At 41.9% G+C, this 56,003-nt stretch carries 63 protein-coding genes (1 of these 63 cut by a window edge); 50 read left to right on the top strand and 13 right to left on the bottom strand.

Annotation, left to right across the window (positions count from 1 at the left end):
- The 6 genes from dapD to B6A27_RS07070 form a co-directional block, all read left to right on the top strand.
- Nucleotides 1–542: the 3' portion of a 2,3,4,5-tetrahydropyridine-2,6-dicarboxylate N-acetyltransferase gene (dapD, locus tag B6A27_RS07095; protein WP_044746656.1), read on the top strand. Its footprint begins 169 nt before the window's first position; only the last 542 of its 711 coding nucleotides appear in the window; the start codon falls outside the window, past its left edge; its stop codon occupies nt 540–542.
- A gap of 121 nt (nt 543–663) precedes the next feature.
- Entirely contained in the window at nt 664–1,788 is a 1,125-nt protein-coding gene (locus B6A27_RS07090; protein WP_080860961.1) for an N-acetyldiaminopimelate deacetylase, read from the top strand.
- Between the two features lie 58 nt (nt 1,789–1,846).
- Complete coding sequence (locus tag B6A27_RS07085) at nt 1,847–2,089, top strand: YkuS family protein (RefSeq protein ID WP_044746772.1); 243 nt, start codon at nt 1,847–1,849, stop codon at nt 2,087–2,089.
- Nucleotides 2,090–2,687: 598 nt separating this feature from the next.
- Complete coding sequence (locus tag B6A27_RS07080) at nt 2,688–3,230, top strand: peroxiredoxin (protein ID WP_044746654.1); 543 nt, start codon at nt 2,688–2,690, stop codon at nt 3,228–3,230.
- Nucleotides 3,231–3,284: 54 nt separating this feature from the next.
- Complete coding sequence (locus B6A27_RS07075; protein WP_080860959.1) at nt 3,285–3,740, top strand: TlpA family protein disulfide reductase; 456 nt, start codon at nt 3,285–3,287, stop codon at nt 3,738–3,740.
- A gap of 111 nt (nt 3,741–3,851) precedes the next feature.
- Nucleotides 3,852–4,517, top strand: coding sequence for a potassium channel family protein (locus B6A27_RS07070; protein ID WP_236631808.1), 666 nt, complete (start codon nt 3,852–3,854; stop codon nt 4,515–4,517).
- Nucleotides 4,518–4,759: 242 nt separating this feature from the next.
- Here B6A27_RS07070 and rnjA read toward each other — a convergent pair whose 3' ends face one another.
- On the bottom strand, nt 4,760–6,427 hold the full coding sequence (gene rnjA / locus B6A27_RS07065) for a ribonuclease J1 (protein WP_044746771.1): 1,668 nt from the start codon (nt 6,425–6,427) through the stop codon (nt 4,760–4,762).
- A 3-nt stretch (nt 6,428–6,430) separates the two neighbouring features.
- Nucleotides 6,431–6,640, bottom strand: coding sequence for a DNA-dependent RNA polymerase subunit epsilon (locus B6A27_RS07060; RefSeq protein ID WP_044746652.1), 210 nt, complete (start codon nt 6,638–6,640; stop codon nt 6,431–6,433).
- 478 nt (nt 6,641–7,118) lie between these two features.
- Here B6A27_RS07060 and B6A27_RS07055 point away from each other — a divergent pair, with 478 nt between their 5' ends.
- Entirely contained in the window at nt 7,119–7,892 is a 774-nt protein-coding gene (locus tag B6A27_RS07055; RefSeq protein ID WP_044746770.1) for a Cof-type HAD-IIB family hydrolase, read from the top strand.
- A 32-nt stretch (nt 7,893–7,924) separates the two neighbouring features.
- Here the strand turns inward: B6A27_RS07055 and def are convergent, their stop codons facing one another.
- A complete protein-coding gene (def, locus tag B6A27_RS07050; RefSeq protein WP_044746651.1) occupies nt 7,925–8,479 on the bottom strand; it encodes a peptide deformylase in 555 nt (184 codons plus the stop codon).
- A 447-nt stretch (nt 8,480–8,926) separates the two neighbouring features.
- Here def and B6A27_RS07040 point away from each other — a divergent pair, with 447 nt between their 5' ends.
- The 6 genes from B6A27_RS07040 to B6A27_RS07015 all read left to right on the top strand — a co-directional run bounded on the left by B6A27_RS07040 (nt 8,927) and on the right by B6A27_RS07015 (nt 15,152).
- A complete protein-coding gene (locus tag B6A27_RS07040) occupies nt 8,927–9,562 on the top strand; it encodes a YkyA family protein (RefSeq protein WP_080860956.1) in 636 nt (211 codons plus the stop codon).
- Between the two features lie 374 nt (nt 9,563–9,936).
- The gene (pdhA, locus tag B6A27_RS07035; protein WP_044746649.1) at nt 9,937–11,046 is read left to right on the top strand and encodes a pyruvate dehydrogenase (acetyl-transferring) E1 component subunit alpha; all 1,110 of its coding nucleotides are present in this window, start codon (nt 9,937–9,939) and stop codon (nt 11,044–11,046) included.
- 3 nt (nt 11,047–11,049) lie between these two features.
- Nucleotides 11,050–12,027 (top strand): pyruvate dehydrogenase complex E1 component subunit beta, encoded by a 978-nt coding sequence (gene pdhB, locus B6A27_RS07030; protein WP_044746648.1) that lies wholly within the window; start codon nt 11,050–11,052, stop codon nt 12,025–12,027.
- 61 nt (nt 12,028–12,088) lie between these two features.
- On the top strand, nt 12,089–13,387 hold the full coding sequence (locus B6A27_RS07025) for a dihydrolipoamide acetyltransferase family protein (RefSeq protein ID WP_044746647.1): 1,299 nt from the start codon (nt 12,089–12,091) through the stop codon (nt 13,385–13,387).
- Nucleotides 13,388–13,391: 4 nt separating this feature from the next.
- Complete coding sequence (gene lpdA, locus B6A27_RS07020; RefSeq protein ID WP_044746646.1) at nt 13,392–14,801, top strand: dihydrolipoyl dehydrogenase; 1,410 nt, start codon at nt 13,392–13,394, stop codon at nt 14,799–14,801.
- 114 nt (nt 14,802–14,915) lie between these two features.
- Nucleotides 14,916–15,152 carry a hypothetical protein gene (locus B6A27_RS07015; RefSeq protein ID WP_080860954.1) on the top strand — a complete coding sequence of 79 codons (237 nt, stop codon included), beginning with the start codon at nt 14,916–14,918 and terminating at the stop codon, nt 15,150–15,152.
- 578 nt (nt 15,153–15,730) lie between these two features.
- On the opposite strand, the gene B6A27_RS07010 is transcribed toward B6A27_RS07015, so the two are convergent.
- Nucleotides 15,731–16,150 carry a DUF1885 family protein gene (locus tag B6A27_RS07010; RefSeq protein WP_080860952.1) on the bottom strand — a complete coding sequence of 140 codons (420 nt, stop codon included), beginning with the start codon at nt 16,148–16,150 and terminating at the stop codon, nt 15,731–15,733.
- A 112-nt stretch (nt 16,151–16,262) separates the two neighbouring features.
- On the opposite strand from B6A27_RS07010, the gene B6A27_RS07005 reads away from it, so the two are divergent.
- Nucleotides 16,263–16,565, top strand: coding sequence for a DUF3055 domain-containing protein (locus tag B6A27_RS07005; protein ID WP_044746643.1), 303 nt, complete (start codon nt 16,263–16,265; stop codon nt 16,563–16,565).
- Nucleotides 16,566–16,716: 151 nt separating this feature from the next.
- A complete protein-coding gene (locus tag B6A27_RS07000) occupies nt 16,717–16,839 on the top strand; it encodes a GapA-binding peptide SR1P (protein ID WP_044746642.1) in 123 nt (40 codons plus the stop codon).
- A 258-nt stretch (nt 16,840–17,097) separates the two neighbouring features.
- On the opposite strand, the gene B6A27_RS06995 is transcribed toward B6A27_RS07000, so the two are convergent.
- Nucleotides 17,098–18,567: an aminotransferase class I/II-fold pyridoxal phosphate-dependent enzyme gene (locus B6A27_RS06995; RefSeq protein WP_044746769.1), complete on the bottom strand. Its 1,470-nt coding sequence runs from the start codon at nt 18,565–18,567 to the stop codon at nt 17,098–17,100.
- Nucleotides 18,568–19,043: 476 nt separating this feature from the next.
- Between B6A27_RS06995 and B6A27_RS06990 the strand changes: the two genes are divergently transcribed.
- The 4 genes from B6A27_RS06990 (at nt 19,044) to B6A27_RS06975 (ending at nt 21,540) form a co-directional block, all read left to right on the top strand.
- A complete protein-coding gene (locus B6A27_RS06990) occupies nt 19,044–20,003 on the top strand; it encodes an NAD(P)H-dependent flavin oxidoreductase (RefSeq protein WP_080860950.1) in 960 nt (319 codons plus the stop codon).
- 20 nt (nt 20,004–20,023) lie between these two features.
- Nucleotides 20,024–20,302 (top strand): UPF0223 family protein, encoded by a 279-nt coding sequence (locus B6A27_RS06985; protein WP_044746768.1) that lies wholly within the window; start codon nt 20,024–20,026, stop codon nt 20,300–20,302.
- A gap of 124 nt (nt 20,303–20,426) precedes the next feature.
- Complete coding sequence (locus B6A27_RS06980) at nt 20,427–20,615, top strand: hypothetical protein (protein WP_044746640.1); 189 nt, start codon at nt 20,427–20,429, stop codon at nt 20,613–20,615.
- Between the two features lie 130 nt (nt 20,616–20,745).
- Nucleotides 20,746–21,540 (top strand): inositol monophosphatase family protein, encoded by a 795-nt coding sequence (locus tag B6A27_RS06975; protein ID WP_044746639.1) that lies wholly within the window; start codon nt 20,746–20,748, stop codon nt 21,538–21,540.
- Nucleotides 21,541–21,569: 29 nt separating this feature from the next.
- On the opposite strand, the gene B6A27_RS06970 is transcribed toward B6A27_RS06975, so the two are convergent.
- The gene (locus tag B6A27_RS06970; RefSeq protein ID WP_066147064.1) at nt 21,570–21,755 is read right to left on the bottom strand and encodes a DUF5325 family protein; all 186 of its coding nucleotides are present in this window, start codon (nt 21,753–21,755) and stop codon (nt 21,570–21,572) included.
- Nucleotides 21,756–21,874: 119 nt separating this feature from the next.
- Between B6A27_RS06970 and typA the strand changes: the two genes are divergently transcribed.
- Genes typA through B6A27_RS06955 form a run of 3 tightly spaced genes read left to right on the top strand, consistent with a single transcriptional unit; the run spans nt 21,875 to nt 24,358 of the window.
- Complete coding sequence (gene typA / locus B6A27_RS06965; protein ID WP_080860948.1) at nt 21,875–23,716, top strand: translational GTPase TypA; 1,842 nt, start codon at nt 21,875–21,877, stop codon at nt 23,714–23,716.
- Between the two features lie 17 nt (nt 23,717–23,733).
- On the top strand, nt 23,734–24,051 hold the full coding sequence (locus B6A27_RS06960; protein WP_066147068.1) for a YlaH-like family protein: 318 nt from the start codon (nt 23,734–23,736) through the stop codon (nt 24,049–24,051).
- 13 nt (nt 24,052–24,064) lie between these two features.
- The gene (locus B6A27_RS06955; RefSeq protein WP_080860946.1) at nt 24,065–24,358 is read left to right on the top strand and encodes a hypothetical protein; all 294 of its coding nucleotides are present in this window, start codon (nt 24,065–24,067) and stop codon (nt 24,356–24,358) included.
- Nucleotides 24,359–24,578: 220 nt separating this feature from the next.
- Here the strand turns inward: B6A27_RS06955 and B6A27_RS06950 are convergent, their stop codons facing one another.
- Nucleotides 24,579–24,779, bottom strand: coding sequence for a YlaI family protein (locus B6A27_RS06950; protein WP_066401576.1), 201 nt, complete (start codon nt 24,777–24,779; stop codon nt 24,579–24,581).
- Nucleotides 24,780–24,979: 200 nt separating this feature from the next.
- On the opposite strand from B6A27_RS06950, the gene B6A27_RS06945 reads away from it, so the two are divergent.
- Nucleotides 24,980–25,435: a pyridoxamine 5'-phosphate oxidase family protein gene (locus B6A27_RS06945; RefSeq protein ID WP_044746633.1), complete on the top strand. Its 456-nt coding sequence runs from the start codon at nt 24,980–24,982 to the stop codon at nt 25,433–25,435.
- Between the two features lie 29 nt (nt 25,436–25,464).
- Here B6A27_RS06945 and B6A27_RS06940 read toward each other — a convergent pair whose 3' ends face one another.
- The gene (locus B6A27_RS06940) at nt 25,465–26,061 is read right to left on the bottom strand and encodes a YhcN/YlaJ family sporulation lipoprotein (protein WP_080861011.1); all 597 of its coding nucleotides are present in this window, start codon (nt 26,059–26,061) and stop codon (nt 25,465–25,467) included.
- Between the two features lie 133 nt (nt 26,062–26,194).
- On the opposite strand from B6A27_RS06940, the gene B6A27_RS06935 reads away from it, so the two are divergent.
- A complete protein-coding gene (locus tag B6A27_RS06935) occupies nt 26,195–27,526 on the top strand; it encodes a PhoH family protein (protein ID WP_139788082.1) in 1,332 nt (443 codons plus the stop codon).
- Nucleotides 27,527–27,877: 351 nt separating this feature from the next.
- Here the strand turns inward: B6A27_RS06935 and B6A27_RS06930 are convergent, their stop codons facing one another.
- Nucleotides 27,878–28,372, bottom strand: a complete 495-nt coding sequence (locus tag B6A27_RS06930) for a hypothetical protein (protein WP_066147074.1) — start codon at nt 28,370–28,372, stop codon at nt 27,878–27,880.
- 157 nt (nt 28,373–28,529) lie between these two features.
- On the opposite strand from B6A27_RS06930, the gene B6A27_RS06925 reads away from it, so the two are divergent.
- From B6A27_RS06925 to pyc, 3 genes are all read left to right on the top strand, one after another.
- Nucleotides 28,530–28,817, top strand: coding sequence for an Fpa/YlaN family protein (locus B6A27_RS06925; protein ID WP_044746631.1), 288 nt, complete (start codon nt 28,530–28,532; stop codon nt 28,815–28,817).
- A gap of 132 nt (nt 28,818–28,949) precedes the next feature.
- Entirely contained in the window at nt 28,950–30,170 is a 1,221-nt protein-coding gene (locus B6A27_RS06920; protein WP_066147076.1) for an FtsW/RodA/SpoVE family cell cycle protein, read from the top strand.
- A gap of 65 nt (nt 30,171–30,235) precedes the next feature.
- Nucleotides 30,236–33,679, top strand: a complete 3,444-nt coding sequence (gene pyc / locus B6A27_RS06915) for a pyruvate carboxylase (RefSeq protein ID WP_080860944.1) — start codon at nt 30,236–30,238, stop codon at nt 33,677–33,679.
- Nucleotides 33,680–33,690: 11 nt separating this feature from the next.
- On the opposite strand, the gene B6A27_RS06910 is transcribed toward pyc, so the two are convergent.
- Nucleotides 33,691–34,656 carry a COX15/CtaA family protein gene (locus tag B6A27_RS06910; RefSeq protein WP_139788081.1) on the bottom strand — a complete coding sequence of 322 codons (966 nt, stop codon included), beginning with the start codon at nt 34,654–34,656 and terminating at the stop codon, nt 33,691–33,693.
- A 436-nt stretch (nt 34,657–35,092) separates the two neighbouring features.
- Between B6A27_RS06910 and cyoE the strand changes: the two genes are divergently transcribed.
- The 8 genes from cyoE (at nt 35,093) to B6A27_RS06870 (ending at nt 42,522) form a co-directional block, all read left to right on the top strand.
- A complete protein-coding gene (gene cyoE, locus B6A27_RS06905) occupies nt 35,093–36,010 on the top strand; it encodes a heme o synthase (RefSeq protein ID WP_080860940.1) in 918 nt (305 codons plus the stop codon).
- A gap of 85 nt (nt 36,011–36,095) precedes the next feature.
- Nucleotides 36,096–37,163 carry a cytochrome c oxidase subunit II gene (gene coxB, locus B6A27_RS06900; RefSeq protein WP_066147082.1) on the top strand — a complete coding sequence of 356 codons (1,068 nt, stop codon included), beginning with the start codon at nt 36,096–36,098 and terminating at the stop codon, nt 37,161–37,163.
- A 37-nt stretch (nt 37,164–37,200) separates the two neighbouring features.
- On the top strand, nt 37,201–39,057 hold the full coding sequence (ctaD, locus tag B6A27_RS06895; RefSeq protein WP_066147085.1) for a cytochrome c oxidase subunit I: 1,857 nt from the start codon (nt 37,201–37,203) through the stop codon (nt 39,055–39,057).
- Nucleotides 39,057–39,677: a cytochrome c oxidase subunit III gene (gene ctaE, locus B6A27_RS06890; protein ID WP_066147087.1), complete on the top strand. Its 621-nt coding sequence runs from the start codon at nt 39,057–39,059 to the stop codon at nt 39,675–39,677. The genes ctaD and ctaE overlap by 1 nt, the downstream gene beginning before the upstream one ends.
- Before the next feature lie 4 nt (nt 39,678–39,681).
- Nucleotides 39,682–40,014, top strand: a complete 333-nt coding sequence (gene ctaF / locus B6A27_RS06885; protein ID WP_066147089.1) for a cytochrome c oxidase subunit IVB — start codon at nt 39,682–39,684, stop codon at nt 40,012–40,014.
- A gap of 104 nt (nt 40,015–40,118) precedes the next feature.
- Nucleotides 40,119–41,024 (top strand): cytochrome c oxidase assembly factor CtaG, encoded by a 906-nt coding sequence (ctaG, locus tag B6A27_RS06880; protein ID WP_080860938.1) that lies wholly within the window; start codon nt 40,119–40,121, stop codon nt 41,022–41,024.
- A gap of 24 nt (nt 41,025–41,048) precedes the next feature.
- Entirely contained in the window at nt 41,049–41,516 is a 468-nt protein-coding gene (locus B6A27_RS06875) for a DUF420 domain-containing protein (protein ID WP_066147093.1), read from the top strand.
- 694 nt (nt 41,517–42,210) lie between these two features.
- A complete protein-coding gene (locus tag B6A27_RS06870) occupies nt 42,211–42,522 on the top strand; it encodes an Asp23/Gls24 family envelope stress response protein (protein WP_066147095.1) in 312 nt (103 codons plus the stop codon).
- A gap of 10 nt (nt 42,523–42,532) precedes the next feature.
- Here B6A27_RS06870 and B6A27_RS06865 read toward each other — a convergent pair whose 3' ends face one another.
- Nucleotides 42,533–42,892 carry a YugN family protein gene (locus B6A27_RS06865; protein WP_044746619.1) on the bottom strand — a complete coding sequence of 120 codons (360 nt, stop codon included), beginning with the start codon at nt 42,890–42,892 and terminating at the stop codon, nt 42,533–42,535.
- Nucleotides 42,893–43,191: 299 nt separating this feature from the next.
- On the opposite strand from B6A27_RS06865, the gene B6A27_RS19485 reads away from it, so the two are divergent.
- From B6A27_RS19485 to B6A27_RS06825, 8 genes are all read left to right on the top strand, one after another.
- Nucleotides 43,192–43,566, top strand: a complete 375-nt coding sequence (locus tag B6A27_RS19485; RefSeq protein WP_483294909.1) for a CAP domain-containing protein — start codon at nt 43,192–43,194, stop codon at nt 43,564–43,566.
- A gap of 128 nt (nt 43,567–43,694) precedes the next feature.
- Entirely contained in the window at nt 43,695–44,120 is a 426-nt protein-coding gene (locus tag B6A27_RS06855; protein ID WP_080860935.1) for a CBS domain-containing protein, read from the top strand.
- A 94-nt stretch (nt 44,121–44,214) separates the two neighbouring features.
- Complete coding sequence (locus B6A27_RS06850) at nt 44,215–45,243, top strand: CAP domain-containing protein (protein WP_080860933.1); 1,029 nt, start codon at nt 44,215–44,217, stop codon at nt 45,241–45,243.
- A gap of 582 nt (nt 45,244–45,825) precedes the next feature.
- Nucleotides 45,826–46,215 carry a YlbD family protein gene (gene ylbD, locus B6A27_RS06845; protein WP_066147103.1) on the top strand — a complete coding sequence of 130 codons (390 nt, stop codon included), beginning with the start codon at nt 45,826–45,828 and terminating at the stop codon, nt 46,213–46,215.
- Between the two features lie 12 nt (nt 46,216–46,227).
- Nucleotides 46,228–46,461, top strand: a complete 234-nt coding sequence (locus B6A27_RS06840) for a YlbE-like family protein (protein ID WP_044746615.1) — start codon at nt 46,228–46,230, stop codon at nt 46,459–46,461.
- A 37-nt stretch (nt 46,462–46,498) separates the two neighbouring features.
- Nucleotides 46,499–46,900: a hypothetical protein gene (locus tag B6A27_RS06835; protein ID WP_080860931.1), complete on the top strand. Its 402-nt coding sequence runs from the start codon at nt 46,499–46,501 to the stop codon at nt 46,898–46,900.
- A 104-nt stretch (nt 46,901–47,004) separates the two neighbouring features.
- Nucleotides 47,005–47,454, top strand: a complete 450-nt coding sequence (locus B6A27_RS06830; RefSeq protein WP_080860929.1) for a YlbF/YmcA family competence regulator — start codon at nt 47,005–47,007, stop codon at nt 47,452–47,454.
- A gap of 23 nt (nt 47,455–47,477) precedes the next feature.
- On the top strand, nt 47,478–47,765 hold the full coding sequence (locus B6A27_RS06825; RefSeq protein WP_080860927.1) for a YlbG family protein: 288 nt from the start codon (nt 47,478–47,480) through the stop codon (nt 47,763–47,765).
- 51 nt (nt 47,766–47,816) lie between these two features.
- Here B6A27_RS06825 and B6A27_RS06820 read toward each other — a convergent pair whose 3' ends face one another.
- Nucleotides 47,817–48,206 (bottom strand): DUF7147 family protein, encoded by a 390-nt coding sequence (locus tag B6A27_RS06820; RefSeq protein WP_044746612.1) that lies wholly within the window; start codon nt 48,204–48,206, stop codon nt 47,817–47,819.
- Between the two features lie 162 nt (nt 48,207–48,368).
- Here B6A27_RS06820 and B6A27_RS06815 point away from each other — a divergent pair, with 162 nt between their 5' ends.
- The 5 genes from B6A27_RS06815 to B6A27_RS06795 all read left to right on the top strand — a co-directional run bounded on the left by B6A27_RS06815 (nt 48,369) and on the right by B6A27_RS06795 (nt 53,835).
- On the top strand, nt 48,369–49,766 hold the full coding sequence (locus B6A27_RS06815) for a stalk domain-containing protein (RefSeq protein WP_080860925.1): 1,398 nt from the start codon (nt 48,369–48,371) through the stop codon (nt 49,764–49,766).
- Nucleotides 49,767–50,142: 376 nt separating this feature from the next.
- Nucleotides 50,143–50,706 carry a 16S rRNA (guanine(966)-N(2))-methyltransferase RsmD gene (gene rsmD, locus B6A27_RS06810; RefSeq protein WP_080860923.1) on the top strand — a complete coding sequence of 188 codons (564 nt, stop codon included), beginning with the start codon at nt 50,143–50,145 and terminating at the stop codon, nt 50,704–50,706.
- Between the two features lie 5 nt (nt 50,707–50,711).
- Nucleotides 50,712–51,209 carry a pantetheine-phosphate adenylyltransferase gene (gene coaD, locus B6A27_RS06805; RefSeq protein ID WP_066147113.1) on the top strand — a complete coding sequence of 166 codons (498 nt, stop codon included), beginning with the start codon at nt 50,712–50,714 and terminating at the stop codon, nt 51,207–51,209.
- A gap of 821 nt (nt 51,210–52,030) precedes the next feature.
- The gene (locus tag B6A27_RS06800) at nt 52,031–52,819 is read left to right on the top strand and encodes a patatin-like phospholipase family protein (RefSeq protein WP_080860921.1); all 789 of its coding nucleotides are present in this window, start codon (nt 52,031–52,033) and stop codon (nt 52,817–52,819) included.
- Nucleotides 52,816–53,835, top strand: coding sequence for a SepM family pheromone-processing serine protease (locus B6A27_RS06795; RefSeq protein WP_080860919.1), 1,020 nt, complete (start codon nt 52,816–52,818; stop codon nt 53,833–53,835). The genes B6A27_RS06800 and B6A27_RS06795 overlap by 4 nt, the downstream gene beginning before the upstream one ends.
- On the opposite strand, the gene B6A27_RS06790 is transcribed toward B6A27_RS06795, so the two are convergent.
- The gene (locus tag B6A27_RS06790; protein ID WP_080860917.1) at nt 53,814–55,031 is read right to left on the bottom strand and encodes a nucleotidyltransferase; all 1,218 of its coding nucleotides are present in this window, start codon (nt 55,029–55,031) and stop codon (nt 53,814–53,816) included. The genes B6A27_RS06795 and B6A27_RS06790 overlap by 22 nt on opposite strands.
- Before the next feature lie 147 nt (nt 55,032–55,178).
- On the opposite strand from B6A27_RS06790, the gene B6A27_RS06785 reads away from it, so the two are divergent.
- Complete coding sequence (locus B6A27_RS06785; RefSeq protein WP_044746605.1) at nt 55,179–55,694, top strand: YceD family protein; 516 nt, start codon at nt 55,179–55,181, stop codon at nt 55,692–55,694.
- Nucleotides 55,695–55,759: 65 nt separating this feature from the next.
- Nucleotides 55,760–55,933 (top strand): 50S ribosomal protein L32, encoded by a 174-nt coding sequence (rpmF, locus tag B6A27_RS06780; protein ID WP_044746604.1) that lies wholly within the window; start codon nt 55,760–55,762, stop codon nt 55,931–55,933.
- Nucleotides 55,934–56,003: the final 70 nt, after the last annotated feature.

Here is a 56,003-nt window from a genome sequence, read left to right as displayed (position 1 = left end):
TTCAAGCGGTGATGGAAGCGAATAAAGACCGCATTGAAGATTATGTTGTGGAAAATGACCGCCGCAACTCTGCTATTCCATTGCTTGATTTAAAAGGAATTAAAGCTCGCATTGAACCGGGTGCGATTATTCGCGATCAGGTTGAGATCGGCGATAATGCGGTCATTATGATGGGGGCTGTTATTAACATTGGCGCAGTTGTTGGCGAAGGAACGATGATTGATATGAATGCAGTGCTTGGTGGTCGGGCAACGGTAGGTAAGAATTGCCATGTTGGTGCTGGAGCGGTATTGGCAGGAGTGATTGAACCGCCTTCAGCGAAGCCAGTCATTGTAGAGGATGACGTAGTGATTGGCGCGAATGCCGTTATTTTAGAAGGGGTAACGGTTGGAAAAGGCGCAGTTGTTGCAGCCGGCGCGGTGGTAATCGATGATGTGCCTCCTTATTCTGTTGTGGCAGGGGTACCAGCTCGTGTGATTAAACAAATTGATGAAAAAACAAAAGCCAAAACAGAAATTAAGCAAGAATTGCGCCAACTATAAAAGTGGTGTTGTTCCGTTTTCAACATTAAAAAGAAGGCTATCTATCAATATACCCGTTAAGGCGAAACAGCCAAGCGAAGCGTGGAGATGCTCCACGCTTTTTTACGAGGAGGAGAAAAGCATGGTAAGCCCATTTGTATCGATTCGCCGTGATTTGCATAAAATTCCTGAATTGGGGTTTCAAGAGTTTAAAACTCAGCAATATTTATTAAATTATATTGCGTCATTGCCGCAGGAAAGGTTGGAAATTCAAACATGGAAAACAGGTATTTTTGTAAAAATCAATGGCCTTCAGCCGACAAAAACGATTGCCTACCGCGCGGATATTGACGGACTTCCCATTCATGAAGAAACAGAACTTCCTTATCGTTCTCAACATGAAGGAAAAATGCACGCTTGCGGACATGATTTTCATATGAGTATTGCTTTGGGTGTATTAACCCATTTTGTGCATCATCCCATTCGTGATGATTTATTATTTATTTTTCAGCCAGCCGAAGAAGGTCCAGGCGGTGCGTTGCCGATGCTTCAAAGCGAGCCCATGCAGCAGTGGCGGCCAGATATGATTATCGCACTGCATATAGCACCGGAATATCCTGTTGGTACGATTGCTATAAAAGAAGGATTGCTATTTGCTAATACATCAGAACTGTTCATTGATTTAAAAGGAAAAGGTGGACATGCGGCATTTCCTCATCTAGCAAATGATATGGTCGTCGCCGCCTGCGCCCTTGTTACACAACTTCAATCAATTGTAGCGCGCAACGTTGACCCACTTGACAGCGCTGTTATCACCATCGGGAAAATTTCGGGAGGAACGGTGCAAAACGTAATTGCTGAGAATGCGCGTTTAGAAGGAACGATTCGCACACTATCAGCAGAATCTATGAAAAAAGTGAAAGAGAGAATTGAATCTCTTGTTAAAGGAATGGAAATCGCCTATCAATGTGAAGCATCGATTGATTATGGCTCCATGTACTACCAAGTATATAATAACGAAAAACTGACGAAAGAGTTCATGACATTTGTGCAGCAGCATTCTGATATTCACATGATAGAATGTCGAGAGGCCATGACAGGAGAAGACTTTGGCTATATGCTTGCCGAAATTCCAGGGTTTATGTTTTGGCTTGGTGTAGAATCAGAATACGGGTTGCATCATGCAAGGTTAAATCCGAACGAACTTGCGATTGATCAAGCCATTTCCTTGCTGGCATCTTATATTGGATGGAAAGGAAATAATTAGAATGGCATATTTTCCTCTCCGATAAGGCACATTATGTGAATGAGGAGGTGGATGAATGATGGCAAAGATTGGGGTAGAACCATCGTTAACAAATGTTCAACAAGCATTAAAAGAAAGAGGTCATGAAGTGATTGCACTTCAACAGGAAAGTGATGCAAAAGGATGCGATTGCTGCGTTGTGACTGGCCAGGATTCAAATGTGATGGGCATCCAAAATGCTGTATCCTCAGCTTCTGTTATTGAAGCGAGCGGTTTGACCGCAGACGAGGTTTGCCAAAAAGTCGAGGAGAAGTTACGCTAATCAAGCGTCTCGTAAATCAACAGCTTTTGAAAAAAGACTAGGCGCCTTCCTAGTCTTTTTCTGCTCTCAATCGTTTGCATGCAAGTGACATATAGATACCACTTGATGTGTCAGCATTTGTTTCCGAGTGACCTAGTGATCATTGATTCTGGCGCTTGGCCATGTTTTGGCGTGGTCGGGACAAATCGTTGACTTGTTCTCCAAACGACGAAAAGCGGGGCTTTGGAATGGGCTATAAGCCTAATCTTCTAATGGGATCTATGTATAAAGTCCACGATGCAAGCATGTCAATCGATTAGAAAACGATGATATGGATATAGAAAAAATAGTGAGCGAATTATAATCACTAGAATAATGGCGATCAGTTTGATCAGCGCGCTATCTGTGTTTTGGCTCATAACATTTTCATGGAATCGTGAGTGTTTGGTCTGTTGTGAATGAATAGGGATGTTAAGAAGTCGCTCAACAGCTTTTCAGAATCGATTATTATATAATCTTTCATAACCATATAGCTTTTTGTATAATTTTTCCGCATATATGGTATACCATTGAGGAAATATATAATATTTTCTCAATCTAAAATGATGGAGGGATACATATGGCAGAGCGTATGGTAGGTAAGCAGGCTCCTCGTTTTGAAATGAAAGCTGTTTTACCTAACGGAGATTTTGGCATGGTCAGCTTAGAAGAAAATATCAAAAATAATAAATGGACGGTTCTTTTCTTCTATCCATTAGATTTCACGTTCGTGTGTTCAACAGAAATCACCGCTATTTCTGAACGCTATGAAGAATTTGAAGATTTAGATGCGGTTGTCATTGGTGCTTCTACAGACTCTGTATATTCTCATAAAGCATGGATAAATATGTCGCGCACAGAAAATGGCCTTGGAAAGATTAAGTATTCATTAGCAGCGGATACAAATCATCAAGTATCCCGTGACTATGGCGTACTTATTGAGGAGGAAGGAGTCGCGCTTTGCGGTTTATTCGTTATTGATCCAGAGGGAGAGCTAAAATACGCAGTCGCACATCATAACGATATCGGTCGTAATGTGGATGAAGTATTGCGCGTTCTGCAAGCGCTGCAAACAGGCCAGCTTTGCCCGGCAAACCCGAGGCAAAAAACGCTGGAGGTATAATCGAAGAAGGTCTAACAACATCATGTTAGACCTTCGTTTACGAGGAGGGATATGATGAAATTACGTGAGACAATGCCTACATTGAACGGAGCAACAGCTTATGTAAATGGCACTGTTACAAACGAGGATTTGATCGGAAAAAAACCGACGCTTATTCATTTCTGGTCCGTAAGCTGCCATGTTTGCAAGGAAGCGATGCCGCAAGTCAATGAATTTCGCAATCGCTATAAGGATGTATTAAATGTGGTGGCTGTACATGTGCCACGCTCGGAAAGAGATTTAGATATTGATCTAGTCAGAAGAACGGCAGAAGAACATGGCATGACACAGCCGATTTTAGTAGACAATGAACACCATATTACGGATGCATTTGAAAACCAATACGTTCCTGCTTACTATGTATTCGATGCAGAAGGAAAACTGCGCCATTTTCAAGCGGGTGGAAGCGGAATGAAGATGCTGGAAAAACGCGTCAATCGAGTGCTGGAGGAAAAGCAAAAAGCAGAATAAAGCTCCAAAAGGAACGATACCGCTCGTTCCTTTTTGATTTGCATTTTTTGTCATAACGTATTACATTAACAAGAGAAGATCATGTTGCGATGTGAAATTGGAGGAATACATGTGAAAAAAAAGCAGTTTGCTGTAATTGGATTAGGTCGATTTGGCGGCAGTATTTGCCGTACATTAAGTGAACAAGGGATGGAAGTGCTTGCGATTGATATTGATGAGGATCGCGTCAATGAATATGCCTCCATTGCTTCACATGCTGTGGTAGGAGATTCAACTGATGAGGCCGTGCTGAAAAGCTTAGGCATTCGCAATTTTGACCATGTGATTGTTGCGATCGGCGACAATATCCAGGCGAGCATTTTAACGACGTTAATTTTAAAAGAGCTTGGGGTGCAAAATATTACCGTAAAAGCTACCAACGACTATCATGAAAAAGTATTGAAAAAAATCGGAGCCGACCAAATTGTTCATCCAGAGCGCGATATGGGAGAAAGAATTGCACACAGCATTATTTCGAATAATGTTCTTGATTATTTAGAGCTTTCTGATGTTCATAGCATTGTTGAAATTGCAGCAAGCCATCGCCTTGAGGGCCATTCATTACTGGAGTTGGATATTCGGGCGCGTTATGGGATCAATATTGTTGCGATTAAGCGAGGCAATGAAGTTATTGTTTCTCCGTTGGCCTCTGAAATGATTCGAAAAGGGGACATATTGGTTGTCATCGGCGCCGACGAAGATATTGACCGCTTTGAAGCAAAAGTGGTGAGCGGCTAAAAGCATAGGAGGAAACGAACCGCTGCTGTTTTGTATCAATACGTGGCATAAGACAATGATTTTCCTCGTTTTTCAGCCGCCCTTCATGTCTTGCTTATGGCGCTTTTTTAGATGTTAAGAGAGGCTGAAACGTATAGTCCATTCAAAAGCAGAAGGTTGTCTTTTCGCCGAGTGGTTGTTTCAAACCGGGAATATGGAAAGCAAAAAGCAGGGAGACTCTCCCTGCTTTTTGCTGTTTCTGATTAGATCTCCATAATAATTGGCAAAATCATCGGCTTGCGCTTCGTTTTTTCATACAAAAACGGCGCAAGAGTATCTGTGATTTCATTTTTGATTTCTGACCATTGATTGGTTTTCCGTTCAAGCACTTTTTCAAGATGTTTTGTAATTAATGCTTGAGCATCGCTAATTAAATCGCCAGATTCCCGCATATAAACAAAACCGCGTGAAATGATATCGGGACCAGCCGCGATTTTGAATTCTTTCATATTGATGCTGACAACGACAATCACAAGGCCTTCCTCAGAAAGAATACGACGGTCGCGAAGCACGATATTGCCGATGTCTCCAATGCCGCTGCCATCAATATAAACAGATCCGGACGGAACTTTACCGACGATTCCTGCTTCCTCTGCACTTAGACCAAGCACTTCGCCGTTGTCCATAATAAAGCAGTTCTCTTCAGGAACCCCGCAGTCAACAGCAAGCTTCGCATGCATTTTTTGCATTCGGTATTCTCCGTGAATCGGCATAAAATATTTTGGCTTCATTAAACGAATCATTAACTTTTGCTCTTCCTGCCCACCGTGACCGGATGTATGGATATCATTTAACGGTCCATGAATCACTTCGGCACCGGCTCGATACAGCATGTTAATCGTACGGTTCACGCTGACCGTGTTTCCAGGGATTGGGGAGGATGAAAAGACAACTGTATCCCCAGGAATAATTTGAATTTGCCGATGCGTGCCGTTGGCGATGCGAGATAATGCTGCCATTGGTTCTCCTTGGCTTCCTGTACATAAAATCGTGACGCGATGGGCTGGGAGGCGATTGATTTGTCCGGCATCAATAAATGTATCCTTTGGACATTTGATGTAGCCAAGTCCTTGTCCAATCTCAATGGCTGCCTCCATGCTGCGGCCGAATACAGCGATTTTTCGATTATTAAGTACTGCAGCTTCAGTTACTTGCTGCAAACGATGGATGTTAGAAGCGAATGTGGCAAAAATAATCCGGCCTTGAACTTTGCGGAAAATATCATGGATGCTTTCACCGACGCGGCGTTCTGACATTGTAAAATGTGGAATTTCGCTATTGGTGCTGTCGGATAGCAAGCATAGAACACCTTCTTTTCCGATTTCAGCCATTTTTGTTAAATTGGCTGGTTCACCTACTGGAGTGAAATCGAACTTGAAATCACCGGTATGCACGATTTGCCCCGCTGGAGTTTTTACGACAATCCCATAGCTATCCGGAATGCTGTGAGTGGTCCGGAAAAACGTAACGGCTGTCTTTTGGAAACGGATCACATCATCCTCTTTAATTTCAATGAGCTTTGTTTGGCTTAATAATCCGTGCTCTTCTAGTTTATTGCGAATGAGTCCTAAAGCAAGCTTTCCACCGTATATTGGAACGTTCACTTGACGAAGCAAATAGGGGATACCGCCAATATGGTCTTCATGACCATGAGTGATAAATAATCCTTTAATCTTTTCTGCATTTTTGACTAAATAACTGTAATCAGGAATAACATAATCAATACCGAGCAGTTCATCTTCCGGGAATTTAATTCCCGCGTCAATGATAATAATTTCGTCTTGGAATTGTACGCCATATGTATTTTTTCCGATCTCGCCTAATCCGCCGAGCGCAAATACACCAACTTGGTTTTCTTTTAAAAACTTCATCATCTAAATCTCCAGTACATTAAAATTTGGGCTTTGTTTTTCATATTCTAAATGAGCGCCCTCAAGAGGCTGAATATATTCAATGTTGATTGCGCGATTTTTAAGTTTTTGGCGTACTTCCCGTTCTGATTCCGCTTCGATATACAGCGTGTTTGTTTTTTCTCTTACAGGCACTTCGTCAAGATTTTCTTGATAAAACACTTTAAAAATCATTGTAAAACCTCTCCTTACTAACCGATAATTTCCCTAACTTTTTTATTATATATAAAATATAGTTGATTTTCATGCTTTTTATTTTGGACACGGCACATGTTCCAAGCAGCGCTGCCTTTTACTTCTATCATCTTTGACGAAACTCCGAGCTTTCATTCATGTCTTTCATTTTAAAAGAAGCCCTTCTTTGTTCTTAAGAAGGGCTGTCCGGTTAAGCGATTGATTTTTTACGGAGCAAATCTTTCCATTGTTGGAGCAATTTTTTCTTGAGCTTCTTCAACATCTCTCATCACTCCCTACTTTTTATTGTACTCATTTCTTGTCGAAAGTAAATGTCCACTTTTTTTATTTAGTATATGAAGATTAAGAAGGGTTTTTCATGGTGAAAGCTGGAAGATTTTTTGTTTGACATTCCTGCTTTTTTTCATTAACGTAATGATGAAGAAATGCAATGATTTTTTATAAAGGTGAGAAAACGATGAAGAAAATTGTATTTTTTGATATTGATGGCACACTGCTTGATGAAAACAAAGAATTGCCGGCTTCTACTGTGCAAGCTATTCAGAAGCTTAAAACATCGGGAGTGTATGTAGCGATTGCGACAGGAAGAGCTCCTTTTATGTTTGAAAATTTGCGGAAGAAATTAGGAATCGATTCCTTTGTCAGCTTTAATGGTCAATATGTCGTTTTTGAAGACGAGGTCATTTATAAAAATCCTTTGCATCGTTCTAAGTTGCATGAATTGAAAGAGCGTGCTCATGAGAATGGGCATCCGCTTGTGTTTATGGATGCCGAAAGGATGAGGGCGAGCGTTGAAGAACATCCATATATTCATGTAAGTATGGAAAGCCTAAAATTTTCTCATCCTCCATTTGATCCGCTTTACTATGAGCAGCGCGATATTTATCAAGCGCTTTTGTTTTGCAAACCAGAGGAAGAGCATGTCTATATCACATCGTATCCTGAGTTTCATTTTGTGCGTTGGCATAACGTATCTACAGATGTATTGCCGTTTGGTGGTTCGAAAGCGGAAGGAATTCGCAGGCTGATCGAACGAGTCGGCATTGACAAAGAGGATGTTTATGCATTTGGCGATGGGCTAAATGATATCGAAATGCTTCAGTTTGTCGGTACAGGTGTGGCTATGGGAAATGCCAATGAGAAAGTGAAAGAAGTGGCTAATTTTGTAACAAAGCGAGTGGATGAAGAAGGGATTTTATACGGACTGAAGCAGCTCGAGCTGATTAAGTAAAAAGAAGGGCGGTCCGCCCTTCTTTTTACGCTTTATCGTTCAATCGGAATCGCATTTTCTGGTGCTTTGAAAGGGTTTTCTTGATCGATGTGATCATAAAACATAATACCGTTTAAGTGGTCAATTTCGTGCTGGAAGACAATGGCCGGATATCCTTTTAAGCGCAAAGTGATATTTTCGCCTTCAAGGGTTGTACCGGTAACCGTAATTCGGGCATAACGCGGTACATATCCGGGAACGTTGCGGTCAACAGACAAGCATCCTTCTCCGCTTGTTAAATAGCAGAGCTGAACGGAATGGCTTATGATTTTTGGATTAAACAGACCATAGCTATATAGCGTTCCTTTTTCATCATGGGCATGAACAGCAATCATTCGTTTTAAGACGTTAATTTGTGGGGCTGCTAATCCAACGCCGGGACGCAGTCCATATTTTGCCGCCGTCTCTGGATCTTGGCTCATTTTTAAGTATTCCAGCATGCTTCGCAAAAGGTCCTGCTCTTCCTTAGAAGCAGGCAAAGCAACTGGTTCAGCAACGGCCCGTAAAGCCGGATGGCCTTCGCGAACAATATCTTTCATGGTAATCATCGCTTATCACTCCTTGTATAATGAAATCATATCAAGCGTGTTGATGATTGAATAAAAACAAATGAACAGTACTGAATTCCTCGCTTTTCTGCTTCAGTAGAAAAGCGGATGGTGAGCCATATCATCTGTTTTAAAGTAAAATAATGGACCATCAACACTAGTGAAATAATATCTGTGCAACTGAAAGATCAAAAAATGATCTGTGAACAATCGACGATTGGAGGCAAGCTTCGGACCTGTTTTCGCCACATATTCGCGTGACAAAGACGCGGAACACGCCGCTTTCAGACCCATTCACGGGGGTATGAAGCGACCCCCCACCGTCGAAAACAATACCATATTATATAGAAGAATTAAATGTTTTTCATCTATAATAGTCTATCAAACAAATTTGTGGATCGTAAATAAACATATGATAAAATGGGTCAGGAAAGAAGGGAATGAAAGATGAAGCAAGCTAAACTATTTTTTCTGATTCTTTGTCTGATGGTTTTCGTGCAAGGGTGCAAGGTGTTGGCACCTGAAAAAGAAGTGATGGATGCGTTGGAGAAAATGGCTAAATACGAGGACAAAATGAACGAAGAGCATGAACAGCTTGTTCGTCTCGAGCAGGAGCAGACAAAGCTGTACAACGAGATCATGGATCTTGGAATGAAACGATTTTCTGAAGTGTCCAAATTATCGCGAAAGGCTCAAGTGCTTATTGAAAAAAGAAACAAGCAAATAGAGGAAGAATATAAAAACATTGAAAAGGCTGAGGAACAATTAACCATCGTTAAGGAAAGCCTTTCGCATGTACAAGATGAAACAATGAAAAAACAGGCGAGTTCCTTGATAAAAATTATTGGTAAGCGGTACGATGCGTACAAGTCAGTATATGATCACTATCATAAAGCGTTAGCGCTAGAAAAGGAATTTTATCGTCTTCTTGAAGATGAGCATATAACGTTAGAAAAGCTGCAACACCAAACGGACCAAATTAATCGTGCATATAAAGAACTGCTTTCAGACAATGACCAATTTAATGATTATACGGAACAGTATAATCAAGAAAAGAAGCGATTATATCGTGAATGGAAATAGCTGTCGAAAAGGCAGCTTTTTTTAATGCCTTAATATACTATAACAGAATATAACACAACGTCATTTATATATTATAACAGATTATTTCGGTTTACAATATATGTATGGGAGTGATTCGAGAAATCAAAGTAATTGACGGATGGGTTAAGAAGGTGTAAACTTGAAGTTGCAAATAATCATTGTACTAATTTTATTTGTAAAAACATTGATACAGTTTTTTGATTCTCGTAATCCTGCCACATCATGTGCAGACGGCCGGCAAATATTGTCTGTTTATAGCGGAATTTGGGTAAATTAATGCTGTATGAAAGTGCTTGCTGATGCTTGGTATGGTTGATTTTACTTTATATACAAGAAAGGTAGAGGTGAATGGAATGGGTGCGAAAACATCCGTATTCAATTTGAAGAAGCAGCTCGAAAAAGTGGCTGAGCAATTTCCGACTTTCCAAATCTTAAACGAAGAAGGCGAAGTTGTAAACGAAGCAGCGATGCCGAATTTAAGCGATGAGCAACTAAAAGAATTAATGCGTCGAATGGTTTATACACGCGTGCTTGATCAACGTTCGATCTCGTTAAACCGCCAAGGACGCTTAGGATTTTATGCGCCAACGGCCGGTCAAGAAGCAAGCCAGCTTGCAAGCCAATTTGCGCTTGAAAAAGAAGATTTCATTTTGCCTGGTTATCGTGATGTACCGCAAATGATTTGGCATGGACTTCCGCTTTATCAAGCCTTTTTATTCTCGCGTGGCCATTTTCATGGCAATCAGATTCCTGAAGGCGTTAACGTATTGCCGCCACAAATTATTATCGGAGCGCAAATCATTCAAACAGCCGGCGTTGCTTTAGGAATGAAAAAGCGCGGCAAAAAAGCGGTAGCCATTACATACACAGGCGATGGCGGAGCTTCCCAAGGCGATTTTTATGAAGGAATGAACTTTGCCGGAGCGTTTAAAGCCCCTGCTATTTTTGTTGTGCAAAACAACCGTTTTGCGATTTCGACCCCAGTAGAAAAGCAATCAGCAGCAAAAACGATCGCTCAAAAAGCCGCAGCAGCGGGTATTCCTGGCATTCAAGTGGATGGCATGGATCCATTAGCTGTTTACGTAGCTGTGCGTGAAGCTCGTGAGCGCGCGGTTAATGGAGAAGGTCCAACGCTGATCGAAACATTGTGCTTCCGTTACGGTCCACATACAATGGCTGGGGACGATCCAACTCGTTACCGCACAAAAGAACTTGAAAACGAGTGGGAGAAAAAAGATCCGATCGTTCGCTTCCGCAAGTTTTTGGAGAAAAAAGGTCTTTGGAGCGAAGCTGAAGAAAACAGCGTAATTGAGCAAGCGAAAGAAGATATTAAAGAAGCGATCAAAAAAGCAGACGAAACAGCGAAACAAAAAGTAACGGATTTAATGAGCATCATGTATGAAGAGATGCCGTTTCATTTAAAAGAACAATATGAAATTTATAAAGAGAAGGAGTCGAAATAGGCCATGGCGCAAATGACAATGATTCAAGCAATCACGGATGCATTGCGCATCGAATTAAAAAACGATCCGAACGTGTTGGTGTTTGGGGAAGACGTTGGAGTAAACGGCGGCGTATTCCGCGCGACAGAAGGCTTGCAAGCGGAATTTGGGGAAGAACGTGTATTTGATACACCGCTTGCTGAATCTGGAATTGGCGGTCTTGCGATCGGTCTTGCGCTCGAAGGATTTCGTCCGGTTCCTGAAATTCAGTTTTTTGGCTTCGTATATGAGGTCATGGATTCCATTTCCGGACAAATGGCTCGTATGCGCTATCGTTCAGGTGGACGCTACCATGCTCCAATTACGATTCGTTCTCCATTCGGCGGCGGCGTTCATACACCTGAATTGCATGCGGACAGCTTAGAAGGATTAGTAGCACAGCAGCCTGGATTAAAAGTGGTTATTCCTTCTACTCCATATGATGCAAAAGGATTGTTGATTTCTGCCATTCGTGATAACGATCCAGTTATTTTCTTGGAGCACATGAAATTATATCGCTCATTCCGTCAAGAAGTTCCAGAAGGAGAATACACCATCCCGATTGGCAAAGCGGATATTAAGCGGGAAGGAAAAGATGTATCCATTATTGCTTACGGCGCAATGGTTCATGAATCATTAAAAGCAGCAACAGAACTTGAAAAAGAAGGGATTTCTGCAGAAGTGATCGATTTGCGCACCGTTCAGCCATTAGATATTGAAACGATTATCGGATCTGTAGAAAAAACAGGCAGAGCTGTTGTTGTTCAAGAAGCACAAAAACAAGCGGGAATTGCTGCGAATGTGGTAGCAGAAATTAATGAACGCGCGATTTTAAGCCTAGAGGCTCCGGTATTGCGCGTAGCAGCTCCAGATACGGTTTATCCATTCTCTCAAGCAGAGCCTGTTTGGTTGCCAAACTTCAAAGATGTGATCGAAACGGTGAAAAAAGTCATGAATTTCTAAGCGAAAGAGGAGGAAAATTCCTCCTCTAGCACATTGGAAACAATTAGGAGGTCGACAAACAGTGGCATTTGAATTTAAATTACCAGATATCGGCGAGGGCATTCATGAAGGCGAGATTGTCAAATGGTTTGTGAAGCCTGGGGATGAAGTCAACGAAGACGATGTGCTTTGTGAAGTGCAAAACGATAAAGCGGTTGTAGAAATCCCTTCTCCTGTCAAAGGAAAAGTGCTCGAAATTTTAGTAGACGAAGGAACGGTTGCAACGGTTGGTCAAACATTAATTAAATTTGACGCACCGGGGTACGAAAACTTAAAATTTAAGGGACAGGATCATGACGAACCAAAAGCAGCAGAAGAGCCAAAGCAGGAAGCTGCTCCAGCGCAGGAAGCCTCTTCAGCGGCGGCTGAAGCGGACCCGAATCGCCGCGTCATTGCGATGCCATCTGTACGGAAATACGCTCGGGAAAAAGGAATTGACATCCGTCTTGTGCAAGGGACAGGAAAAAATGGTCGTATTTTAAAAAGCGATATTGATGCATTTTTAGCGGGAGGTGCCGCAACGCCGAAAGCAGAAGCTTCTTCAACAGCTCCAGCAGAGCAATCAGAAGAAAAAGCGGCGTCAAAAGCAGCACCACAACCAGCTGTGCTTGAGGGAGAGTTCCCTGAAACACGCGAGAAAATGAGCGGTATCCGTCGCGCAATTGCTAAAGCGATGGTTAACTCTAAGCATACGGCTCCACATGTCACATTGATGGACGAAGTAGATGTGACAAAATTGGTGGCACACCGCAAGAAATTCAAAGATCTTGCAGCACAGAAAGGAATCAAACTCACATTCCTTCCTTATGTTGTAAAAGCATTAACATCGGCATTGCGTGAATTTCCAACGCTGAATACGTCGATTGATGATGCTACAGAAGAAATTGTCCACAAGCATTATTACAATATTGGCATAGCGGCTGACACAGATAAAGGCCTTCTTGTTCCTGTTGTGAAGCATGCGGATCGTAAATCAATGTTTGCAATTGCCAAAGAAATTAACGAGCTTGCAACAAAAGCGCGCGAAGGTAAGCTTCTTCCAGCTGAAATGAAAGGCGCGTCCTGCACGATTACGAATATTGGTTCTGCTGGGGGACAATGGTTCACACCGGTTATTAACCATCCGGAAGTAGCGATTTTGGGTATTGGCCGTATTTCTGAAAAACCTATCGTTCGCGATGGAGAAATTGTCATTGCTCCGGTATTAGCCTTGTCATTAAGCTTTGACCATCGCATGATTGACGGAGCAACAGCACAAAATGCATTGAACCATATTAAACGTCTGTTAAATGATCCAGAATTATTATTAATGGAGGCGTAAAACAATGGTAGTCGGTGATTTTGCAATCGAAACAGAAACTCTTGTCGTTGGCGCAGGGCCTGGTGGATATGTTGCTGCCATTCGCGCAGCTCAATTGGGCCAAAAGGTAACAATTGTTGAAAAGGCGAACCTAGGCGGTGTTTGCTTAAATGTAGGATGCATCCCATCCAAGGCTTTAATTTCAGCTGCTCATCGCTACGAAGCGGCGAAGCATTCAGAGGACATGGGAATTAAAGCGGAGAATGTCACAGTTGACTTCACAAAAGTGCAAGAATGGAAAGCTAGCGTTGTAAAAAAATTAACTGGCGGCGTTGAAGGGCTTCTAAAAGGAAATAAGGTTGAGATTGTCCGCGGCGAGGCTTATTTTGTTGATGCTAACACGGTGCGTGTGATGACAGAAAACAGCGCACAAACATATAAATTCAAAAACGCGATTATTGCGACAGGCTCTCGTCCAATTGAGCTTCCAGCATTCAAATTTTCGAAGCGCGTCCTTGATTCAACAGGGGCATTAAATCTCCCTGAAATTCCAAAATCCATGGTTGTCATCGGCGGTGGATATATCGGAACAGAATTAGGCACAGCGTATGCGAACTTTGGCACACAAGTGACGATTCTTGAAGGTGCAGATGAAATTTTATCCGGTTTTGAAAAATCAATGAGCGCCATTGTTAAACGCCGCTTGAAGAAAAAAGGTGTAGAAATCTTTACGAATGCGTTGGCAAAAGGTGTTGAGGAACGGGAAGACGGTGTAACGGTTACATTTGAAAGCAAAGGTGAAACGAAAACAATCGATGCGGACTATGTGCTTGTAACCGTTGGAAGACGTCCGAATACGGATGAACTTGGCCTAGAACAAGTAGGCATCAAAATGACAGAGCGCGGGCTCATTGAGGTTGACAAACAATGCCGCACAAGCGTTCCAAATATTTATGCGATTGGCGATATCGTTCAAGGCCCGCCGCTTGCTCATAAAGCGTCCTATGAAGGGAAAATTGCGGCAGAGGCGATTGCGGGACATCCATCTGAAATCGATTATTTAGCGATTCCTGCTGTTGTCTTCTCAGATCCTGAGTGCGCTTCTGTCGGATATTTTGAACAGCAAGCGAAGAATGAAGGAATTGAAGTTCTAACCGCTAAATTCCCATTTGCAGCAAACGGACGAGCGCTCGCATTAAACGATACGGATGGCTTTATGAAGCTTGTCGTGCGTAAAGAAGACGGTGTTGTAATCGGTGCGCAAATTGTTGGACCAAATGCCTCTGATATGATTGCTGAGCTTGGTCTTGCTATTGAAGCGGGAATGACGGCGGAAGATGTGGCTATGACGATTCATGCCCATCCAACATTAGGCGAGATTGCGATGGAAACAGCTGAAGCTGTTCTTGGCAGTCCGATTCATATTATTAAGTAAAAGCATCAAAGGATATCCCAGCAGAAGGGATGTCCTTTTTTTATCTATTGACTGCGACTAATTTTTCTTTTTGCTTCATATCGTTATGGTATAAAGAAAAAAGGGGATCGTCCAATGAAAGAATATGTTGTTTTTTTGTCGCAGATGATGATTTGGAGCAGCTTTTCACTCATTGAATGGTTGTCTGGCCGCGATCGCCCGCTGTTCCGAGGTTTGTTGCTTTGCATATTTTGGTATTTTGCTTTTTTGCTGGCGAGAAAAATGGGATTGCGCACAAAGAAAGCCATATGGATTACCTTGCTGACGGAGATTATTTATTTTAGTTGTCAGCGGCTTGTCTGGGAAGCATGATCGTTTGTAAATATAAATGGTTGTTCTGACAGAAGCCCATTGATTTCCTTGTTCTTTTAGCCGACTTACAGGCTTTCTTAATCAGATCATAGATACGACAGAAGATGGACATACAGCTGATTCGAAAGCAGAATTCCCCTTTTGGACCGTTGGAGGAAAGGAGAGGCTGAAGCTCTGTTTCATCAATAAAGAAAACGATCGCTATTTGGCTATCGTTTCATTGATAAGCGCTTTTATATTTTGCGTCACTGGCTGCGCTTGTCCGCCCGTGAACAACTTGTTGATCAAGCAATGACAAGCCAGTCTGAAGTGGAATGAATGGGGGGATCAAAATGATAGGAGACAAACATAAAAGTGTGGATGAAAATACTAAATTATCTAGCTAAACGCAGGCTTTTCTGCCTTTGTCTTCAAACAGCGAACGCAAGTGAACGAGCCAGCTGGTCTTCTGATTTGAGAAAACATGCGTAGTGGGCAAGCACATCGCTTGCCCACTACGGCACTAAGAATCAAGGGATGTCAATTAGACAATCAACATCCCTTGTACATAAAATTAAAATGAGATTTTCTCTATCATTTTATCGTTTATAAAAATACATGATGCGTCCATTAAATAAATGGAGTTCTCCTTCAAGCTTTTTGGCTAAAAATTTGCAAAATTCATTGGCCTTTCCTTTGTCTCCGTGAGTGGCTCCGTTAGGGAGGGTAATTTGAATAAAGGAACTTGCTTCTGTTTCATTTGGCTGCGTTTGACCGACAACGATGAAAATGGCTTGGTAGCGTCCATTTTTTCCTTTTAAATAAAGCCAAGAGCCGTTTTCGTTGTTCACTTCCATGATTTCATACGGAAAAGCAGCTTCTTTATATTCCCAACCTAATTGTTCTCCTGTCTTTTTTGTCATCTCTTGATATGAATCGAGCAGCTTTTTTACTTCTTCGAGCGTTACCGTCTTTTGCCGTGAAGCAGGAACGAGCTTTATGTATGCATGGGTTGACATAAATAATCACCTCTCTAATCGCATTTTAGCATTAGTAGAAAAAATTTTCTATTGATTTTTTAAATATACTGAATTATAATAAAATTCAGTATATTTAAAAGGAGGGGAGTTTATGGATTTAGTAGATAAGTTGTATGACGAACACGAACAAGTGAAGGTCCAATTTGTGGGATTTGCCACGAAGGACACACGCTATGATTTCGGAATCGTGTATACAAACTTGTTTTTTGGTAAACCGCTTGTCATTTGTATGCAAACTGGACGCTCCGCTCTCCTCGATCCAAGAGATGTAGAAAATCATGAATACTTACAGAATATTTTTCGTATTGATACAGCAAGTCAGACTGCCGATTTGGCTGATTTCTTTTCTGATCTTATTCCACCAGCACCGCTGCATCCCGAGTATGATTACTAAAACAGGAGAGAAAAAAAGCAGGCATCAATGCCTGCTTTTTTTTGTATCTTTTTTTAAAAATGTGACATACAAAATAACCATTGACACCTTTAATGTGATATATTATTATTAAATCAGTCAGTCATTAAGTCATCATAAAGGAGTTGTATGGATGGGTACAATCGTTTGTCAAACGTGCAATTCGACAATTGGACATTTTGAAGATGAAAAAGTAACAACACTTTATGGAAAATGTGCAGAATGCACACATGACAAAATAGATGACAACCAATAAGTCACGGTCAAAAGATGGGGGAAGGGTTTCAAAATAAAGAAAACGCATGCGAACGGGAGAAGCATGCGTTTTTTTGTTATAAAAAACACAGGCTGATCCATCGACTTGTGTTCTCAGGTTGTTGGCAAGTGCTTTCATTCTGCATCGATTGCCTGTCAGTTGTTTCAGACCGTTTGATATCGAAAAATATTGAAACGGCTGGATCTAAAAAAATAGTAGACAAAGTAAATCTCTACTTTGTCTACCACATGGTACTTTTTATAGGGATTGAACCTCTTTAATCACGCGCAATGTCTGCAGTGTATCATCTTCAGGCCCTTGCACCGGTAATCCTACTTCTAAATTCTTTTTAATGTAGGCTAAATTTTCTTCTGTAATAATTTCTCCAGGAATAAAAATGGGAATGCCTGGAGGATAAACCATCACAAATTCAGCGATAATTCTTCCAGCTGATTTTTCGAACGGTACGACTTCTGTGTCTGAATAAAACGCGTCGCGCGGCGTAAAAGCGAGAGAAGGAATATCCGGCAGCAATACTTTCGGTTTGATTCCTTTATCTGCTTGATGGCGAAACTCCTCTGATAAATGACGAAGAGCCGTTATCAAAATGTCTGCTTCCTTCTCCGTGTCTCCAGGTGTGATAATACATAGAATATTGTATAAATCAGATAACTCTACTTCGATATTATACATTTGGCGCAGCCAGTTTTCGACGTCATAACCGGTTAGCCCAAGCTCTTTAACAGAAATAATTAATTTGGTTGGATCATAATCGTATGTTGCGGTTGTGCCTAAAATTTCTTTTCCTACACAGTACAAATGAGGAATTTGATTAATTTGCTCCCGGATCATTTCAGCCAGCTGAATGGCTTTTTCAGCAAGCTCTCGTCCCTCTGTGGCTAAGCGTTTGCGTGCGACATCTAAAGAAGCGAGCAGCAAATAGGACGTAGAGGTCGTCGTGAGCATACTTAAAATCGCTTGAACACGTTTAGCGGATACAAGCCCTTCGCGGACATTTAAAATAGAGCTTTGCGTCATCGAGCCGCCGAGCTTGTGGACACTTGTTGCTGCCATATCCGCTCCCGCTTGCATGGCCGACATCGGCAATCTTTCATGAAAATGAATATGCACGCCATGCGCCTCGTCAACAAGAACGGGAACATGATAGGCGTGGGCGATGTCCACAATTTTTTTCAGATCGCCAGCAATGCCAAAATAAGTAGGGTTTATCACGAGTACTCCTTTTGCATCAGGATGCTGCCTTAAGGCACTTTCTACCGATTCTGGTGTAACTCCATGCGAAATGCCAAGCTCTTTATCAACCTCAGGATGAATGAAAATCGGAGTTGCTCCAGAAAAAACGATCGCGGACATCACCGATTTATGCACATTGCGAGGAACAATGATTTTATCACCAGGACCTGCTACGGACATCACCATTGTCATAATTGCCCCGCTTGTTCCTTGTACAGAAAAAAACGTATAATCAGCACCAAAGGCCTCAGCTGCTAATTCTTGGGCGTGTTTAATGATGCCTTTTGGCTGGTGCAAATCATCTAACGGTCCAATATTAATTAAGTCAATTGCTAATGCGTTTTCGCCGATAAAATGGCGAAATTGAGGATCCATTCCTGCTCCTTTTTTATGGCCGGGAATGTGAAATTGGATCGGATTTTTTTTCATATGTTCTAGCAGTCCGGTAAATAACGGCGTTTCATACTGTGACAATTCTTCCTCACACCTCTTTTTGCATAAAAATAAAACAAATGCATTATAGCACTTATTTATTTGTTTGCAAAGAATCATTTTTGACAAATCAGCCACCTTTTTTCTATAGGATTTTTGTCGCTTGCATCATGGCGTTTTTTCTCATGTATATAAGTAAAGGGTGATATGCATGCAGTCTAAAAATCTCTAGAGAGTCAACGGTCAGTCACGCCTTGGCATGATCAATTCAGCATGTGATTGATAAATAACAAACAGATAAACAGGAAAATCGCCAGCTTATCAAGAAAGATAGTATACTTAATATGAAAAATGCTTTTTGCATTTATAGGCTTTAGCGATCAGGACAGGCTGGTGATGGCTTGCGTTCATGCTAAAAGGAGGGCCGCAAATGCCTTTTTGTCGCTAGGACTATGATGAAAAAGGAGAAGAACTGGCTGCAATGAATGAACAGCCTTATCAAATGAGGAGGGAACAAGATGGGTTGGAAAACAAGAGTGACAGAACTGCTAGGGATTCAGTATCCAATTATACAAGGAGGATTGGCGTATTTGGCTTATGCTGACCTAGCGGCTGCCGTTTCTAATGCTGGAGGCTTAGGGCAGATTACGGCGATGTCTCTGCCGTCTCCGGATGCTTTGCGCGCTGAGATTAAAAAAGTCAAAGAAAAAACCGATCGGCCGTTTGGAGTGAATTTTGCGATTGGACAGCATGGACGGCCATTTTCGCATATGCTGGAGGCGGCCATTGAGGAGCAGGTACCGGTTATATCGGTTACAGGCGGAAACCCTGCTCCATTTTTCGAACAGCTAAAGGGAGTGAATGTGAAAAAGCTAGTGCTTGTTGCGGCTGTGCGGCAGGCGGTCAAAGCGGAAGAATTGGGCGCTGATGCAGTGATGGTGGTTGGGCAAGAAGGAGGCGGCCATTTAGGAAAATATGATATAGGAACCTTTGTATTGATTCCAAAAGTCGTCGATTCTGTATCGATTCCAGTGATTGCCTCAGGAGGAATTGGAGATGGCCGAGGGCTCATGGCTGCGTTAGCTCTTGGCGCAGAAGGGATTGAGATGGGCACGCGCTTCATTGCGACACAAGAATGTATCCACGCCCATCCATTGTATAAAGAAATGCTTGTTAAGGGATCAGAAAGTGATACAGTTGTTATTAAACGTAGCTTAGGCGCTCCTGGACGGGCCATTGCCAATGAGTGGACGGAAAAAATTTTACAGATTGAGCAGCAAGGCGGAACATATGAGCAATTGAAAACATACATAAGCGGAGAAGCCAATCGCCGATTTATTTATGACGGAAAAACGAGTGAGGGGTTTGCGTGGGCAGGACAAGTAATGGGGCTGATTCATGATGTTCCGACTGTGGCAGAGCTGTTGGAGCGGATGATTCGGGAAGCGGAACAAATTCGCAACAAATGGACAAACTAACAGCGGAGGTGAAAAAGATCGTGGATTACTCATACCCATTTTCTTATGATTGGACAACGCAAGAGGTTATTGATGTGATTAAATTTTTTGAAGCGATTGAAACCGCATACGAACGGGGAATAGAGCGGGAACAATTCATGAGCCTGTACCGTCGATTTAAAGAAATTGTCCCGAGCAAAAGCGAGGAAAAAAAGCTTTGTGATGAGTTTGAAAAGGCGAGCGGGTATTCGTCTTATCAAGTGGTTAAAAAAGCAAAGGAAGCCAAAAATGGCGACTGGATTCAAGGAAATGAAAAATAATTAGACGAATACACAAATTTGTTGCATAGCCCCCTTTCTTGACATAAATATATATAAACAACAACTATCAGAAAATTTCGTTATTTGGGTCGAGAATGGACAAAAGAAAGGGGGACTGGTGTGAATGAAAAAAACAGTCAATTCATTAAAACGGTCGGATGGCGAAAGACGAATGGCGGTATTGCGCCTTGAACTTGATTATGAATTAGCGACTCTTTATGAGGCGATGGTGGAAAATGATGAAGAAAAAAAACAGGAATGCAAAAGAAAATTAGAGAGACTGCGCCAAGAGTTTATGCGTCTTCAATTATAAAAAGACAATCATATGGCGAACCACGCACGATGCGGTTCGTTTTTTCTTGCTGAATATACCAAATTGCACTATTCTAATTTATATTTGTACATACAAGCTTATGATTATTTTTTTGTTTAGGAGGAGTAAAATGAGCACAAATTGGGAGCATATCGACAAGTGCGCTAAGGAATGGATAAAAGAAGCAGGTGAACGCATTCATCAAGCCTTTCGGAAAACGCTAACGATTGAAACGAAATCAAGCCGCAGCGACTTAGTTACGAATGTGGACAAAGAAGTTGAGCAATTTTTTATTGAACGAATCAGACAAACCTTTCCTTCCCATCGCGTCTTGGGAGAAGAGGGATTTGGCGATTGTATATCCGCGCTTGATGGCATAGTTTGGATTATTGACCCGATCGATGGAACGATGAACTTTATTCATCAACGCCGCAATTTTGCGATTTCCATTGGCATTTTTGCAGATGGTATAGGGATGCTTGGATATGTGTATGATGTTGTGCATGATGAGCTATATTATGCTCAAAAAGGCAAGGGCGCTTTTTTAAACGATCAGCCGCTGCCAGTGTTGCAACCTGTATCCATTCCAGAAGCGATTATTTGCTTAAATGCATCTTGGATTATTGAAAATAAACAAGTCGATCCGAAACAATTGGCCCGGCTTGTACAAGAAGTCAGAGGAACGCGCTCATATGGTTCCGCTGCGTTAGAAATGGCCTATATTGCTGCGGGGCGTCTTGATGCCTATTTGACAATGAGGCTATCGCCATGGGATTTTGCCGGCGGTCTTGTCATTGTTAAAGAGGTGGGCGGGCTTGTGACGAATATAGATGGTGAACCGCTGGATCTTCTCGGTCCGAGTTCTGTATTTGTATCGAAGCCAGGGCTCCATCGTGAGATTTTGCAGCAATACATCCGGAAATGAAACCGGGACAAGCTGTTGTTTGTCCCGGTTTATAATGTTCCCTTTTGCCGCTTTCGTTTTTTCACAGCAAATCCAGTCCCCATGATGATGATAAAGATAAGGAATGAAATAATGATACCGATCACGCTTTGTTCAGCGATAAAAATGCCAATAGCCATAATGGAGGAAGCTGCTAAGATTGCAAACAGCAAAAAGATCGGCTGAAACGATTTCATGAAAATCTCCCTTCTTCATTATCTTTTCTCTTCTTTATTCAGTCTACACGAAAATATTCCGCTTTTCTATGATCTTTATGATATAATAAACGAGCAATTTACACATAGGAGTGAAAAAGGTGAAACGGCGAGAAGATTTGCGAAATATTGCTATTATTGCCCATGTTGACCATGGCAAAACGACGTTGGTGGATCAGCTATTGCGCCAGTCAGGAACCTTCCGCGCAAATGAACAGGTGCAGGAACGGGCATTGGATCGTAATGATTTAGAAAGAGAACGCGGGATTACTATTTTGGCTAAAAATACAGCGATTCATTATAAAGATACACGTATTAATATTTTGGACACCCCGGGACATGCGGATTTTGGCGGAGAAGTCGAACGGATTATGCGCATGGTTGACGGTGTTCTGCTTGTTGTCGATGCATATGAAGGCTGCATGCCACAGACTCGCTTTGTGTTGAAAAAGGCGCTCGAACAGCAGCTGACACCGATTGTTGTTGTCAATAAAATCGACCGTGAATTTGCTCGGCCGGAAGAAGTGGTTGATGAAGTCATTGATTTATTCATTGAACTTGGCGCATCGGAGGAACAGCTGGACTTTCCGGTTGTGTACGCCTCTGCTTTAAATGGAACTGCCAGCCTTGATCCGGACAAGCAGGAAGCGGATATGTCGGTATTGTTTGAAACCATTATTGAACACATACCAGCTCCTATCGATAATCGGAACGAGCCTTTGCAGTTTCAAGTAGCGTTGCTTGATTACAATGATTATGTAGGAAGAATCGGAATTGGCCGAGTGTTTCGCGGTTCAATTAAAATGGGGCAGCAAGTGGCCTTAATGAAGCTCGATGGTACGGTGAAGACGTTTCGGGTGACGAAGCTATTCGGTTTTATTGGATTAAAACGAATAGAAATCACCGAAGCAGAAGCAGGAGATATTATTGCTGTATCAGGGATGGAGGATATTAATGTGGGAGAGACGGTCTGCCCTGTCGAGCATCAGGAGGCGTTGCCGGCACTGCATATTGATGAGCCGACATTACAAATGACTTTTTTAGTCAATAATAGCCCATTTGCCGGAAGAGAAGGAAAGCACGTCACGGCCCGAAAAATTGAAGAGCGCCTTCGAATGCAATTGGAAACAGACGTTAGTCTGAGAGTAGAAAATACAGATTCTCCTGACGCTTGGATTGTCTCAGGAAGAGGAGAGCTCCACCTATCCATTTTAATTGAAAATATGAGGCGGGAAGGCTTTGAATTGCAAGTATCGAAGCCAGAGGTTATTATGAAGGAAATGGATGGAACGCTGTCTGAGCCAATAGAGCGGGTACAAATTGATATCCCTGAGGAATATACAGGAGCGATTATAGAATCGCTTGGCATGCGTAAAGGGGAGATGGCGGATATGATTCATAACGAAAATGGGCAGGTCCGTTTGATTTTTATGGTTCCGGCTCGCGGTTTAATCGGCTATCGAACCGAATTTATGTCCTTAACTCGAGGATACGGAATTTTAAATCACTCATTTGATCATTATGCTCCTGTACAAAAAGGATTGGTCGGCGGACGGAGACAAGGTGTCCTGATTTCAATGGAGACAGGTAAAGCGACATCGTACGGCATTATGCAGGTCGAGGATCGGGGAACGATCTTTGTCGAGCCGGGAACAGAAGTGTATGAAGGCATGATTGTTGGCGAGCATACGCGCGAGAATGATTTAGTCGTCAATATCTGCAAAGCAAAGCACGCAACCAACATTCGTTCATCTACGAAAGAGCAGACGGTGACCATGAAAAAACCGCGGCTGATGACGCTTGAAGAAGCACTCGAGTACTTAAATGATGATGAATATTGTGAAATAACGCCAAAATCCATTCGTTTACGGAAGAAAATTTTAGATAAAAACGAACGGGAGAAGCTGGCCAAGAAAAAGAAAGCAGCCGAGCAAGCAAGATAAAAAAAGGGGGGAGAAGGATGAATGTGATGGAGCGGCTTTCCTTTTTTGCTTCGTTATATCAGGTGCATGACAATCCCGAACGGGGAATGTGGCTTCTTTATATCACGGTTTTTATTTTATCGGCTATTGTTTATCGTCTTGGTTTTGCTAAACAGCTTCCTTTGTTAAAAAACGTCATTATTTATGTTCTGCTTGCGCTCGGCTGTACCATTTTAACATTTTTCGCTGTCTTTTTGCCGATTGCTGAAGGACTGGTGATAGCGGCCATTGTATTGATTATTTATAAGATTCGCTTGCGTCAGTCGCAGCAGCAAAAAATGAATGCCGGTGAGTAGGAGCGGTAAAATCATGAAATCATTACAAGATGCCCTGTACAATTGGTTGACGATTCAAGTGGTGGCGGATGCCCGGCCTGAAGACCATGCTGCACAAGACACGGCACAACTTTTTAAAAATATATTAAAGATTGACTTTCAAATCGAAAAGGTAGCTTTTGTAAAAGAAGAAGAAATGTACATTGTGAGTTACCAAAAAGGCGGAAAAGAGCAAGCCACACGGTTTCCGGTCGAATTCATTGAAGGGATGCTTGAGCAAATTCAAAGCGAGCCCGAAAAATATACGAACTATCCTAAGGATAGATGAGAACGGACGCTTTATATGATCCGAGCAGAGAAAACGGATCGTCCGTCATCGGTTTCCGTCGTAAGCCATGCTTCTTGTGTTTTTAGTCTGCTTCAACGCATGCATTGGATTTATAGCCCAGTTATAAAGTAGAATCCGCATTTCTTGACGGTCGAGGAAGAGACGATAATGAACTTTTGTTTTAGCGAAATAACAAAAAAGCACCGGCATCCGGTGCTTTTTACCATTCATCATGTGATTCTGATGAACGATAGATGCGGAATTTTCCTGTCGCAAGCCGCGCTTTTGTTTTTTCCGCAATCCGTTCGTGGCATTGTTCGCACATATATGTATGAATTGGACGGTTGCGCAGCCGTTTGGCAAGCAGGGATTCATCATCAATGGTATCCATTTGCTCACAGAGAACACATTTAACTCTCATCATCCACCTCGTTAGTTCAAGTCAGTCTTTTATTTGCATATCATCGGTAGGGAACGCAGTTGCGCAACAGAGAGGCTTTAATCCAAGCCATATTCCGATGCTTATCTTCGCGCTTTTATTTTCATTATATCATTTCTCTTTTCCTTTTTGGAGAAAATGGGTATGATTAAAACATAATGAACATTTGGGAGGAATTTTTCATGGCAAATGCAGTAGAGAAAAAGCTAATTGAACCGCTGTTTCAAGCACTGCAAAAGGAACGATTTGTCACGCTTGCGACAATCGATCACGAAACAGGAGGCCCGAATGTGAGTTCAATTTCTTGGATTTTCGCGCCGGACGAAGAGCGTCTTTATTTTGCTGTTGATAATCGTTCACGGATTGTGAAAAATATCCAGAAAAATCCTCTTGTTGTTGTAAATGTTATCGCGAATGAATCGACTTATGCCATCAGCGGCCGAGCGAGCATTAAAGCCGAGAAAATGGAAGGAGTGCCTCTGAAGCTTGCATTAGTGGAGTTGGATATTGTGGAAGTGCGCGATGTTATGTTTTATGGCTCAAAAATCTCGGTGGAGCCGAAGTATGAAAAAACCTATGATGCGCAGGCTGCTGCCAAGTTGGATAATCAAGTGATGACAGCGCTACGGAATGCATAAAAAAGAGCTTAGCCAATTTCGGCTAGGCTCTATTTGTTTAAGTAATGGTTCGATTGCTTATCCTGACGCTGATTGAGCTGTTTTTCCTCCTGCTTGTTTAACTCGGAGTCATTTGTATTAGTCGGTGAAGGATTTTTCGTTTGCAATAAATCGCTTGGAATTTCTGGCATTACCCGACCTACAATAGCAGCAATTTCGTTCATAAAAGCTTGTACAGGCCGTCCATTGTCGACTTGGCGGACGATATTTTTTAATCGTGCATATAAATCGGGATCAGCAATAATAATCGAATTGGCCCCGTAAGGATCTTTTTGCAAAGCTTCAGCCACCGAATACTTAATTGTACCGACGCGTGAAGTATCCATATTATCATTAATATCGATCCCTACAATCGCATATTTTCCGACGATGAGAGCTGTTGCATCATTCACATTCGGAACGCGGTCTGCTAAATCGGCTAAATGATGGGCAATTTGCTGGCCGGATTTATTTTCAATCTTTTCATTCGTTGTATTTTTCACATGAACAAAGGAGCGATTTGGTATTTCTTGTTTGTCATTACTCATGCTGCATCCCATCAGAACAAAAAAAGGAAGGATAACGCTGAAAAAAGAGCGAGCATTCATCATTTAAGCACCTCTAATGTTTTTAACTTTATTTTGTGAATCACCTTCTATCTTTATACATTGGCTCATAGTATATAACATCAATCCCGTCCAAAAAAATTTAACCAATATAATGAAATGGGGGCGTGGAAATTTGGGGAATAAAATATATGTACTTGATACTAACGTACTTTTGCAAGATCCTTACTCCATTTTTTCATTTGAAGACAATGAAGTGGTCATTCCTGCTGTTGTGTTAGAAGAAGTGGATTCAAAAAAGCGATATATGGATGAGGTTGGGAGAAATGCGCGGCAAGTATCGAAACTGATTGACCGCTTGCGAGAAAATGGAAAGCTGCATGAAAAAATTTTACTTGATAATGGAGGAGTGCTGCGTATTGAATTGAATCATCGCTCCTTTCATCAATTGCAAGAAATCTTCGTTGAAAAAACGAATGATAATCGTATTTTAGCGGTTGCGAAAAATTTATCTCTTGAAGAGCAAACAAAAGAAAATGGGCGTTTAGTGATTTTAGTAAGTAAAGATGCGCTTGTTCGCGTGAAAGCGGATGCCATTGGATTGCAGGCAGAGGATTTTTTGAGCGATCGTGTGGTTGATATCGATCACATTTATACAGGCTTTCTTGAACTGTATATCAGCATGGACCATTTAAAACGATTTTATGAAAAGGGCGAAATTGTTCTTTCGGAAATCGCCAACCATCCATTTTATCCAAACCAGTTTATTATTATCAAAGATGCGCTTGGCAGCTCAGCATCGGCTATTGGCATTGTTGATCACTCCGGAAAAAAAGTGAAGAAGCTGCTTTTCCATTATGATCATGTGTGGGGGATTCGTCCGCGCAATGTTCAGCAAACGATGGCATTTGAACTGCTCATGCGCAAGGATGTTTCGCTTGTCACTCTTATTGGCAAGGCTGGAACAGGAAAAACGCTCCTTGCATTAGCAGCCGGATTGATGCAGACAGAAGATTTGGGAACATATAAGAAACTGCTTGTAGCAAGACCAATTGTTCCGGTTGGCAAGGATATCGGATTTTTGCCGGGAGAAAAGCAAGAAAAATTGAGGCCGTGGATGCAGCCGATTTTTGATAACCTTGAATATTTATTTAACACAAAAAAGCCTGGAGAGCTTGATGCGATTTTAGCCGGCATGAGCTCCATTGAAGTGGAAGCACTCACGTATATACGCGGCCGCAGCTTGCCTGAGCAGTTTATTATTATTGATGAAGCGCAAAATCTAACAAAGCATGAGGTGAAAACAATCCTTACGCGCGTTGGTGAGAAAAGCAAAATTATTTTAATGGGCGATCCAGAGCAAATTGACCATCCATATTTAGATGAATACAACAATGGGTTAACATATGTCGTGGAAAAATTTAAAGAGCAAAAGATTGCTGGTCATGTTCGCTTAATCAAAGGGGAACGTTCTGGATTAGCGCAGCTTGCCGCTGATTTACTATGATATAAATACTTCATAAAATCACAAGTGCTGCTTATTCATTGTTTTACTAAAAACTGCTGATTGTCCTAGTTCAATCCCCAGCTTTTTCTGCCTCTTCTCCCGAACAGGAACCCCAGCAGGCAACGGAATGGCCCGCAAAGCGTTCGTTGTTCATAAAGGGCTTGCCGGCTTCGGCAGAAAAGCTAGGAAGCAGCGAGTGATATCCCTTCGTTTTTACTGGGGCATCAACACAAATCTAAAATCCATTCACTTATGTCCTTATGCTGGATAAAGGATGGTAGACAAATTCAAAATGGACTTTGTCTACCATCGCAGCTGTCCGTCAGCAACGGACAGCTGCGATGGCCGGTATCACTGAATGATCAACTCACGTACATGAGTGATGGGGGTGTTCTGGTTTGAGCCGTCTCCGAAATATACGTGGACAGGCCCATCTTCTTTTAAAGGCTTTCCATCTTTCGAAAAGCCGAGAACAAGTTGGTAGGCTTGTTGAAGCGGAATTGTGAATTTACCGTTGTCGGTGACAATCATTAGCTCTGTTGCATCATCTAGCACTTCGGCATTGTTTAAAAATGGAGCGAGCGGCATTCCGAATGTTCCAGTAATGATCTTTTCTTTGACAAATTTCTTTTCTGTTTTTAGGGTTGGCGGAAAATATGCGCCTTCTTGAATTTCTCGGTCCCAGTATGCCGATATTTTTTGAATTTCATCCTCTTTTTCGGCTTTTTCTGTCTGTCCTGAAAAGTAAGTATGCAAGTCAACTTTGCGGTCATCAAAAATCCATACACCGGGATCCAAGGTTATGGAAAACTTAACCTTACCTTTAATTGGAATAATACGATCCATAGCTGCTCTCTCCTCTTTCATCTTGTACTGTTTTTAGTATAATGATAAATGAATATTTTGTCATGTCCGATCATTTGTGACAAGTCTTTCATCTTGCAAAATTTTTCGATTCACGTTAAGATTTATAGAAGGATTAGGGGAGAACGGAGGGATCGATGTGACGGACGATACGATTAATTATCGTGAAAAAGCGTACGCGCTTCTTAAAACAGACGCGGATAAGATTGTTAAGCTCATTCAAGTGCAAATGGATAACTTGACAATGCCCCAGTGCCCTCTTTACGAAGAAGTACTTGACACGCAAATGTTTGGTTTATCGCGTGAAATTGATTTTGCGATTCGGTTGGGGCTGGTCGATGCAAAGGATGGAAAAGCGATTCTTGATACATTGGAACGGGAGCTTTCAATGCTTCATGAAGCTTCTACAAAAAAACGCGTACGATAATGATAAACATGAACTCAAACGGTTGAATTTGCGGCAATCGTTTGAGTTTTTGCGTTTTTGGAAGGAAAACGCAATCTTATTACGAATGTTTCTTAGTAACTATAGTATAACATTTGGTAGGGAAGAGGAAAGATGAATAAACAACTCTTTAAGAATATTGTTAAATCATATGATTATCCGCTGATCATTGCCGTTTGGATGCTGGCGATATTTGGATTGGTTATGGTATACAGCTCAAGTATGGTCGCAGCGGTTACACGTTATGGAGTGGCAAGCGATTACTTTTTTCAAAAACAAAAAATGTGGTTGGCTGCCTCAGGAATTTGTTTTTTAATCACGATGCTTGTTCCTTATAAGGTATGGATGGGGAAAAAAGTCATTCAAGGGATCTTTTTTGCTTCTCCGATCCTTTTAATTGCTGTGGCATTTCTCGGCCATACTGCCAATAATGCCACAAGCTGGTTTAAACTCGGATTCTTTAGCATTCAGCCTGCTGAGCTTGTCAAGTTAAGCTTGCTTATTTATTTGGCAGCAGTATTTGCCAATAAGCAAAAAAAGCTGGCGGAACCGGTTAAAGGACAGTTATTTCCAATTTATTATACACTATGGATCTGCTTTCTTATTGCCATTCAGCCCGATTTTGGAACAGCCATGATTGTGTTGCTGATTGCTTCTTGTGTGATTTTATCGTCGGGTTTAAGCTTTCGTTTGCTGTGGAAGCAGCTGCTGTTTTTTATGATGGTGGCAGCGGTGGTCGCTCCTGTTTCGCTTCCGTTTATTTGGGATGAAATTTTTTCTCCAGAACGGTTGTCGCGGTTTTATAGCTTTGTTAATCCATTTAAGTATGCAGACGATGAGGGATTTCAATTGGTGAATTCATATTTGGCGATTGGCCTTGGCGGATTAAAAGGGCTGGGATTAGGGCAAAGTATTCAGAAGTATGGGTATTTGCCTGAGTCGCATACCGATTTTATTATCGCAGTGATCGCGGAGGAATTAGGTTTATTTGGGGTGGCTTTTGTTCTGCTGCTGCTAGCTTTTATTGTTCTAAAGGGATTCATGATTGCCAGAAAATGCAATGATGCGTTTGGCAGCTTGCTTGCTATTGGTATTTCTTCGATGATTGGAATTCAAACGTTCATCAATGTTGGAGGTGTAACAGGTTTGATTCCGATCACAGGTGTCCCTTTGCCTTTAGTAAGCTACGGAGGGTCTGCGCTCATTCTTTTTATGACATCGCTTGGGATTATGGTCAATATTTCGATGTTTGTTAAATATGAAGCGAAGTATAAACATAAAGAACAACACGTTGATCATGCAAAAAAACCGTTAAAAAGAGGTCTGACTTTTTAGAAAGCATATTTACAAATTTGCAAAACCGTTATAGTTTTATTAGAAAGGAGGAGAGGAACAAAAAAATGAGTACACGTCGAATTCAGAAAGTATTAGTAGCAAACCGCGGCGAAATCGCGATTCGTGTTTTTCGCGCCTGCAATGAGCTAGGCATTCGAACCGTTGCGATTTACTCAAAAGAGGATGCCGGCTCTTATCACCGCTATAAAGCAGATGAGGCCTATTTAGTTGGAGAAGGCAAAAAGCCGATCGAAGCCTATTTGGATATCGAAGGAATTATTGAAATTGCGAAGGCGCATGATGTCGATGCGATTCATCCGGGATACGGATTCCTTTCGGAAAACATTCAGTTTGCCAAACGATGCAAAGAGGAAGGAATCGTTTTTATTGGACCGAATGAAGAACATTTAGATATGTTCGGTGATAAAGTAAAAGCCCGCCGTCAAGCAGAATTAGCCGGTATTCCGGTCATTCCTGGAAGCGATGGTCCCGTACATAGCTTGGAAGAAGTGGTTCGCTTTGGCGAGCAGCATGGCTACCCAATCATTATTAAAGCTGCTTTGGGCGGAGGCGGCCGCGGCATGCGGATTGTGCGTTCAAAAGCAGAGGTGAAAGAAGCTTATGAACGTGCAAAATCAGAAGCAAAAGCAGCATTTGGTAGCGATGAGGTATATGTTGAGAAGCTAATTGAAAATCCGAAGCATATCGAAGTTCAAATTTTAGGGGACTACGATGGAAATATTGTGCATCTGTATGATAGGGATTGTTCGGTACAGCGCCGTCATCAAAAGGTTGTTGAAATCGCTCCGAGCGTCTCGTTATCGGCCGAGCTTCGCCAACGTATTTGTGAAGCGGCGGTCAAACTAATGAAAAATGTTGCGTATGTCAATGCGGGAACAGTCGAATTTCTTGTTGCAGGAGACCAATTTTATTTTATCGAAGTAAATCCGCGTGTTCAGGTAGAGCACACGATTACGGAGATGATTACGGGAGTCGATATTGTCCAGTCGCAAATTTTAATTGCGGAAGGCCATTCATTGCACAGTGAACAAATCGGTATCCCTCAGCAAGAGGATATTCAAATTAACGGCTATGCCATTCAATCACGGGTGACGACGGAGGATCCACTAAACAACTTCATGCCTGATACGGGAAAAATTATGGCCTACCGTTCAGGCGGTGGCTTTGGCGTGCGGTTGGATGCCGGAAACGGATTCCAAGGCGCAGTCATTACGCCGTATTATGACTCTTTGCTTGTGAAATTATCAACATGGGCGCTGACTTTCGAGCAAGCAGCCAGAAAGATGTTGCGCAACTTGCGCGAATTCCGCATTCGCGGAATAAAAACCAATATCCCTTTCTTGGAAAACGTTGTACAACATCCAAAGTTTTTATCTGGAGAGTACGATACATCGTTTATTGATACGACGCCAGAGCTTTTTGTCTTCCCGAAAAGAAAAGACAGGGGAACCAAAATGCTCACCTATATCGGAAATGTAACGGTGAATGGTTTTCCTGGAATTGGAAAGAAAAAGAAACCGGTTTTTGAAAAGCCACGAATTCCAAAAATTGATCCGTTACAGCCGCTTGCTCATGGCACAAAGCAAATTTTAGATGAGAGAGGCGCAGAGGGACTTGTCAGTTGGATTAAAGAGCAAAATCAAGTGCTGCTCACAGATACGACATTCCGTGACGCTCATCAATCGTTGCTTGCTACGCGCGTGCGGACTACGGATTTACTCCATATTGCTGAACCGACTGCGCATCTATTGCCTAATTTATTTTCGCTTGAAATGTGGGGAGGAGCAACGTTTGATGTTGCCTACCGCTTCTTAAAAGAGGATCCTTGGGATCGCCTATTAAAGCTGCGCGAGCGAATTCCGAACATATTGTTTCAAATGCTGTTGCGCTCAGCGAATGCAGTTGGCTATAAAAACTATCCGGATAATGTCATTCGCGAGTTTGTTGAAAAATCAGCACAAGCAGGAATTGATGTTTTTCGCATTTTCGACAGCTTAAACTGGGTCAAAGGAATGACTGTGGCGATTGATGCCGTTAGACAAACTGGGAAAATCGCTGAGGCTGCCATTTGTTATACGGGAGATATTTTTGATCCGAATCGACCAAAATATAGTCTTGGGTATTATAAAGAGCTAGCAAAAGAACTTGAACAGGCAGGAGCTCATATTTTGGCGATTAAAGATATGGCGGGGCTTTTAAAACCGCAAGCTGCTTATGCCCTCATTTCCGCTTTAAAAGAAACGGTTCATATTCCGATCCATCTTCATACACATGATACGAGCGGCAATGGCATTTATATGTATGCGAGAGCCATCGAGGCAGGAGTTGATATCGTCGATGTAGCCGTTAGCTCAATGGCAGGATTAACATCGCAGCCGAGCGCGAATACGCTATATTATGCGCTAGAAGGAACAGAGCGCGCTCCAGAGGTTAACATTGAAGGCTTGGAGCACTTATCCCGCTACTGGGAGGATGTGCGCAGCTTTTATCAAGAGTTTGAAAGCGGCATGAACGCTCCACATACAGAAGTATACAGACATGAAATGCCTGGCGGTCAATATAGCAATCTGCAGCAGCAAGCGAAAGCGGTGGGACTTGGTGATCGTTGGGATGAAGTAAAAGAGATGTACCGTCGTGTAAACGACCTGTTTGGCGATATCGTGAAAGTGACCCCTTCTTCTAAAGTGGTAGGAGATATGGCGCTTTATATGGTGCAAAACCATTTGACGGAAAAAGATATTTACGAGCGCGGAGAAGTGCTCGATTTTCCTGATTCTGTCGTTGAACTATTTGAAGGATATTTGGGACAAATGCCAGGCGGCTTTCCAAAGGAGCTACAACGCATTATTTTAAAAGGGCGCGAACCGATTACTGTCAGACCGGGCGAATTGCTTGAACCAGTGGATTTTGAAAAAATGAAGCAAGAGCTATTCCATATGTTAGGAAGACAAGTGACTGATTTTGATGCGATTGCTTATGCACTTTATCCAAAAGTGTTCGTAGAGTATACACAGACGGTTGATAAATTTGGCGATATTTCCGTTCTTGATACGCCAACCTTCCTTTACGGGATGAGACTTGGTGAAGAAATTGAAGTAGAAATTGAGAAAGGGAAAACGCTCATTGTGAAGCTTGTATCGATCGGACAGCCGCAGGCGGATGGAACACGCATCGTTTATTTCGAATTAAACGGTCAGCCGCGCGAGGTTGTCATACGCGATGAGAGTATTAAAGCTGCCGTTGCGGAACGGATTAAAGCAGATAAAAGCAATCCAAACCATATTGCAGCGACAATGCCTGGTACGGTTGTAAAAGTGCTTGTGGAGCAAGGAGAAAAGGTGAATAAAGGCGATCATTTAATGATAACAGAGGCAATGAAAATGGAAACAACTGTACAAGCACCATTCTCAGGAACAGTGAAAGATATTTATGTGAAAAATGGAGATGCGATTCAGGCAGGAGATTTATTAATTGAATTAACTAAATAAAAAAACAGGCGCTAGGAGGTTCTAGCGCCTGTTTTTTTTATGCCAATGACAGATTGCTTATGCAAGGATAGCTGTTGTTCGTTTCGTTTGCTTCTTGTTGCCAGAAGCAATAAATAGCTAAGGATACCGAATAAGCAGGAAATGAAAAATCCGTGAGCGAGCGCAATGTATAAATTTAATTGTGTAAAAATAATCAGTGCACCGGTGATCATTTGCAACAGGACAAGAACGAGAGATGCGATCCATCCCCAGTAAATCACACGTTGATGTTTGTGGTATCTAATCGCACGAATCGTAGCGAACAAAATCCAAATAATAATCAAGCCAGCGGCAAGACGGTGTCCCATTTGAATCCATTCGTGAAGCTGGACAGGAAACGGACGCGTTTTGGCGCAAAGCGGCCAGCTGGGACAAGCTAAACTTGCTTGTTTATGACGTACAAGCGCTCCTGTATAAACCACAATATAGCAGTAAGCGATAATGCCATAAATATGAACCTTCATTTTGCGATCAATGATCAAGGAATCGGCGTCAAACTTCTTATCGACCTCAAAAATAAGCAGCGTAAGTAGAAAAACAGAGGCGAACGAAATAAGCGAGATGCCGAAATGAAGGGCAAGGACAGCAGCGGATTGTCCCCATACGACCGCCGCTGCGCCGATGAGTCCTTGAAGAACAAGAAAGATAAAAGAAACGCTCGCCAAAAATTTTGTTTCACGAATGTGGCCGATTGTTCGCCAAGTCCAAACCGAGAGAACGAGCACCATCACCCCGGCAAGGCCAGATACTAGTCGGTGACTGAGCTCAATTACCAGTTCTGGGGTAATCGTCGATGGAATGAGTTGGCCGTTGCAAAGGGGCCAGGAACGCCCGCAGCCCATTCCGGATTCTGTTTTTGTAACTAATGCCCCCCCGATTAATACAAATAGCATGGCAATCGTTGTTGTTGTAGCAAACCATTTTAAAGTGCGTTGCAAAATTCTTCACCCACTTGTATTAGAAAATATTGATTTTGTCAATAATCTAGTAAAGCATATGCTTATCTACACAAAGCAGATAAGTGAGAGCAATCTCGACAGGCAACACTATTGTACACCATAGCCGCATCGAAACACAAATGAATGCTTATTGAACAGCGAATGCAAAAAATATTGAATGTTCATCGTGAGTCTGTTAGAAATAATAATGGATGGATGTAAAAAGTGACATGACATTCAAAAATTTGACACAAATTATTCAAAAAAAATTCACAATTCGCTAAAAAAATGTGATTTAATATATAAAGAAATGATTAACAGTGAAAAATGTGTTAAAATACGTTAAGATATTTAAGATATTGCATAATGCTTGAAAACGTATTCATGTTGCCTGCGCTTCTAAAGTTGGAACGGGGAACGTAAGGAGGAATTAATAATGGCAAATGAAGCGGCCACTCAAGTTCGTGAAGAGGTAGAGGAGATAAAGGTCACTACTGTTTGGAAGGATTTTCTTTCGGTCATCAAAATTGGCATCGTGAATTCCAATTTAATTACAGCATTTACTGGACTGTGGTTAGCGTTTTATTTTACAGGAGAAGGTTTTTTAGAAAATCTTCAAACGGTCTTTTTTACTTTATTTGGTTCAGCTCTTGTCATTGCAGGAGCTTGCAGTTTAAATAACTTTATTGATCGCGATATCGATCATTTGATGGAGCGGACAAAGACAAGACCGACTGTCAAAGGCACAATGGAGCCCAAACGGGTTTTATGGCTAGGCGTTTTGTTGACATCTGTGGGAACGCTTAGTTTGCTAATGACGACATTGGCAGCGGCCGTAATTGGTTTAATTGGTGTAGCTACTTATGTATTTCTATATACAATGTGGTCAAAAAGGAACAACACCTTAAATACAGTGATTGGAAGCTTTTCTGGCGCTGTGCCGCCTTTAATTGGCTGGACAGCTGTCGATCCGCACTTTCATGTTGTTCCATTTGTGCTGTTCTTATTGATGTTTTTATGGCAACCGCCACATTTTTTAGCTTTAGCGATGAAGCGCTGCGAGGAATATCGCGCAGCAGGCATTCCCATGCTACCTGTTGTTCATGGCTTTGCGATGACCAAGCGCCAAATTGTGATTTGGGTTGCTTGCTTGCTGCCGCTTCCATTTTATTTGTTTTCATTAGGAATTCCATTTCTTATCATTGCTACATTGCTAAATGTAGGATGGCTAACGTTAGGACTTTATGGATTTAAAATGAAAGATGATTTGAAATGGGCAAAATGGATGTTTGTTTATTCTTTGAACTATTTAACTATCTTATTTGTAGCGATGGTTATTTGCGCAATCGACTAACACAAGTTTATAATTCTTTCTACTTTTATTTAGAGAAAGAATTCATATACTTTATCTAATATTGAAAGAGGGGTTTGATTAGGCTATGAAGAAATGGCTACTCAATTGGCGCTTATTTTCTCTTTTTAGTGTAATGGCGCTTCTGTTAGCCGGCTGCGGCAAGCCGTTTTTATCAGCGCTTCAGCCAGCCGGCGAAGTAGCAGACATGCAGTATTCGCTCATGCTGCTTAGCACAGCCATTATGGTGCTTGTTATTGTTGTTGTAACGATTATCTTCATCTACGTTGTGATTCGCTTCAGACGACGTAAAGGTGAAGAGAATAAGATTCCTAAGCAAGTAGAAGGAAGTCATAAGCTTGAAATTATTTGGACTGTTATTCCGATTCTCTTGTTAATTATTTTGGCGGTACCGACAGTTTCGGCGACATTTAAGCTTTCTGATGTAAAGCCGATGAACAAAGAAAAACGCGATAAGAATACTGTCGTCGTCAATGTGCGCGCCAATCTTTATTGGTGGGAATTCGAATATCCTGATTATGGGATTATCACAAGCCAAGATTTAGTCGTTCCGACTGATGAACGTGTATACTTTAATCTCAAGTCTTCTGATGTGAAGCACTCGTTCTGGATTCCTGCCGTGGGCGGAAAATTGGATACAAACGTGGAGAACAACAACCAATTTTGGTTGGAGTTTGATCAGAAAGCTGCAGACAAGGCTAAAGGGGTTTTCTATGGAAAGTGTGCCGAGCTTTGCGGTCCATCACATGCTTTAATGGATTTTAAGGTGAAACCACTTCCTCGAAAAGAGTTTGACCAATGGGTAGAAAAAATGAAAAATGCCAAACCAGCTGCAACAGACGCAGTCGCAAAAGAAGGCGAAGAAATCTTTAATAAGAGCTGTATTGGCTGTCATGCTGTTACTCCTGCTGACAAGCGTCCAGAACAGGCACGTACAGCGCCAAACTTGGCCAATTTCGGCGATCGCGAACGCATTGCTGGTATCTTAAAGCATGATGAAGAGAACTTAAAGAAATGGTTAAAAGACCCGGACAGTGTGAAGCCTGGCAACAAAATGACGGGTACATATGGAAAATTAACAGACGCACAGATTGATGCTCTAACCAAATATTTAATGAGCTTAAAAGTGGAGTAACATAAAGGGGATCTATATCGATAAGGGAGGTTAAATCGTGAGTACAGTAGCTCGCAAAAAGAGCCTAATATGGGACTACCTTACAACGGTCGACCATAAGAAAATCGCCATCCTTTATTTAATTGCCGGTGGTCTTTTCTTTCTTGTAGGTGGTCTTGAAGCATTATTTATTCGGATTCAGCTTGCTAAGCCGAACAATGACTTTTTAGTTGGCGGTTTGTATAACGAAGTGTTAACGATGCATGGTACAACGATGATTTTCTTGGCAGCCATGCCGCTTGTGTTCGCTATGATGAATGCGGTTGTGCCGATTCAAATTGGCGCTCGTGACGTGGCATTCCCATTTTTAAATGCATTAGGCTTTTGGTTGTTCTTTTTTGGAGGCGTGTTCCTCAACTGTTCGTGGTTTTTAGGCGGAGCGCCTGATGCTGGATGGACTTCATATGCATCCTTATCACTTGAATCACCAGGGCACGGTATTGATTTTTATGTGCTTGGATTACAGATTTCCGGTATTGGAACTTTGATAGGCGGTATTAACTTCCTTGTTACCATTATCAATATGAGAGCGCCTGGAATGACATATATGCGTATGCCGATGTTTACGTGGGCGACATTTGTAACATCTGCACTCATCTTATTTGCGTTTCCTCCACTAACAGTTGGTCTTGTTTTAATGATGATGGATCGTTTGTTTGGGGGTAATTTCTTCAATGCTGCGGCTGGAGGAAATACGATTATTTGGGAGCATTTATTCTGGATTTTCGGTCACCCAGAAGTATATATTCTCGTGCTTCCAGCATTCGGTATTTTCTCGGAAATTTTTGCGACATTTTCACGCAAACGCTTATTCGGATATTCTTCAATGGTATTTGCAACGGTGCTCATCGGGTTTTTAGGCTTCATGGTATGGGCACACCATATGTTTACAACCGGTTTAGGACCAATTGCTAATGCTATTTTTGCTGTGGCAACGATGGCCATTGCCGTTCCAACAGGTATTAAAATTTTCAACTGGCTATTTACAATGTGGGGCGGAAGCATCAAGTTTACGACACCGATGATGTACGCTGTAGCCTTCATCCCGTCTTTCGTCATGGGAGGAGTAACAGGGGTTATGAACGCGGCAGCTGCGGCAGACTATCAATACCATGATAGCTATTTCGTTGTTGCCCACTTCCATTATGTCATTGTCGGCGGGGTTGTCTTTGCCTTGTTGGCTGGTGCTCATTATTGGTGGCCAAAAATGTTTGGAAAAATGTTAAATGAAACGCTTGGAAAAATTACATTCTGGTTATTCTTTATCGGTTTCCATTTAACATTCTTTATCCAGCACTTCTTAGGACTGATGGGGATGCCTCGACGTATCTTTACATATTTACCGGGGCAGGGCTTAGAAACAGGGAACTTTATTAGTACTGTTGGAGCCTTTTTCATGGCCGCAGCAACGATCATTCTTTTGATCAATGTGGTCATTACATCTGTGAAAGGTGAAAAAGTGTCTGCAGATCCATGGGGAGACGGACGTACCCTTGAATGGGCTGTTGCTTCTCCGCCTCCAGAGTATAACTTTGCTCAAACGCCGCTTGTGCGTGGTTTAGATGCGTTATGGATTGAAAAAATGGAAGGCAAAAAAGGCTTAACGCCAGCAGAACCTTTAGGCGATATTCATATGCCGAATTCTTCAATTTTGCCATTTGTGATCTCGCTTGGCTTATTTATTGCGGCATTTGGTTTTATGTACCATGCAAAATATTCATGGAGCCTATTTGTTGGAATAGGCGGCTTGTTAATTACCTTTATTTGTATGTTCTTACGTTCAGTTGTCGATGATCATGGCTTCCATATTCATAAGGAAGAAGTCCTTGAAACGGAAAAGGGGGTTAAGGCATAATGCATGTTGAAGAAAAATTGACTGCAGAAACGTTTCCTGCATCGCCTGAAAAAGCCACCCTTGAAGGGAAAAATAAATTTTTAGGTTTTTGGCTATTCTTAGGGGGGGAGACTGTTCTCTTCGCCTCCCTCTTTGCCACTTATTTGGCGCTAAGAGATAAAACAGCTGGCGGTCCATCTGCTGATGAATTGTTTAAAATGCCGCTTGTATTCGTTGCTACCATGCTTTTATTAACAAGCAGCTTAACGAGCGTGTACGCGATCTACCATATGAAAAATTTCGATTTTAAAAAAATGCAGCTTTGGTTTGGAATTACATTGCTCTTAGGTGCCGGCTTCCTAGGGCTTGAAATTTACGAATTTAATGAATATGTTCATGAAGGACATGTGTTTACGAAAAGCGCTTTTGCTTCTGCATTCTACACGCTAGTCGGTACACACGGTGGCCACGTTGCATTCGGATTATTGTGGATTTCAACATTGATGATCCGTAATGCGAAAAGAGGCTTAAACTTGTACAATGCGCCAAAATTTTATGTAGCAAGTTTATATTGGCACTTCATTGACGTTGTCTGGGTGTTTATTTTTACCGTTGTATACTTAATGGGAATGGTGGGGTGATTTTATGGCAAATCCTACAAATGCAGGCAACCCAAAGGTAGACTTAGCGTATCGTCGCAAAAAAAATGCTGCTGAAATGAAGCATCAGGTCATTTCGTTTGCTTTAATGATTGCTTTGACACTTGTGGCGTTTTTTGCAGTTGGTTATGATGAATTTTCACACTGGTTTTCCGTTCCGTTTATTTTGCTCCTTGCCGCTGTGCAAGTAGCGTTCCAATTGTATTACTTTATGCATATGAGTCATAAAGGCCATGAAATTCCAGCTTTGTTTCTTTATGGTGGTGTATTGGTAGCTTTTGTTACGATCTGGGCTTTTATGACAATTGTTTGGTGGTAATAGAAAAAGGAAATCAGCCCAAGCTGATTTCCTTTTTCGTGTCATAGGTGAAAGTTCGTGGACAAACGACAGTCGTGTAGTATAATAGTGAAGGAGGGGGAAGTATGCTATCATCATTGCAAATGTTTGGGTTTATGGCTTTGTGGAGCCCGTTTTTTCTCATCGCGCTATTATTGATCAGTTTATTTTATATATTGGCAGTTGGGCCGTGGCAAAAAAAATGGACGACAGAGGGCCCCACATCGGCAAAGCAAAAAACGTATTTTTTAATCGGAATGGCTCTGCTTTATATAATAAAAGGATCGCCAATTGATTTACTTGGTCATTTAATGTTTAGTGCCCATATGACGCAAATGGCAGTTTTATATTTAATTATTCCACCATGCTTTATTTTAGGTATTCCTAATTGGATGTATGAAAAATTGTTCAGTATGGCCATCATCAAAAAGCTGTTTTCCTTTTTTACAAAACCGCTTATTTCTTTGTTATTGTTTAATGGCTTATTTTCTTTTTATCATGTGCCATTGATTTTTGATGCTATTAAAACGAATGTGCTGTATCATGCAGCTGTGACTACCCTCATTTTTATAGCAGCGTTTTTTATGTGGTGGCCGATGCTGAACAAGCTGACCGAATGGCAAACTCTTTCAGGAATTAAAAAGGTTGGGTATATTTTCGCTAATGGTGTGCTGCTGACGCCTGCATGTGCTCTAATTATTTTTGCGGATGAACCGCTTTATCGAACATTTTCCGATCCGCAGGCATGGCTCAACGCTTTGCAGCTGTGTGTGCCTAAAGCAACGTTGGCATCTTTGCATTTAACGGGACCAGAAATGTTTCTATCGATGTCTCTTCTTCATGACCAACAGCTAGGCGGTGTTTTAATGAAAATTATTCAAGAAATTGTGTATGGAGCTATGCTGTTTTTTGTGTTTATTGAATGGTATCAAAAAGAACGCGAGAAGGAATCGATAGAAACAGTTGTACCACCACACCCTTCCGAATCATAATTAAAGACGAAGCGAGGAGAGGATATGACACATTCATTGCCAATTTTGCCCACTATCAGTACAAGCTGCATTGTTATTAGTGCTGCGCTGGTAGCGTATGGCTGGTATCTCATTCGAAAAAAAAGGATCGAAGCGCATAAGAAAACCATGCTTTGGGCAGCGATTTTTGCACTTGCCTTTTTTCTGATTTATTTGTCAAGAACTGTATTTATCGGGAACACAAGCTTTGGTGGCCCTGCTTCAGTAAAAGTTTATTATACTATTTTTCTCTTCTTCCATATCGTACTAGCGACTGTCGGCGCTGTTTTTGGCGTTGTTACACTTTTAACGGGATGGAAAAACAATTTGATTAAACATAAAAAATTAGGACCGATTACAAGTGTTATTTGGTTTTTTACGGCAGTGACAGGAGTTGTCGTTTACTGCCTTCTCTATGTCGTCTATCATGGTGGGGAAACTACCTCCATGATTAAAGCGATTTTAGGGTATTAGCGCTCCCCGCGGCAAATGCCGGGGGTTTTCTTTTATGAAGAAACAAGAGAGGGCAGGCAGCATATAAATATCATATAGCACTAGTGTTGAAGATCCGTTATTTTACTTAAGCATGAAGCCGATTTGCTCGCCAACTTCGGGGATTGGCTAATTAACACTCCTGATCATTATAGAAGCATGGCGTCAGGTAGAATCGATTCACTTTAGTGTTCTCATGCTGTATAAAGACAACGGAAAAGATGAAACGAACGGTATCTGCAAAATTTACGGTCGGAATGGAAGGATAATTGTGTAGCAAAGGATGAAACGACAACGTGTTCAGGCTCATGGCTGGTTTTGTGAATCAGCGCGGTTCGCTCACCTGACTATTGAGCCCCGTCTCCATGCAAATGGAGGCATGTCAAGTTATGTCTATATCGTTGCGCGTAACATTCCTCTAGCATCATGGTTATAATATATAAATAAAACTTGAGAGGGCATGAATCAGATCCGGAAAGTGAGAAGGTGGCAGCTGTTTTTGGCGCTCGAAGACAAGTTGTGCGACGCGAAGGAATTGATCAAAGTCTAATCAGTTGAAAGCCATGCGGGGCTTTTATTCATACAAATGTTGAGGTGTTCAGCGATGGTATATCGGTCGCATGTTTGGATGTTAGAAAAGGTATGAATTTCTTCATATAGGTTCGGGTGATGAAAAATGAAAGGGGCCATTCGCTTGCGTCGACCGAATGCAGCTTATTCGACATTGATGACCGTTGCGATGATGTGTTTGCACGAACGGCAAGAAATCGTCATAGATGAAACAACGGTTGATATTTTGCTAAATGAAGGTTTTGCCTGTACGATTATAATCACTGCTGTGATGCGGACCAGTTCGTCCATTATTTCTGTGTGTGAGGAAATGCAGGAGCGAATTGCTCGTGAAATCGAAACAATGACTCCGTTCAAGGTCAAGCATGTCCATATTTTTGTAAAACGTCTAATAGATCATCAAGAAAAAAATGCATGAGATCGTGATCTCATGCATTGATTTTTGTTAATTCACTTTTAAGTTTTTCTAAAAGGGTTTGACATTGATTAATCAACGAAGTTGGAAAATTTTCTCCTTCCCCATACTCAACGCCGTGCGGATAATAGTGCTTGCCAAGAATCGGAGTGATTAATTTGATGAGCGCATAACGCGAATCAACCTCTCCTTCAACTGCATAGCCTTGTACTCGAAGATAGTATACATCGTTTTTAATTTCGAATTTGCGATCGTATGTAACACGTTCATAATCCCATTGTCCTGCACGTACAAATCCTAGATTTTCCATCAATTCGTCTAAATCAGATAATTCAGCTGTTTGGTTTTCAATTCCTGTATTTTCAAATTTCATTCTATATTCCCTCCTATGCACCAATTCCCGGTAAAGGAAAAATCCTTCTCCATTTATAATAGTATGAAAGCGTTCAACTTTCAATCAATAGTTTATTTTTGACGAAACAGTGTGAAAAATTTTATGATATTCGTCGTTTTTTATTTTTTTTGGTGAAACTAAAAAGCAAAGGAGGGAGATAAACACGGAAAAATCGGGATATCTTTACTGATGAGTATGTTGATTTTTACTATCAGTATACCACTTAGCGTTCATGAGCAAGGAACGACGACCTATATGGTCCAACCGGAGGATAGTTTGTGGAAAATAGCCGTTCGTTACAAAGTTGGATTGTCAGAGAAGATGGCTGTCAATCCGCCATTTTTCACCCGACGCTTATGGATCCCAGAGATATTTGCGTTTTAGATTGTGCCAAACAAACGGAAAGTGAAGTGATCCGTTTAACAAACGAGCAGAGGGCAAAATGCTGTTTGCGTCCACTGCAGACTGATTGGGAATTGGCTCGTGTCGCACGATATAAATCGGTGGACATGAGAGATAAAAATTATTTTTCACATGTGTGTAAATCATCATTTACGATGATCCATCATTTTGGAATTAGCGATCGATCAGCAGGAGAAAATGCTGCAGTGGTGATACTCGACTCGGTAAGAGGTCAGCGCTTAGATAGATAGTCTTAGGACTAATCTTTCCAACAAGGAGTATACACCGATTGGAGTGGGGGATGCAAAGGGCGGCCCGTATGGCTATTATTGGATGCAAATGTTGATTGGAAAATAGAGAATAGGAGGAGACGAAAACCATGAAAACGGTACGTGAAGTGATGACAACACAGGTCGATTATTGCACGCCTCTTGATAACGTGTTTGAAGCAGCGGTAAAAATGCGGGATCTGAATGTTGGAGCGATACCGATAGTAGAAAACGGTGAGATTGTTGGAATGGTGACCGACCGTGACCTTGTTGTTCGCGGGATCGCAGAAAAACGACCAGGATCTAGCCAAGTAACCGAAGTGATGACGCGAAATGTCATGGCAATATCGCCGGACCTATCTGTTCAAGAGGCAGCACAGCAAATGGCTAAGCAGCAAATTCGTCGCTTGCCGGTTGTTGAACATAATAAGCTGATCGGCATTATCTCTCTTGGAGACTTGGCGACAAACGAAGCTTCGGATGAAAGTGCTGGTCAGGCATTGACCTCTATTTCAGAGCAACATATTGTCGATTAAAAACGAAATCCCTTTTTCATAAGGGGTTTCGTTTTTTTTGCAGACAAAACAGGATATAATGTCAATAAGAGATTGTATGAAGGTGGGCTGCCTAGTGAAATGGTTTTTTCTGTTTTTTATCTTATTAATTAGCTTTTTGTATTTTTTCCCTACCCATATCCCTCCGTTAAATTCTTCATCATCACAAAAAGAAAGTCAGCAGCAGCTTGAAAAGCAACCGGTCATCATGACAGGAGCATTGTCTTTGATTGGCAAGACAGAAGAGCAAATAAAAAAGCAATTTGGACAACCAACGCGAGTGGACGCCTCAGCTTATGACTACAAATGGTGGATTTACAACCAGCAAGCGAGTACGTATTTACAAATTGGCGTGCTGAATGGCCGCGTTGTCACTGTCTTTATATGCGGTGATCAGGTAGATGTCTCTCCTTTTCGAATTGGTCAGCCTGTGCAGCAGTTATTTAAGCGGATTCCCGTATCTTCAACGCTGGAAGTATCCCTCCGTACGGGAACATACCGTTTTGAACTATCGGAACAAGATATGACGATCCAGCCCATCGTTCGTTTAAATGATGTCTATGTGCAATTTTATCTTGATCATTTTAATGAAACGATTTCAGGCATTCGAATTATGGATGGGGAAACACTGGTAAAACTGCGACCGTATGAACTAGTGTACCGAGGAGAGCTGCCGACAGCACGCCCTTTATCTTTAGTGGAGCAAAAGCAAGTAGAGACGGCGAATGCAAGGCAAATTTTTGAGATTACCAATGTAATTAGGAGCCGCTATAAGGTTGCACCATTGCGTTGGCACGATAAAGCAGCGGAGGCTGCTTATGCGCATAGCCAGGATATGAACGAAAACCATTATTTTTCTCATCAGTCTCCGACTTATGGTGATCTAAAAAAACGCTTGTTAGCGGCTCATATCCCGTTTCAAATCGCTGGTGAGAATATTGCGGCCCAATATATAGATGCAATTGCGGCTGTTAAAGGATGGCTCAACAGCAAAAGCCATCGAGACACGCTGCTTAGCCCGCAATTTACTCATCTTGGTGTTGGAGTGTCAGGACAATATTATACCCAAGATTTTCTGAAACCATGGGAAGTCTCGACGAATTAGGCAATGACTTTATAATGCAAGTGATGGCTGTTCACTTTTTTTCTTTTTCACCCTAATTTTTATAAGGGAAGCGACGGTCGGAGTCCAGTCATCGACTTGTCCCGGATGATTGATGAGCGAACAACTAGCCGCTTCCTGACCAATAAATTGGTCAGGGAGCGGCGTTATTCGGTTGCCCGATCGGCAAAATCAAATCACGGCTCGCTCATTTGAGGACAAATGTTGGCGAATTAAAGTTGTATTTTAATAAAGGCCAGTTTCTTTTTCAACCTTCGAAAACCATTTTCAGTGGTTCTTTTCCGTTCATTAGAAACGTTTTTCATTCTGTCGATTTTTCAATCTAAATTTATAGAAAGCTCCAATAGGAAAAGGCTAAGTACCTTTCCGCTTGAACCAAAACAATTCAAAAAAGAAAAAGCATGGCGTAACCCGCATGTTGAACATACTCCACCGAGAAGCTCTCCTTTTAACGGGGGATAGGTGTGAGAGATCCATCTGTTCCATTAGATAAAAATGGGCGCACGCCATATTCGCTTAGTCGAATAGTATATGTTAGGTAAGTAAAGGGGAGGTAGAAGGGATATGGAAAAGAATCTACATCCTTCTGTGGAACAGTTTAAACAGTTTGTAAAAAAGCATCCTAAAATCATTCAAGAAGTAAGAAACGGAAAAAAAACGTGGAAGCAGTTTTATGAAGATTGGTATTTGTTTGGCGAAGAAGATGAGATCTGGAATGAATACAAAGCGGAGCAAGTAAAGCAAGCAGAGGAAGACGGGGAGCATCACCCATTTATCAATAAACTTTTAGCTACGTTGAAAAATATGGATCCGAATGAGGTGCAGAAGCATATTTCAAGTGCTCAACAAGCCATTTCTGCTATTCAAAGTATGATCGGACAGTTACAAGGAATGAGACAGCCGTCGTCAACGGTTTCGCGCGAGCATCATCCGTTTTCATTCCGCAAAGATTAGAGGTTGCGATTGATGAGAAAAGAACTTGTTCAATACATTCATTCTAAAAAAATGCTTCAGGCATTTATTCGCGAGCAACCGCGATGGTACCGAACATTATCGCGTGATCCAAACCAAGTGGCAGCATTCGAAGCAGCAGCGAAAGAATATTATGAACAAACATTGCCGCAAAAAGTGGAGAAAATAGCTAATTCGCTGGAAATGGCGGCACTTATGTTCAATATGTTCCAAGGGATGCAAGAGTAATTAAAAAAAAAATGCAAAGACTACTCCTAAAGGAGTGATGTCTTTGCAACTAAAACAACTAGCGATGGTTTTTGCGATAGCGGCTTTGACCGCATGCGTTCATCATAAGCCGCAGCCTGAAACGATGCAGCAGGTCTCGGCTGCTGTTTCCATGCAAGCCCCAGCAGCTCAGACGATGCATGTTAAGCATGAAATGCGAGGAAAAGATGTATTGGTTGAATGCGTTATCGATCATTTTTCCTTTACTAAAGGTGACAAAGCTCATGGCAATGGACACATTAATGTATATTTAAATGGACAGAAAATAAATGAAGTATTTACAGCTGCTTTTGTTTTAAGAGGGCTGCCATCAGGAAAGCATCAGATCCGTCTTGAGCTTGTTCGTGATGATGAAAGTAAATATGGTGTATCAAGCGAATTTGAAGTGAATATTCCATAATGGAAGGTCTGGCGGGTAAGTCAGACTATTTTTTTGTTCTGCGCTTTGCTTTTCTTCTAGACTGTTCTCATGATATGATGATAACATGGAGGTGCTTATACAAAGTGATGATTGCGACGCTCGAACGGCTCGAGATTTTAAATAAAGCCGAATCGTTAGGAAAAATGATTGTTCAGTCGGCGGCGGCGGAATATTACCGCAGCTGTTGGCAGCGTTTAAAAAATGACCGTGTGGCACAGCAGCTGATTAAGCAGTTTATAGCCATAAAAGAGCGTTATGAAGAAGTACAGCGTTTTGGAAAGTACCATCCAGATTACCAAACAGTGATGAAGGAAATACGCGAAATTAAGCGAAAATTAGACTTTCATGATAGCATTGCCGCATTCAAAAAAGCGGAAAATGAGCTGCAAGAATTGTTAGATGAAGTGAGTGTGCTTATTGGAAGAGCTGTATCGGAACAAGTGAAAGTACCGACAGGGAATCCGTATTTTACTGCTTTATCCAGCTGTTCAGGCGGATGTGGCACAGGAGGAAGCTGCGGCTGCCGATCGTAATCTGTCAAAGGGGAATTAAGAGTATGTTTCGGAAACGTCAAGGAATCATTGTTTGGCTATACTCATTGAAGCATAGTAAACATTTACGCAAATTTGGCAACATTCATTATGTATCGAAGCGCTTGAAATATGCAGTGTTGTACTGCAATATGGAAGAGGCGGATGTTCTTATGAAGAAGATCGCTTCTTTGCCATTTGTAAAAAAAGTGGAACCTTCCTATCGTCCGTTTTTGAAGATGGAGTTTGAGTCAAAAAGAGACGGTGAGAAGGAAAAAGAACAAAGCTACAAGCTGGGCTATACGGTCGAATAACGGCTGACTTTGTACTTGAAGTCAGCCGCTTTTTATTGATTGACGTTGTAATTACTGCAGAGGCGGAATGAAACGATTCATTCGCATAATGCCAATCAAATGCTGATAATAGAGCTCTACCTCCGCGAAAAAAGTGGATGGTTTTACTTCAAGATGGATAATCTCAAGGTTGAGCTCTTTTGCTAACTCGGCAAACAGATCGTATCGCTTATTTGGTTTGACTGACGGATTTGGAATGCCTTCGCGGCAAATGTACAAAGGCTGAAAATCGCCTGGATCTGTTGGATGAAGCACAACGACTAAGGATGTAACCGGCTGTCCATGCTTAACGGTGTGAAAGGCAAAAAGCCCCGATAGGCGGTGCTGGTTGACTTTGGCTAATTCAATGAGCTCATAAATATCTGAATACCCTTCTCCAAGTTCAATAAATCGCTGAATCATGTAGGATTCCCCCTTCCCTGTTTTTCTCCAATTTATTACTTTACCATTGTTTCCAAAAAAGATAAACAAATTTCGACATTTTTATACAAATTCTAGCGTTTTTTTGATATCTTTAATGTGTAGTAAATATTGTAAGAAACTAACCGAATGAGGGATCGCAGCATGGTACGAACGGCCATTTTAATGATGATGATCTTTTTAGGGATAAGCGGTGGCACTGCTTATATGCAATGGCGAGATTATGAAAAAAGTAATCAGGTCAACGATCACGCACCGCTGGTTCATTCCATTGATATTCGACATGAAGAGGGGAGTCTAGAAATTACGCAAACGGTTGATGGGCTAAAGAATCAATCGTATGAAATCGTTGTGCCAAAGGAAGCGCAGCAATTTCGATATCGATTCGGAGATAAAGAAAACAGGCAGAACGGCTTGAATGCTGGAGCATCGTCTATTGAAGGAAAAGAACATGAACGGTTGATTATGCAATACATGATTCCGCTGCCGATATCGAAAACGATTTGGCTTGAACATTGGTCTGTTATGTTTGTGACAAAGCAAACACAAAAATTTCATGTGCAGTTTGTCGATTATGCGACGAAAGATGGAATGTGGATAGCCGGGGCTCCGCTCGAAGCGAAGATCAAGAAGCAAGCGTTCACCCTTTACTCTTGGTCGCAAGCGAATTTGCTATCATTTCCGCTTTATTTTTATCCTTCTGAGCTGCCAAGGCAAGTAGATGGTGACATTGAAGTATATGGAAAGCGTCCAATGGGGAATGGAAAGCTGCAAAAATGGGCGGACGTCCCATCCTTGACGATTGTACAATCGCCACAGAACGATCAGCACATATCCCCCGTGTTAGTTGTCATACCGGAATCGGGATCACTTTCTGCTGTTCGTGAACAATATATGCGGGCCTATTATGCTTCTTATTTTGCACCAAATGCTTTGATGAACGAGTGGCTCGCAGATTTATTGACAGCCCTCACCTTTCAGAAGCCAGCGACCACCTCTCGGGCAAAAGCGGTGCTGCAGCAGTTTCAGCAAAATCTAACGGAAGAAGAGAGACAAGAGTTTCTTTCCACTATTTTGCAGCATAAAGGAGAAAAACTGACTCCGGCTTTGCTGGATAAGGCGTTAACAAAAGCTCATTTAGGGAAGACGACTTATTTTGCTGATTTATTAACAGCCAAAAAAAATCTTGATCTCGTGTTTACTAATGAAGGAAATCTATATGTAAATGACAAGGTTTTGAAAGAAGGAAAAGCCGTTTTGCGAGGCGGTGAGTTGCTATTGCCGTTTAAAGAAGTGATGGAGAAACTTGGCTATCACGTTACTCAGTCCGGCGATGCTGTATTTATTGAAAAGGGCAGCAACCGTTGGCGTTTTTTTGTCAATTCACCTGTTTACATGAAAGAAAACGATCAATTTGGGATGCCCTCCATCATCATCCATGATTTAAATGGTACTTTATACATGAGTGCAGATATGATTCAGCACTGGTTTTCCATCGAGGTTTGGACAAGCTCTCAAAATATTTATGTGCATGGCTCATAAGAAAAGCGCTCACCGATGGCGCTTGGTTTCTTTAAAAAAGAGTCATATATCAATTCTCATATCATAAAAAAATCCCTGCAGTTTTCCTGCAGGGCCTTTTATGCTTATTTGTTCCTGCGCATCGAAAAGGAACGCATAAGCTAAAGGAAAAGGGAGAGGAGAAACCGGAGGAAGAACTTATGGGGAAACGTAAGTCTTCTCCGTGATTGGCAACAACACCCATATGGACGTTGCCATTAATCAGTATGACCAATGAATGAATTTGTATACATCCTATTTTATTTTTTGCAAAAACGCGGGGATAAAAACGACTGGAAACGGTCAGCACGTTTGTGATAGGATAGGGAAAGAAATGTTTGAAGTATGGTGAGGCATCATGAGAGTAATTTCTGGAAAGTGTAAGGGGAGAGTATTGCAAGCGGTTCCAGGCATGTCGACAAGACCGACGACAGATAAAGTAAAAGAAGCGATTTTTAATATGGTTGGCCCTTATTTTTCAGGAGGAATCGGGCTCGATTTATTCGGAGGAAGCGGCGGATTGGGAATAGAAGCGCTAAGCCGCGGTTTGCATTCGATGATTTTTGTCGATCATGACGCAAAAGCGGTCCAGACGATTCGCAAAAATGTAGAAGCGTGCGGGTTGAAAGAACAGTCAGAAATTTATCGCAATGACGCAGAGCGAGCATTAAAAGCGATTATAAAACGTCAGCTGCGATTTCATTTAATTTTTCTTGATCCACCTTATAAGAAGCAAAAATTGCAGGCGCTCATTTCCTTTATTGATGAGCATTCTCTTTTGGAGAAAAATGGGTTTATTGTTGCGGAGCATGCGCATGATATTGAGCTTCCTGACAGAATCGGAAACTTAGTGAGAATAAAGCACGAAGTTTACGGCATTACCGCTGTTTCTATTTACGCTTATACACAGAAGGGGGAATAGGTTTCATGGCGAGCATTGCTGTTTGTCCGGGCAGCTTTGATCCGGTTACATATGGACATTTAGATATTATTCGCCGCGGAGCGAAGGTATTTGATCAAGTATATGTTGCGGTTTTGAATAACTCGTCAAAAAAGCCGCTGTTTTCAGTTGAAGAAAGAATAGAGCTGTTGAAAGAAGTGGTCAAGCCTTTTAAAAATGTTATGGTCGAATCTTTTAACGGTCTTCTCATTGATTATGCTCGTACGAAAAAGGCTAACGCTATTTTAAGAGGGCTGCGGGCAGTCTCCGATTTTGAGTATGAGATGCAAATTACGTCGATGAACCGCGTGCTTGATGAGAATATTGAAACCTTTTTTATGATGACGAATAGCCAGTATGCTTTTTTAAGCTCAAGCATTGTTAAGGAAGTGGCAAAATATAACGGCAACATTTCTGAACTGGTACCGCCAATTGTCGAAGAAGCGCTTCGCCAAAAATTTCATTCTTTTTTATCGCAGCAATAGTCTTGTAAAAAGAAAGCTGACTGAAAAGGAATTGTCCTTGCTTCAGTCAGCCTCTTTATTATGGCCGTAAAAAGTTGCTATGTCCATACAATTTTGAAGACGGATGGGAGATCGGTCGTCTGGGGCTAGCTTAGTTATAAAGGGACAAAGGCCCTATTTCGGTATAACTTGCCTCCAGTTGTCGAAAAAATGAGTGTCAGCCTTTGAATGGACGGTACGTTTCATCTTTATACATAGTTGCCTGTCATGCTTAACAGCTATATCGATAGAAACCGAAAACGGATCATGATCGAATGCAATTTTAGCCAGTAGACGAAATAGATAAGTTTCGATTGAGAAAGCGGCACAAGGGAGGCGACTTTCTCTATATAAATGCTCATAGCTTTTCTCTTGTTCGCTTATCATAGTAAAATAATAGAGAATTCTTGATGGATAGAAACGATATAAACACCTTAAAAATGAAACGAACGGTAGCTGTAAAAATCCATAGTTGGAAGAATCCCGTGACTCGCTTTTTTGTCACACGGATGCGCGGCGAAGCTTGGAGCAACGCCAATTCCCTTCACATGTCAAGTTGCTCGATGTAGTTTTCGTATGGCGTAACGACGTTCAGAGAGCGGTTCGCTTGGCATACGGGATTTGCTGCTGTCCACAGGAAGTAAAGCGAGGCATATGGCGATGGAGAAATCGTTTCAAGATCAAAGCAAGTGGTCTCGACACATGAGCGATAAAAAGCATTTTTACGTATGATCGACATAAATTAAATATGCAAGGGGAAGCTGAGGCTGAAAGAGATGGAAGAGTCAAAAGGAGGAAAGGGGATGGAACCGAGAATTGGCTTAGCGCTAGGTTCCGGAGGAGCAAGAGGCTTTGCGCACCTTGGTATTATTAAAGTGTTGGAGGAAGAGCGGATTCCGATTCATTACATAGCAGGAAGCAGCATGGGGGCGCTTGTCGCGGCGTTATATGCGAGCGGATTAGGGGTCGAGCGCCTATACAAATTAGCAAAGGCCTTCCGCAGAAACGACTACATTGATGTGACGATTCCGAAAATGGGGCTTATTGCAGGAAAGAGAATAAAGGAATTTATTTGGTTGGTAACAAAAGGGAAAAAAATTGAGGAGCTGCAGATTCCGATTGCCATTGTAGCAACAGATCTTCAGCGCTGCGAAAAAGTGGTGTTTCGAAGCGGCGTGGTAGCGGATGCTGTTCGTGCCAGTATTTCGATTCCGGGAATTTTTGTTCCTGAAACCATCGATGGTCGGATGCTTGTCGATGGGGGCGTCATTGACCGCATTCCAGTTTCGGTAGCGCGCACGATGGGAGCGGATGTCGTGATTGGCGTCGATGTCTCTCATGTAAAGGTAACCGATGCCATCTCCTCGATTTTTGATGTCATTTTGCAAAGCATTGATATTCTCCAGGATGAACTTGTCCGTCATCGTGAATTTGCTTCAGATGTTATGATCCGTCCGCGTGTAGAGCAATATAGCTCTCGAGCATTTACTCATATTGAAGAAATTATTGAAATCGGGGAAGAAGAGGCGCGAAAGCAAATTCCTAGAATCCGTGAAGCAATTGCGAAATGGAAGGAGCAACATCATAAATGAAAAAAAGAGCAAGAGCCTATATTATTTCACTGTTAATTGGGGTAGCAGCTAGCCTGCTTTTTATTTTTGTGCAGCTTCCGTATTATGTGACGATGCCGGGTACAGCCCAAAAATTAGAACCGCTCGTTCACGTTGATCAAGGCGATGAGGATCAAGGGAGCTTTATGCTGACAACTGTGCGAATGGGGCGAGCGAATATCGCCTATTACTTGCTTGCTCATATCCGTCCGTATTACGAGCTTTATCCATTGCAGGAAATCAAGCAAGAAGGGGAAACGGATGAAGAGTATACCCTTCGACAGCTCCATTTAATGAAGGAGTCAAAAGAATCTGCGATTGTTGTCGCCTATAAACATGCCCGTAAGCCTGTTTCTTATCGTCCGAATGGGGTTTATGTCATGAGCCTTGTCGATGGAATGCCAGCAGCGCATATTTTGCATGTGGGAGACCGCATTGTTCGTGTAGATGGAAAAGAAATTGGGACAGCAGAACAATTAATCCAATATGTGCGGCAAAAGAAAAAAGGAGATTCCGTTTCGATTACATGGGAAAGAAAAGGAAAAGAAAAGACAGCCTCGATTGCGTTGGCACCATTTCCGCAAGAACCAAAGCAAATCGGACTTGGTATCTCGCCAATGACCGATTATCATATTACGACGCAGCCCTCTGTTCGCGTTGATTCAGAAAAAATTGGCGGGCCGTCTGCAGGACTGATGTTTTCTTTAGAAATTTATAATCAGCTTGTTGATGAAGATATTACAAAGGGATATAAGATCGCTGGAACCGGCACCATCAACATGAATGGTGAGGTTGGCCCTATTGGGGGAATATCGCAAAAAATTGTGGCTGCTGATCAAGCTGGTGCCGATATTTTCTTTGCTCCAAACGAGAAGGGAGCGAAAAACTCGAATTATCGCGAAGCTGTCAAAACGGCAAAAAAAATCGGAACAAAGATGAAAATTGTTCCGGTCGACACGTTTTCTGATGCCCTTCGTTATTTGCAAGAGTTGAAATGAACAGGAGGTGTCGCATATTCCTCTTTAAGTGCTTGAATGCGAGTAGTCTCGGAAAAAATAGCGGTATAAGCAGCTACCGCTTTTTTTTCTTGCTGGTATATCACATCCTTTTGCAGGCGTGATACGGTTGTTACAAGCGGCAGCGAAAGCCGTTTTTTTATCATTTGCAAATAGAGGCGTCCGTTGTCACTCATGCCAAGCAGACGAATATAAGAGGGGCTTTTGATCCCATTCATTTGCTCTTTTTTAAAATGGGTTAGAATATGGACACACATTCTTTGTAAACGAGTCCATGTATATCGTTTGGTTTTGACAGAATGGAGAAATTGCTCAAATGTTTCGGCTTCTGTAATGGCCTGTTTGAGTCGATACTCAATGCCTTCATCTACGCCGACAATGCTTTGTAAATCGCTTTCTTCACTTGTCATGATGCGGTACTTCAAAAACGGAAAATATGGATCCCAACGATGGAATGTGCCATATACTGCATAATATTTCTCAAGAGCCTTTTTGGTAGAGAAGGGAGTATAGGGCGAAATGTGTTCAAGCGCTTCAATCGCTCCATTTAGTGCTTTTCTTAAGCTCGTTGCACTGGCGATCCACGGATGAGAAAAAACTTCATCGTGATATCCGGAAGCGATCCGTTGAATCGTTTGGGGAACCATCGCGCTCTTTTGCTCGATAATCGCTTTCACATAGGAAAAACCGAGAATATTATTTGGTTGAGCTAAATCGATTTCCTTCATCTCAAGCTGTCTACAAGCATATGTGACTGCTTGTGGATAGCTCATACCGTCTTTGAGAGCTTGCTGAATGGATTGGTTGTACCGTGATTGCTGCCGTTTGATCGTTTGGACCGCTTGAAGAAACGGCTCAATTTCGCCATTTTCGCTCCCAAAACAAAGCTCGGCGCAATACAATGCATCAAGCAGTGCGACAGCTCCAGTGGCGAACCGTTCTGCTGATTGGACGGCAAATGTATAAGGAAGCTCGATGACGAGGTCGACACCAGCTGAGATGGCCATAGATGTGCGAGCCCATTTGGAAACGAGCGCTGGTTCTCCTCTTTGCAGAAAGTTGCCACTCATAACGGCAATGACACAATCAGCGCCTGTCTTTTTTTTCGTTTCTTGGAGATGATACAAGTGTCCGTTATGAAACGGATTATATTCAACGACGATTCCAACTGCCTTCATTTTTGCCTCCCCGCTTGAAATTTTGTTTTTTTGATCAAAACGTGATACATTGAATGTAAACTGACAATCATTATACTGTAAAGAAAAAATATTGACAAACAGGGAAACGAAACGTATAATTTTCTTTGTTGCCTTGAGGTGATTTTAATGAAATGGTCTATTCATCAGCTTCATCAGCTGCAAGCAAAAGGGCTTGTCATGGATGAAATGGTCGATGTTTCCGATTTAAAACAGATGGAGCCATCGATCCGCGATATTTCCCCTGTCCGTGTGAAAGGACGGGCAGATATCGGTGCTACTAAGTTTACTTTTCATTTAACGATTGAAGGGACAATGGTATTGCCTTGCTCCCGGACGTTGGTTGATGTTTCTTATCCGTTTGCGATCCATACGACCGAAACGTTTTTTTTAAACGACTATGATGTTCATCCGGATGAAGAAACGCACCTTGTTCAAGGAGATGCGGTTGACCTGCTGCCGATTGTGAAAGAGCTCATTTTGCTTGAAATTCCCATGCAAATATTTTCAGAGCAGGAAAACATTCAAGATGGAGCACCACAATCCGGAGCTGGTTGGGAGGTTATTACTGAGGAGCAGGCTAAAAACAAAATTGATCCTCGTCTAGCTGGATTGGCGAAATTTTTTGATAAAAAGGAAGAATAAGCGAAGAACCGGCTTGATCCGGCCTTCATCATAACTTCTAAATCCTGTTTAAGGAGGTGGAAAGAATGGCTGTACCTTTTAGAAGAACATCGAAAACGAAAAAAAGAATGCGCCGTACACATTTCAAATTGCAAGTTCCAGGCATGGTTGCATGCCCAAACTGCGGTGAAATGAAATTAGCTCATCGCGTCTGCAAGTCTTGCGGAACTTACAAAGGAAAAGAAGTTGTGAACAAATAATCATGAAAAAACAGGCATAAGGGTATCCTTATGCCTGTTTTTTCATGGAAGAGCATGGGGCACGTGGCTA

Origin of the sequence: Anoxybacillus sp. UARK-01 (assembly GCF_002075365.1) — a bacterium.
Taxonomy (GTDB): domain Bacteria; phylum Bacillota; class Bacilli; order Bacillales; family Anoxybacillaceae; genus Anoxybacteroides; species Anoxybacteroides rupiense.
The sequence above is the reverse complement of the archived record's forward strand: the minus strand, read 5'-3'. Positions and strand labels throughout refer to the sequence as shown.

Excerpts from the sequence above, each read along its gene's own strand:
- B6A27_RS07040 (WP_080860956.1), top strand. The coding sequence starts at position 8,927 with ATGAAGCAAGCTAAACTATTTTTTCTGATTCTTTGTCTGATGGTTTTC.
- coaD (WP_066147113.1), top strand. The coding sequence starts at position 50,712 with ATGGCGAGCATTGCTGTTTGTCCGGGCAGCTTTGATCCGGTTACATAT.
- B6A27_RS06955 (WP_080860946.1), top strand. The coding sequence starts at position 24,065 with ATGAAATCATTACAAGATGCCCTGTACAATTGGTTGACGATTCAAGTG.
- B6A27_RS06815 (WP_080860925.1), top strand. The coding sequence starts at position 48,369 with ATGGTACGAACGGCCATTTTAATGATGATGATCTTTTTAGGGATAAGC.
- B6A27_RS06920 (WP_066147076.1), top strand. The coding sequence starts at position 28,950 with ATGAATAAACAACTCTTTAAGAATATTGTTAAATCATATGATTATCCG.
- B6A27_RS06970 (WP_066147064.1), bottom strand. The coding sequence starts at position 21,755 with ATGAAATCGTTTCAGCCGATCTTTTTGCTGTTTGCAATCTTAGCAGCT.
- coxB (WP_066147082.1), top strand. The coding sequence starts at position 36,096 with ATGAAGAAATGGCTACTCAATTGGCGCTTATTTTCTCTTTTTAGTGTA.
- B6A27_RS06835 (WP_080860931.1), top strand. The coding sequence starts at position 46,499 with ATGTCTTTGCAACTAAAACAACTAGCGATGGTTTTTGCGATAGCGGCT.
- B6A27_RS06950 (WP_066401576.1), bottom strand. The coding sequence starts at position 24,779 with ATGAGAGTTAAATGTGTTCTCTGTGAGCAAATGGATACCATTGATGAT.
- ctaE (WP_066147087.1), top strand. The coding sequence starts at position 39,057 with ATGCATGTTGAAGAAAAATTGACTGCAGAAACGTTTCCTGCATCGCCT.
- B6A27_RS06980 (WP_044746640.1), top strand. The coding sequence starts at position 20,427 with ATGAAAAAAACAGTCAATTCATTAAAACGGTCGGATGGCGAAAGACGA.
- B6A27_RS06855 (WP_080860935.1), top strand. The coding sequence starts at position 43,695 with ATGAAAACGGTACGTGAAGTGATGACAACACAGGTCGATTATTGCACG.
- B6A27_RS07005 (WP_044746643.1), top strand. The coding sequence starts at position 16,263 with ATGGATTTAGTAGATAAGTTGTATGACGAACACGAACAAGTGAAGGTC.
- B6A27_RS06875 (WP_066147093.1), top strand. The coding sequence starts at position 41,049 with ATGACACATTCATTGCCAATTTTGCCCACTATCAGTACAAGCTGCATT.
- B6A27_RS06820 (WP_044746612.1), bottom strand. The coding sequence starts at position 48,206 with ATGATTCAGCGATTTATTGAACTTGGAGAAGGGTATTCAGATATTTAT.
- rsmD (WP_080860923.1), top strand. The coding sequence starts at position 50,143 with ATGAGAGTAATTTCTGGAAAGTGTAAGGGGAGAGTATTGCAAGCGGTT.
- B6A27_RS06960 (WP_066147068.1), top strand. The coding sequence starts at position 23,734 with ATGAATGTGATGGAGCGGCTTTCCTTTTTTGCTTCGTTATATCAGGTG.
- rpmF (WP_044746604.1), top strand. The coding sequence starts at position 55,760 with ATGGCTGTACCTTTTAGAAGAACATCGAAAACGAAAAAAAGAATGCGC.
- pdhA (WP_044746649.1), top strand. The coding sequence starts at position 9,937 with ATGGGTGCGAAAACATCCGTATTCAATTTGAAGAAGCAGCTCGAAAAA.
- B6A27_RS07075 (WP_080860959.1), top strand. The coding sequence starts at position 3,285 with ATGAAATTACGTGAGACAATGCCTACATTGAACGGAGCAACAGCTTAT.
- B6A27_RS07010 (WP_080860952.1), bottom strand. The coding sequence starts at position 16,150 with ATGTCAACCCATGCATACATAAAGCTCGTTCCTGCTTCACGGCAAAAG.
- B6A27_RS06870 (WP_066147095.1), top strand. The coding sequence starts at position 42,211 with ATGAAAGGGGCCATTCGCTTGCGTCGACCGAATGCAGCTTATTCGACA.
- pdhB (WP_044746648.1), top strand. The coding sequence starts at position 11,050 with ATGGCGCAAATGACAATGATTCAAGCAATCACGGATGCATTGCGCATC.
- B6A27_RS07000 (WP_044746642.1), top strand. The coding sequence starts at position 16,717 with ATGGGTACAATCGTTTGTCAAACGTGCAATTCGACAATTGGACATTTT.
- B6A27_RS07015 (WP_080860954.1), top strand. The coding sequence starts at position 14,916 with ATGAAAGAATATGTTGTTTTTTTGTCGCAGATGATGATTTGGAGCAGC.
- B6A27_RS06790 (WP_080860917.1), bottom strand. The coding sequence starts at position 55,031 with ATGAAGGCAGTTGGAATCGTCGTTGAATATAATCCGTTTCATAACGGA.
- ctaF (WP_066147089.1), top strand. The coding sequence starts at position 39,682 with ATGGCAAATCCTACAAATGCAGGCAACCCAAAGGTAGACTTAGCGTAT.
- cyoE (WP_080860940.1), top strand. The coding sequence starts at position 35,093 with ATGGCAAATGAAGCGGCCACTCAAGTTCGTGAAGAGGTAGAGGAGATA.
- B6A27_RS07090 (WP_080860961.1), top strand. The coding sequence starts at position 664 with ATGGTAAGCCCATTTGTATCGATTCGCCGTGATTTGCATAAAATTCCT.
- B6A27_RS07060 (WP_044746652.1), bottom strand. The coding sequence starts at position 6,640 with ATGATTTTTAAAGTGTTTTATCAAGAAAATCTTGACGAAGTGCCTGTA.
- B6A27_RS06940 (WP_080861011.1), bottom strand. The coding sequence starts at position 26,061 with ATGAATGCTCGCTCTTTTTTCAGCGTTATCCTTCCTTTTTTTGTTCTG.
- B6A27_RS06825 (WP_080860927.1), top strand. The coding sequence starts at position 47,478 with ATGTTTCGGAAACGTCAAGGAATCATTGTTTGGCTATACTCATTGAAG.
- B6A27_RS06865 (WP_044746619.1), bottom strand. The coding sequence starts at position 42,892 with ATGAAATTTGAAAATACAGGAATTGAAAACCAAACAGCTGAATTATCT.
- B6A27_RS07085 (WP_044746772.1), top strand. The coding sequence starts at position 1,847 with ATGGCAAAGATTGGGGTAGAACCATCGTTAACAAATGTTCAACAAGCA.
- B6A27_RS06795 (WP_080860919.1), top strand. The coding sequence starts at position 52,816 with ATGAAAAAAAGAGCAAGAGCCTATATTATTTCACTGTTAATTGGGGTA.
- B6A27_RS06975 (WP_044746639.1), top strand. The coding sequence starts at position 20,746 with ATGAGCACAAATTGGGAGCATATCGACAAGTGCGCTAAGGAATGGATA.
- B6A27_RS06945 (WP_044746633.1), top strand. The coding sequence starts at position 24,980 with ATGGCAAATGCAGTAGAGAAAAAGCTAATTGAACCGCTGTTTCAAGCA.
- def (WP_044746651.1), bottom strand. The coding sequence starts at position 8,479 with ATGATTACCATGAAAGATATTGTTCGCGAAGGCCATCCGGCTTTACGG.
- rnjA (WP_044746771.1), bottom strand. The coding sequence starts at position 6,427 with ATGAAGTTTTTAAAAGAAAACCAAGTTGGTGTATTTGCGCTCGGCGGA.
- ctaG (WP_080860938.1), top strand. The coding sequence starts at position 40,119 with ATGCTATCATCATTGCAAATGTTTGGGTTTATGGCTTTGTGGAGCCCG.
- B6A27_RS06785 (WP_044746605.1), top strand. The coding sequence starts at position 55,179 with ATGAAATGGTCTATTCATCAGCTTCATCAGCTGCAAGCAAAAGGGCTT.
- B6A27_RS07080 (WP_044746654.1), top strand. The coding sequence starts at position 2,688 with ATGGCAGAGCGTATGGTAGGTAAGCAGGCTCCTCGTTTTGAAATGAAA.
- lpdA (WP_044746646.1), top strand. The coding sequence starts at position 13,392 with ATGGTAGTCGGTGATTTTGCAATCGAAACAGAAACTCTTGTCGTTGGC.
- B6A27_RS06930 (WP_066147074.1), bottom strand. The coding sequence starts at position 28,372 with ATGGATCGTATTATTCCAATTAAAGGTAAGGTTAAGTTTTCCATAACC.
- B6A27_RS07055 (WP_044746770.1), top strand. The coding sequence starts at position 7,119 with ATGAAGAAAATTGTATTTTTTGATATTGATGGCACACTGCTTGATGAA.
- pyc (WP_080860944.1), top strand. The coding sequence starts at position 30,236 with ATGAGTACACGTCGAATTCAGAAAGTATTAGTAGCAAACCGCGGCGAA.
- B6A27_RS06990 (WP_080860950.1), top strand. The coding sequence starts at position 19,044 with ATGGGTTGGAAAACAAGAGTGACAGAACTGCTAGGGATTCAGTATCCA.
- ylbD (WP_066147103.1), top strand. The coding sequence starts at position 45,826 with ATGGAAAAGAATCTACATCCTTCTGTGGAACAGTTTAAACAGTTTGTA.
- B6A27_RS06840 (WP_044746615.1), top strand. The coding sequence starts at position 46,228 with ATGAGAAAAGAACTTGTTCAATACATTCATTCTAAAAAAATGCTTCAG.
- B6A27_RS06800 (WP_080860921.1), top strand. The coding sequence starts at position 52,031 with ATGGAACCGAGAATTGGCTTAGCGCTAGGTTCCGGAGGAGCAAGAGGC.